The sequence below is a fragment of the Microcoleus sp. C2D2 genome, from assembly GCF_036702495.1.
GTDB lineage: Bacteria > Cyanobacteriota > Cyanobacteriia > Cyanobacteriales > Microcoleaceae > Microcoleus.
The window spans coordinates 1-48,835 of sequence record NZ_JAUBTO010000052.1 but is presented as its reverse complement, the minus strand read 5'-3'; the positions used below and the strand labels follow the sequence as shown (position 1 = coordinate 48,835).

At 46.6% G+C, this 48,835-nt stretch carries 41 protein-coding genes and 3 pseudogenes; 28 read left to right on the top strand and 16 right to left on the bottom strand.

Features of this window, described 5'->3' with window-relative positions; genetic code table 11:
* Positions 1–299: 299 nt before the first annotated feature.
* The 3 genes from cbiE (at position 300) to QUB61_RS17950 (ending at position 2,417) form a co-directional block, all read left to right on the top strand.
* A complete protein-coding gene (cbiE, locus tag QUB61_RS17960; RefSeq protein ID WP_333130730.1) occupies positions 300–1,508 on the top strand; it encodes a precorrin-6y C5,15-methyltransferase (decarboxylating) subunit CbiE in 1,209 nt (402 codons plus the stop codon).
* A 170-nt stretch (positions 1,509–1,678) separates the two neighbouring features.
* A complete protein-coding gene (locus tag QUB61_RS17955; RefSeq protein WP_333130728.1) occupies positions 1,679–1,825 on the top strand; it encodes a hypothetical protein in 147 nt (48 codons plus the stop codon).
* A gap of 178 nt (positions 1,826–2,003) precedes the next feature.
* Positions 2,004–2,417: a hypothetical protein gene (locus tag QUB61_RS17950; RefSeq protein WP_333130726.1), complete on the top strand. Its 414-nt coding sequence runs from the start codon at positions 2,004–2,006 to the stop codon at positions 2,415–2,417.
* A gap of 28 nt (positions 2,418–2,445) precedes the next feature.
* Here the strand turns inward: QUB61_RS17950 and QUB61_RS17945 are convergent, their stop codons facing one another.
* From QUB61_RS17945 to QUB61_RS17925, 5 genes are all read right to left on the bottom strand, one after another.
* A complete protein-coding gene (locus QUB61_RS17945; RefSeq protein ID WP_333130724.1) occupies positions 2,446–5,061 on the bottom strand; it encodes a DNA methyltransferase in 2,616 nt (871 codons plus the stop codon).
* 155 nt (positions 5,062–5,216) lie between these two features.
* Positions 5,217–5,978, bottom strand: coding sequence for a type IIL restriction-modification enzyme MmeI (locus QUB61_RS17940; protein WP_333130721.1), 762 nt, complete (start codon positions 5,976–5,978; stop codon positions 5,217–5,219).
* Between the two features lie 394 nt (positions 5,979–6,372).
* On the bottom strand, positions 6,373–9,093 hold the full coding sequence (gene cphA, locus QUB61_RS17935) for a cyanophycin synthetase (RefSeq protein ID WP_333130719.1): 2,721 nt from the start codon (positions 9,091–9,093) through the stop codon (positions 6,373–6,375).
* Between the two features lie 338 nt (positions 9,094–9,431).
* Entirely contained in the window at positions 9,432–10,325 is an 894-nt protein-coding gene (locus QUB61_RS17930) for a cyanophycinase (RefSeq protein ID WP_333130716.1), read from the bottom strand.
* Complete coding sequence (locus QUB61_RS17925; RefSeq protein WP_333130714.1) at positions 10,297–10,485, bottom strand: hypothetical protein; 189 nt, start codon at positions 10,483–10,485, stop codon at positions 10,297–10,299. The genes QUB61_RS17930 and QUB61_RS17925 overlap by 29 nt, the downstream gene beginning before the upstream one ends.
* A gap of 171 nt (positions 10,486–10,656) precedes the next feature.
* Here QUB61_RS17925 and trmD point away from each other — a divergent pair, with 171 nt between their 5' ends.
* Positions 10,657–11,352 carry a tRNA (guanosine(37)-N1)-methyltransferase TrmD gene (trmD, locus tag QUB61_RS17920; RefSeq protein ID WP_333130712.1) on the top strand — a complete coding sequence of 232 codons (696 nt, stop codon included), beginning with the start codon at positions 10,657–10,659 and terminating at the stop codon, positions 11,350–11,352.
* A 313-nt stretch (positions 11,353–11,665) separates the two neighbouring features.
* Here the strand turns inward: trmD and QUB61_RS17915 are convergent, their stop codons facing one another.
* Both QUB61_RS17915 and QUB61_RS17910 read right to left on the bottom strand, forming a co-directional pair.
* The gene (locus tag QUB61_RS17915) at positions 11,666–12,040 is read right to left on the bottom strand and encodes a hypothetical protein (RefSeq protein WP_333130710.1); all 375 of its coding nucleotides are present in this window, start codon (positions 12,038–12,040) and stop codon (positions 11,666–11,668) included.
* Positions 12,037–13,266 carry an AAA family ATPase gene (locus QUB61_RS17910; protein ID WP_333130708.1) on the bottom strand — a complete coding sequence of 410 codons (1,230 nt, stop codon included), beginning with the start codon at positions 13,264–13,266 and terminating at the stop codon, positions 12,037–12,039. The genes QUB61_RS17915 and QUB61_RS17910 overlap by 4 nt, the downstream gene beginning before the upstream one ends.
* Positions 13,267–13,634: 368 nt before the next feature.
* Between QUB61_RS17910 and ispF the strand changes: the two genes are divergently transcribed.
* The 9 genes and pseudogenes from ispF to QUB61_RS17860 all read left to right on the top strand — a co-directional run bounded on the left by ispF (position 13,635) and on the right by QUB61_RS17860 (position 21,037).
* On the top strand, positions 13,635–14,114 hold the full coding sequence (gene ispF, locus QUB61_RS17905; RefSeq protein ID WP_333130706.1) for a 2-C-methyl-D-erythritol 2,4-cyclodiphosphate synthase: 480 nt from the start codon (positions 13,635–13,637) through the stop codon (positions 14,112–14,114).
* Between the two features lie 62 nt (positions 14,115–14,176).
* A complete protein-coding gene (locus tag QUB61_RS17900; RefSeq protein WP_333130704.1) occupies positions 14,177–14,725 on the top strand; it encodes a hypothetical protein in 549 nt (182 codons plus the stop codon).
* Positions 14,703–15,278 (top strand): PIN domain-containing protein, encoded by a 576-nt coding sequence (locus QUB61_RS17895; protein WP_333130701.1) that lies wholly within the window; start codon positions 14,703–14,705, stop codon positions 15,276–15,278. The genes QUB61_RS17900 and QUB61_RS17895 overlap by 23 nt, the downstream gene beginning before the upstream one ends.
* Before the next feature lie 40 nt (positions 15,279–15,318).
* Positions 15,319–17,079 (top strand): ABC transporter substrate-binding protein, encoded by a 1,761-nt coding sequence (locus QUB61_RS17890; protein ID WP_333130699.1) that lies wholly within the window; start codon positions 15,319–15,321, stop codon positions 17,077–17,079.
* A 142-nt stretch (positions 17,080–17,221) separates the two neighbouring features.
* Positions 17,222–18,049 (top strand): nickel pincer cofactor biosynthesis protein LarB, encoded by an 828-nt coding sequence (gene larB / locus QUB61_RS17885; protein WP_333130697.1) that lies wholly within the window; start codon positions 17,222–17,224, stop codon positions 18,047–18,049.
* Between the two features lie 717 nt (positions 18,050–18,766).
* Positions 18,767–20,037, top strand: a pseudogene (locus tag QUB61_RS17875) (RNA-guided endonuclease InsQ/TnpB family protein).
* The gene (locus QUB61_RS17870; protein WP_333130692.1) at positions 20,024–20,455 is read left to right on the top strand and encodes a transposase; all 432 of its coding nucleotides are present in this window, start codon (positions 20,024–20,026) and stop codon (positions 20,453–20,455) included. Before QUB61_RS17875 ends, QUB61_RS17870 begins: the two are co-directional and overlap by 14 nt.
* Entirely contained in the window at positions 20,406–20,630 is a 225-nt protein-coding gene (locus QUB61_RS17865) for a transposase (protein WP_333130690.1), read from the top strand. Before QUB61_RS17870 ends, QUB61_RS17865 begins: the two co-directional genes overlap by 50 nt.
* A gap of 98 nt (positions 20,631–20,728) precedes the next feature.
* Entirely contained in the window at positions 20,729–21,037 is a 309-nt protein-coding gene (locus tag QUB61_RS17860; RefSeq protein ID WP_333130732.1) for an RNA-guided endonuclease TnpB family protein, read from the top strand.
* Positions 21,038–21,265: 228 nt separating this feature from the next.
* Here the strand turns inward: QUB61_RS17860 and QUB61_RS17855 are convergent, their stop codons facing one another.
* Positions 21,266–21,955 (bottom strand): hypothetical protein, encoded by a 690-nt coding sequence (locus QUB61_RS17855; RefSeq protein WP_333130688.1) that lies wholly within the window; start codon positions 21,953–21,955, stop codon positions 21,266–21,268.
* A 250-nt stretch (positions 21,956–22,205) separates the two neighbouring features.
* Here QUB61_RS17855 and QUB61_RS17850 point away from each other — a divergent pair, with 250 nt between their 5' ends.
* From QUB61_RS17850 to QUB61_RS17840, 3 genes are all read left to right on the top strand, one after another.
* Complete coding sequence (locus tag QUB61_RS17850; RefSeq protein WP_333130686.1) at positions 22,206–22,418, top strand: chlorophyll a/b-binding protein; 213 nt, start codon at positions 22,206–22,208, stop codon at positions 22,416–22,418.
* Positions 22,419–22,561: 143 nt separating this feature from the next.
* The gene (gene psbP / locus QUB61_RS17845) at positions 22,562–23,101 is read left to right on the top strand and encodes a photosystem II reaction center PsbP (protein WP_333130684.1); all 540 of its coding nucleotides are present in this window, start codon (positions 22,562–22,564) and stop codon (positions 23,099–23,101) included.
* A 491-nt stretch (positions 23,102–23,592) separates the two neighbouring features.
* Positions 23,593–24,243 carry a nucleoside triphosphate pyrophosphatase gene (locus QUB61_RS17840; protein ID WP_333130682.1) on the top strand — a complete coding sequence of 217 codons (651 nt, stop codon included), beginning with the start codon at positions 23,593–23,595 and terminating at the stop codon, positions 24,241–24,243.
* Between the two features lie 141 nt (positions 24,244–24,384).
* Here QUB61_RS17840 and QUB61_RS17835 read toward each other — a convergent pair whose 3' ends face one another.
* Positions 24,385–25,299 (bottom strand): calcium-binding protein, encoded by a 915-nt coding sequence (locus QUB61_RS17835; protein ID WP_333130680.1) that lies wholly within the window; start codon positions 25,297–25,299, stop codon positions 24,385–24,387.
* Positions 25,300–25,596: 297 nt separating this feature from the next.
* Here QUB61_RS17835 and eno point away from each other — a divergent pair, with 297 nt between their 5' ends.
* A complete protein-coding gene (gene eno, locus QUB61_RS17830) occupies positions 25,597–26,877 on the top strand; it encodes a phosphopyruvate hydratase (protein ID WP_333130678.1) in 1,281 nt (426 codons plus the stop codon).
* Between the two features lie 161 nt (positions 26,878–27,038).
* Here eno and argC read toward each other — a convergent pair whose 3' ends face one another.
* Complete coding sequence (argC, locus tag QUB61_RS17825) at positions 27,039–28,097, bottom strand: N-acetyl-gamma-glutamyl-phosphate reductase (protein WP_333130676.1); 1,059 nt, start codon at positions 28,095–28,097, stop codon at positions 27,039–27,041.
* A gap of 568 nt (positions 28,098–28,665) precedes the next feature.
* Between argC and QUB61_RS17820 the strand changes: the two genes are divergently transcribed.
* Entirely contained in the window at positions 28,666–29,682 is a 1,017-nt protein-coding gene (locus QUB61_RS17820; RefSeq protein WP_333130672.1) for a sulfate/molybdate ABC transporter ATP-binding protein, read from the top strand.
* A gap of 120 nt (positions 29,683–29,802) precedes the next feature.
* On the opposite strand, the gene QUB61_RS17815 is transcribed toward QUB61_RS17820, so the two are convergent.
* Entirely contained in the window at positions 29,803–30,144 is a 342-nt protein-coding gene (locus QUB61_RS17815; protein ID WP_333130670.1) for a low temperature-induced protein, read from the bottom strand.
* 466 nt (positions 30,145–30,610) lie between these two features.
* Positions 30,611–31,381 carry an imidazole glycerol phosphate synthase subunit HisF gene (gene hisF, locus QUB61_RS17810; RefSeq protein ID WP_333130668.1) on the bottom strand — a complete coding sequence of 257 codons (771 nt, stop codon included), beginning with the start codon at positions 31,379–31,381 and terminating at the stop codon, positions 30,611–30,613.
* Between the two features lie 511 nt (positions 31,382–31,892).
* Between hisF and QUB61_RS17805 the strand changes: the two genes are divergently transcribed.
* The 5 genes from QUB61_RS17805 to QUB61_RS17785 all read left to right on the top strand — a co-directional run bounded on the left by QUB61_RS17805 (position 31,893) and on the right by QUB61_RS17785 (position 38,118).
* The gene (locus QUB61_RS17805) at positions 31,893–32,882 is read left to right on the top strand and encodes an adenylate/guanylate cyclase domain-containing protein (RefSeq protein ID WP_333130666.1); all 990 of its coding nucleotides are present in this window, start codon (positions 31,893–31,895) and stop codon (positions 32,880–32,882) included.
* Between the two features lie 548 nt (positions 32,883–33,430).
* A complete protein-coding gene (psbU, locus tag QUB61_RS17800) occupies positions 33,431–33,865 on the top strand; it encodes a photosystem II complex extrinsic protein PsbU (RefSeq protein ID WP_333130664.1) in 435 nt (144 codons plus the stop codon).
* A 327-nt stretch (positions 33,866–34,192) separates the two neighbouring features.
* Positions 34,193–35,842, top strand: coding sequence for an L-aspartate oxidase (nadB, locus tag QUB61_RS17795; protein WP_333130662.1), 1,650 nt, complete (start codon positions 34,193–34,195; stop codon positions 35,840–35,842).
* A gap of 245 nt (positions 35,843–36,087) precedes the next feature.
* On the top strand, positions 36,088–37,470 hold the full coding sequence (locus QUB61_RS17790; RefSeq protein WP_333130660.1) for a transposase: 1,383 nt from the start codon (positions 36,088–36,090) through the stop codon (positions 37,468–37,470).
* A gap of 315 nt (positions 37,471–37,785) precedes the next feature.
* The gene (locus QUB61_RS17785) at positions 37,786–38,118 is read left to right on the top strand and encodes a hypothetical protein (RefSeq protein ID WP_333130658.1); all 333 of its coding nucleotides are present in this window, start codon (positions 37,786–37,788) and stop codon (positions 38,116–38,118) included.
* A 151-nt stretch (positions 38,119–38,269) separates the two neighbouring features.
* Here the strand turns inward: QUB61_RS17785 and QUB61_RS17780 are convergent, their stop codons facing one another.
* From QUB61_RS17780 to QUB61_RS17770, 3 genes are all read right to left on the bottom strand, one after another.
* Entirely contained in the window at positions 38,270–38,509 is a 240-nt protein-coding gene (locus QUB61_RS17780; protein ID WP_333130656.1) for a hypothetical protein, read from the bottom strand.
* Between the two features lie 708 nt (positions 38,510–39,217).
* Positions 39,218–41,353 carry a CHASE2 domain-containing protein gene (locus tag QUB61_RS17775; protein ID WP_333130654.1) on the bottom strand — a complete coding sequence of 712 codons (2,136 nt, stop codon included), beginning with the start codon at positions 41,351–41,353 and terminating at the stop codon, positions 39,218–39,220.
* Between the two features lie 778 nt (positions 41,354–42,131).
* Positions 42,132–43,055: a vitamin K epoxide reductase family protein gene (locus QUB61_RS17770; RefSeq protein ID WP_333130652.1), complete on the bottom strand. Its 924-nt coding sequence runs from the start codon at positions 43,053–43,055 to the stop codon at positions 42,132–42,134.
* Between QUB61_RS17770 and QUB61_RS17765 the strand changes: the two genes are divergently transcribed.
* Entirely contained in the window at positions 43,037–43,207 is a 171-nt protein-coding gene (locus QUB61_RS17765) for a hypothetical protein (protein ID WP_333130650.1), read from the top strand. The two genes, QUB61_RS17770 and QUB61_RS17765, sit on opposite strands and share 19 nt — an antisense overlap.
* 378 nt (positions 43,208–43,585) lie before the next feature.
* Here QUB61_RS17765 and btpA read toward each other — a convergent pair whose 3' ends face one another.
* On the bottom strand, positions 43,586–44,473 hold the full coding sequence (gene btpA, locus QUB61_RS17760) for a photosystem I biogenesis protein BtpA (protein WP_333130648.1): 888 nt from the start codon (positions 44,471–44,473) through the stop codon (positions 43,586–43,588).
* A gap of 387 nt (positions 44,474–44,860) precedes the next feature.
* Between btpA and QUB61_RS17755 the strand changes: the two genes are divergently transcribed.
* From QUB61_RS17755 to QUB61_RS17740, 4 genes and pseudogenes are all read left to right on the top strand, one after another.
* Positions 44,861–46,051, top strand: coding sequence for a transposase (locus QUB61_RS17755; protein ID WP_333130646.1), 1,191 nt, complete (start codon positions 44,861–44,863; stop codon positions 46,049–46,051).
* Positions 46,052–46,112: 61 nt separating this feature from the next.
* Positions 46,113–46,907 (top strand): annotated as a pseudogene (locus QUB61_RS17750) (RNA-guided endonuclease InsQ/TnpB family protein); the annotation flags it as partial.
* A 116-nt stretch (positions 46,908–47,023) separates the two neighbouring features.
* Positions 47,024–48,213, top strand: a pseudogene (locus QUB61_RS17745) (RNA-guided endonuclease InsQ/TnpB family protein).
* A gap of 60 nt (positions 48,214–48,273) precedes the next feature.
* A complete protein-coding gene (locus tag QUB61_RS17740) occupies positions 48,274–48,570 on the top strand; it encodes a transposase (RefSeq protein WP_333130644.1) in 297 nt (98 codons plus the stop codon).
* Positions 48,571–48,835 lie beyond the last annotated feature (265 nt).

The following is a 48,835-nucleotide window of genomic DNA, read 5'->3' as shown; positions in this document are numbered from 1 at the left end:
CCCTCTCGACTTGGCTGCTGGCGAAACAACTCCCGTAGCTTTGGTTGCTCCTTCTATCAACGGCTAAGTTTTAGTCTTTGATTAACAAAAAGCGCTCCTAGTAATAGGGGCGCTTTTTGTTTGGGGAAAATATTTTTCAGACAGTCATGGACGCATGGACTTGCCGGCGAAGACACCGCAACTACAAAAATAAACAGTTCGCGATCGCACTCCTATCAAAGAAACCGGCTTTTTTACCGAATCTACGGTCCGATATTATTTTTTAGAATCGATAAGTAGTAATTAGCAGTAAGGGCGCAATGCACAAATGGCTTTCGGTGGTGGGGATTGGCGAAGATGGACTTTCGGGGCTCGGCCCGATCGCCTTTACCCTCCTCTCTCGATCTCAAGTCGTTGTTGGTGGCGCCCGTCACCTAGCAATGCTACCAACCGACGACACCCGCGAAAAATTGGTTTGGGCATCGCCTTTGCAGACAACAGTTGACGAGATCCTCCGCCGCCGGGGACAGTCTGTGTGCGTGCTCGCAAGCGGCGATCCCATGTGTCACGGCATCGGCGTTACCCTGTCGCGCCAGATTCCCATGGAGGAAATGACTGTGATTCCGGCGGTATCGGCTTTTAGTCTTGCTTGCGCCCGTTTGGGTTGGCCGCTGGCCCAAGTTGAGACTTTCAGTTTGACAAATCGCCCGATCGCATCGATCGCCCTTGCTTTGTCGCCGGGCGCGCGCTTGCTGGTGTTGAGCGCTGACAGACACACGCCGGGAAAGGTGGCACAATTGTTGACGCAGCGGGGGTTTGGCAGCAGTTTGATGACCGTGTTCGAGCGGATGGGATCGGCATCGGAACGGCGGATCGAGGGGGTAGCAGCAGCCTGGAATGCAGCGGATTTGGTGGATTTGAACGCGATCGCGATCGCAGTTGCCGCCGATCGCGAAGCTGTGATTTTCCCTCGTACCTCGGGTTTGCCGGATGCTGCTTATCGCCACGACGGACAACTTACGAAGCGGGAGGTTCGAGCCGTTACTCTGTCAACGTTAGCGCCGATTCCCGGAGAGTTGCTTTGGGATGTGGGGGCGGGCTGCGGCTCGATCGCGATCGAATGGATGCGGAGTCATCCTCGGTGCAGGGCGATCGCGATCGAACGCCATCCGAGTCGATTGGAATACATCGCTGAAAATGCCTCGACTTTCGGCGTTCCCGAACTCAAAATCGTGGCGGGAGAAGCGCCGGAAGCCCTGACAAATTTGCCTCAACCGAATGCTATTTTCATCGGCGGCGGTGTCACCGCAGAAGCTGTGCTGGAAACTTGCTGGAATGCTTTAGGTGAAGGCGGCCGATTAGTTGTTAATGCGGTGACAGTTGAGAGCGAACTCAAAGTGTTGCAGTGGCACGATATTTACGGCGGCGAACTAATTAGAATTGGGATTCAGCGAGTCGGGGCGATCGGTTCTTTTCAGGGTTGGAAACCGCTGGCACCGGTGACTCAGTGGGCGGTAGTTAAGGGGTAATACCAATTCTGATTGGATCGGAATGATTTAACCACAGAGTACGCAGAGAACACAGAGGAAGAGATGAGAGAGATGAATCATTCCAATGAAGAGTGGATTTGATATAAAAGGCGATCGGTCTTTTTCCTGGAAAGCTATGATAAATAATATCCTCTGGAATTAGAGTGAAAATGCCAGACGAATCATCCCTCGATCCTTATTTAGAGCGACTGTTTGAAGACTATTCCAATACTGAAGTTATCGAACTACAGCAATATTTGTCTGAATGGGATAGAGGAACTTATCGAACTGTAGCCCAAAGTGTGTTAGACCATTGACAAAGAAAAGGATTTGATCCACTCAAATATCTGCGTAAAGCACACAACTTCAACACCAGAGGTGCTGTAAGAGTTCCTCGCACGGGATATCGGCAGGATGGAGCCGCTGTTTACCGAAAGGGCAAGGAGTTTTTAATCGTGCGACCTGACCAGTATGGTGTTGAGAAAATCGTGACTTATGGCATTAATGAGGAATAGCGACATGGCACAAGTTCAGAACAAATTAGCGCTTGGGCAGGATATTATTGTGCAACTTTTGGCACAGTTGACAGTTGACTATCAAAACACTAAATCAGAGCGCAAAGAGATATCTCAGAGGTATCTTGGTTCTGAGGAAGATTTTTCGTTTCTGGAGGAGCTTGAGTTAGTAACAGTAAGTATTCGCGGTTATGCTAGTCAGATTGAGGAGCGCGCAGAGGTTGAGAATCGCGAGCAAGCGATCGCAGAGTTACATCAGCTCAGGGTGTTCGATCGTTCTGCGATCGCTCAGTTTTATAATGAGACGCGATCGGGCTATCTTCAAATGCGAGCCTATATCCGAATGCTGGACTATTTGCGGTTGCTGGTGTTGGAGTATTTGCAGATGGCCTAGAGAAGGTAACAGAAACTTACCAATCGCTCTAAAGTTCTGCCAGATGCCAGAAAGTCATCCCATCTTCATTATGACTGAGCAAAATCCCCAAATCTTCGAGACTTTCTAGACAGTCGAGAATGACTTTTTGTTTGCGATTTGCCCCTTTGAAATGGGCGGTGACTTGGGCGGCTGTCCATTCGCCGCTTTGGGTGCGGAATAAGTCGCGGATGGCCCAAAGTTGCTCTTTGAGGGTTTTGGGGAAAGGTTGTTGTTCCGTGGGGGCGATGGGGGTTTCGGTTTCCGTGGTGATGCCTGCAAGGGATGGTTGCACGTAGGTTTCGCCTGGGGCTTGGTAGTCGGGACGCAGCCAGCGAATCAGTCCGTTGCGTTCTTCTTCGGCGCGTTGGGCATTGAGGGTGACGAGGTTTTCCAGGATTTGGTCGTCGGTGAGGGTGGGTTCCCAACCATAGGCGGCAAATACGGCGGCATCGAGTTCGTCGTGGATTTGTTTGAGGGTGGAGACTAAGGCTTTTTGGTTGAAGGCTTTGTCTTTGTCGTCGAGGGGTTCGCCTTGGCGGAGTTTTTCGAGGAGGTTGTACATCCCGGTGATGGTGACTTCGGGGTGAGTGGCTTGGACTCGTTTGCGGTGGCTGTCGAGGCGTTCTCCGAGTTCGCGGATGGTTTGTTTTTGGGTGTCGGTTGGAGTCGGGAAGGGGAAGCGATCGAAGCAAGTAGTTTTGGAATAAATTGGGCGATCCTCCAAAGTTCCACCCGCTGCCAGCGCCCAAGTTACATGAATTCGGCTAGAAAGAACACCTAGAAAATAAGCATCATCAAGAGCGATCGCAATCAGCCTCTTATCAGGTAAAACTTGTGAATCTAGGAAAGCAAATACTCGATGTTTACTCGTCTCAACCGTAGCAATATAACGTTTCAATCCTTTAATAGCTTCTCGCAGATCAGGTCGCGGTCTTTCAAAAAGCCACCAATTGTCACGTAGTTTCTTATCTCGGCTTGTTTCTCTCTGAGGTTTGACCCTCTCTAGCACCCACTGATAGGCTTTAGGATACATTTGCTGGACTTCTTCAATTTTCAAGTTGAAAAGATCGATGACTTTCACCTTACGAGAAGTTTGCATAAAATCTTTGCCATGTAGGTATGCGAAAGTTACTGCTTTTTCAACTCGATCAAAATTCTCTGATTTCAGAATGAATCCCGATCCACATAACTGGACTCCAGGGCAAGATAACTTTTCATTACTCTTCAAAGCAACAGTGCTGCCAACATCCGATCCTGATTGAAGATTGCTAAATATATTTCCAACACTCTTCCAAGAAATTGTTAGAGATTCTGCGGAGTCTTCTGGTGTCTCTCCAAGCCCAGTTGAAGTTACAGTTCCCATCCTAATATTTTGGGCTAGATTTTCTGCTTTCCTGAGTTTTCCAGCAGTCATGGCAATTCGGACTGATGCACCTTCATCAACCCAAGGATGATCGGGAACAGTAAAAAATAACTGAATTGGATTATTTTGGGATTGATGATATTCTACGACTTTTCTTTGTCGAACTTGACTAAGTGTATTTGTCGTAATCAGCCCAAATTTATAAACCTTCCCTATTCTGACTAATTCGGCTGCCTTGTGCCACCAGTACATCACAAAATCAACAGTATCCGGTACATCTTTATAAACTTTCCTCAATGCTTCTACATACCCATCCCCCAAAATTTCGCGCATTTTAAAGTTCCCAATAAACGGCGGATTCGACACAATATAATCCGCCTCCTGCCACTCGGCTGCCCTCGGATTTAAATAGCGATAAATTGTTATTTGGTCAGTCGGATCGGGAATATCCTCGCCCGTCACCGGACTCTTCATCATCCGTCCGCCCCAGCGAGTCCTCACCTTCCCCGTCGCATCCACATCCGGTTCCCTCCCGTCATCGGCTAACACTGCATCCCCCTGTTTAATATTGTTGTACTCCCGCAACACCGGTTCGATCGGCGGAATATCGCCAAACCGCCGAAAATGCCACTGCAAATACCCAATCCAAATCACCAAATCCGCGATCTCCGCTGCCCGTGGATTAATCTCAATCCCCAAAAACTGACTGGGATTCACTTGAGCAAAATCTAACCGCAACTGCGGCACCCCTGTGACATCCTCCAAGCGCCGCAACACCTCCGATTCCAACCCCTTCAACAAATCCAACGTCACATAAAGGAAATTACCCGATCCGCACGCCGGATCGAGAATCTTCACCTGTTGTAACTCCGTTAGAAATGCTTCTAAAACTGAGATCGCCTTTTTCCTTTGATTTGCAGTCGGTTCCGCTTCCCCCGCGTTGAGCAACTGTTTAACCTCCGCTTGTACCGCAATCCAGCGATCGCCCAAAGGCTCCATCACCACAGGCTTTACCAACCGTTCCACATACGATCGCGGCGTATAATGCGCCCCCAACTTACTCCGTTCCCTCGAATCCAGCGCCCTTTCCAACAACGTCCCAAAAATCGCCGGTTCCACATTGCACCAATCCCGCTTCGCCGCCTGCAACAACACTTCCAACTGCGCCTTTGTCAAAGCAAACGCCTGCGACTCGGCAAACAATCCCCCATTAAACCGCAACAGTTTGCCATGAAAGCCAAAACTCGTCCCCTCATTCATCGCCTCCCACAGCGCCTCTACTTCCGGCTTAAACGTCTTCGGATTGATAAGCTGTTGTGCATTTAAATTGTATATTTCGAGTCCCGATCAAAAATCGTCAAATCCTCTCCCCCTCTCCCCTTCACCCCCTCTCCCTCTCTAATACCATAGGCAATCTAGATGCAACACAGCTTAATCCATCGCGTTTCCAGCGCCTGCGCAAACAAATGTTCCTTCAGCAACCCCACATCCTCGGCAAACATGGTGAAAATACAGCGCATCAAAAACTGGGCGACTTGCTGCGGATCGACATTCGCCTCCATCCGCTTTGCCAACTCTGCCAAATCCGCCGCCACTTCCCGCGTCACCCGCGCCGCAATTTTCTCTGGATTGCGCTGCTGCGGATTGCTAAAAATATCGACAAACAAATCGAAAACATCGGCTTTCCGCAACTCGGCCAGCCCAATTTCTTGCCGCGCCCCATAGCCGCCATAATCGCCGCTAAAACCCATCCACAATTCAAAATGATCGCCAATATCGCAAGTTAACAAAAAGGGCGGTTTGCTGCTGAGACTGCGGGTATAGGCGATCGCCTGCACAAACGCTTTTTCCATCTCTCGCAAATAGGTATTTGTCCCCCGCTTTGCCGTTCCCTTTTTGCTCGTTGTTCCGCCCTGTTTTGCCTCTATCAAAAAATGCTCGGCTTTGTAAAAGTCAATAAACCCCGGAGTCACCTTGCCGCTGGGGTGAAAAATTTTTACATCTTTATCAAAGCAGTAGGGATCGTTGGGAATTCTGCCTTTATCAAAAGGGCGATCGACTCCCAGCGCATCGCACATTTCCGCAAAAAACAACTGGTAGTTTGCCCGTTCGTTACCGCTAGAACCGGCCCAGCGCGTGATGAATGTTTCGACTCGCGTGCGATCGGCCTCATTCATGCTGCAATCCTGCTGCTTGCTTTTTCCTGATTCTATACTTCTCTGTTAGCATGGGAATTATTCATGTATTTATGCTATTCATCTGCGTGAATCTGCGTCAATCCTTTGTCATCTGCGGTGAAGAAATTCTCTTTTTTTTACCGCTGATGAGGGCAGATAGACACAGATTAACGCAGATGAATTATATCGAATCCGGTTGCACCGTCTGTGGTTGACTGTTGACTGGATTTTACGCCCGACGATGCTACCGGATTTAATATAAGTCGATCGCTTTCTCTACCCTTTGTTCAATGCAATACACAAAAAAATCTTCAAAAATAGTATTAATTTTAAAACAAATAGGTTGGGTTTAACACAAGTAACCCAACCTATTAATTAAATGAGACTTAAGAGTTTAGCCTTGATTCACCACAGTCGGTTTTAAACTTTCCTGTGACTTCGATCGATCTAAACCATTTTGAACTTCCACAGATTCCTTAATCGGTTTCCGGGCTTCAATTAAACTCAAAGCTTTGTTGACACCTTCAGGTAAAATCACTACCAAACTGCCGGCCGGCGCCTCATCTAAAGCCTTGTTAACGGCCGTTGTTTCGTCGAGAATCAACTCGTATTCAACTTGAGATTTGTTGGCGGTTCCTGCAGAAATCGCCTCTGCAATTCCCTGGCAAATTAACTTTGCCACAACACCGGGTTCTCGCCCGCGCGTGTCACTATCTTCTTTGACAATAATGCGATCGAACATCTCGGCCGAAAGTTTGCCCAGCGTGACAAAATCTTCATCTCGCCGGTCTCCAGGGGCGCCGACTACCCCGATCCGCTGTCCCTGCCAATTCAGCACGAAACTGCCCAAAGCTTTGTAGCTGTGGGGGTTGTGGGCGTAGTCCACCAAAGCGTGATAGTTGCCCAATTTAAACAAATTCATCCGTCCGGGAGTTTGACCCACCGATGCTTGGAAGCTTGACAAAGCCGATCGAATATCTTCTATTTTGAATCCTTGGGCAAAAGCCGCCAAACAAGCTGCTAAAGCATTAGCAATCATAAACGGCGCGCGCCCGCCCATCGTCAGCGGCACGTTCACAGCCTGCTCAATTCTCAGGGTCCAATCGCCTTTCAAAATCGACAAATACCCATTTTCGTAAATCGCTGCCAGCCCGCCCGCAGCGGTATGTTTGGCAACCAGTTCGTTGTCCGGGTTCATCGAAAAGTATGCAATTTGAGCCTTGACACGCTGCGCCATTTGTGATACAAGCGGGTCGTCTGCATTTAAAACTGCATAGCCTTTGGGCATTACCGACTCGACGAGGACGCTCTTGAGTTTGGCGAGCTGTTCCACGGTGTCGATGTCGCCAATTCCCAAGTGATCGGCCGCGACGTTCAAGACGACGCCGACATCGCACTGATCGAAGCCGAGGCCCGATCGCAAAATTCCGCCTCTAGCCGTTTCCAGCACCGCTACTTCCACCGTTGGGTCAGACAAAATCAATTGAGCGCTCTGCGGCCCGGTATTGTCTCCGGTTTCTACCAAATAATCGCCGATGTAAGTGCCGTCGGTAGTCGTGTAGCCAGTAATCTGACCTGTCTGCTTGACAATGTGGGCAAGCAGGCGAGTGGTTGTAGTTTTGCCGTTGGTTCCCGTTACCGCTAAAATCGGCACCCGGCTGGGTTGAGGCGAGGGGAAAAGCATATCGAAGACCGCGCCGGCGACGTTGCGGGGTAAACCTTCACTCGGGGCGACGTGCATTCTGAAACCTGGTGCTGCGTTGACTTCGACGATGACGCCGTTGACATCGCGCAGGGGTTGGGAGATGTCGGGAGTTACTACGTCAATGCCGGCGATGTCCAAACCGATAATTTTGGCGACTCTGGAAAACAGCCAGACGTTTTCCGGGTGGATTTCGTCGGTGCGATCGACTGCAATTCCACCGGTACTCAAGTTTGCTGTCGCGCGCAAAAATACTCTTTCCCCGGCCGGCACTACGGAGTCCATCGCGTATCCTTGTTTTTGCAGCAAATCCAGGCACAATTTGTCGATCGTGATCCGGGTGAGCACGTTGTCGTGTCCGTCTCCTCGCTGCGGGTCGCGGTTTACTTCTTCAATAAGCTGTTCTACTGTAGACTTGCCGTTGCCCACGACGTTAGCCGGGACTCGTTCTGCGACTGCTATGACTTGCCCGTTGACTACCAATACTCTGTGGTCGCGGCCGACGTAATAGCGCTCGACAATGACGCTTTTTGTTTTTGATGCCGCGCTGGCTAAGTCGTAGGCTTCCTCTGCTGTTTCCCAGGAATTGATGTCGATCGTAATGCCGCGGCCGTGGTTTCCGTCTAGGGGTTTGAGGACGATCGGATAACCGCCGACATCTTCTATCGCCCCGCGCAATTCGTCCAAATAATTAATCACCGTTCCTCTGGGAACCGGCACGCCGGCGCTGCCGAGGATATTTTTGGTCCCTTCCTTATCGCAGGCTAGTTCTACCCCCAAAACTCCCGTGCGGTTGCTCAGAGTTGCCTGAATCCGCTTTTGGTGAACCCCGTAGCCGAGTTGAATCATAAACCTGGCGCTCAACGGTATCCAAGGAATGCCGCGAGCTTCTGCTTCTTTGATCAGTGTTTCCGTACTCGGCCCGAGTGCCGCCGACGCCGCAAACTCTCTAAGGTCTCTCAAATCTTGGACTAATTCTGCTTCTGGATAAGTGCCCGTCTCGGCAATCCTCTGGCACATCCGCACGCCCGCCCGGGCGGCATAGCGACCTGCTTGTTCGTTTTGATACTCAATTACTACTTGGTAAATGCCTGGGGTCGCAGTCTCGCGGGTGCGACCGAACCCGACCGGCATTCCTGCCATTTGCTGAAGTTCTAGGGCTACGTGTTCGATGACGTGTCCCATCATCGTGCCTGCTTTGACACGTTGCAGGAAGCCTCCCTTATGGCCTGGAGAACAGTGATGCTCGTACAAACTCGGCAGCGCGGCGGTCAATCCTTCGTAGAAGCCAGGAATTTCAGATGTGGTTTTATCTGCCAACTCTTCTAAATCCAGACGCATCAGGACGAGTTTGTGGCGTCGGATGCTCCAGTAGTTGGGGCCGCGTAAGGTCTGGATTTTAAGTATTTTCATGACAGTTAGAGGGGTATGGGTCGGGAAATCTTATAGATAATTGGAGCATTTATTCAATTTCGATCTAGATTGCTCGATCGACTGTTCGCTACGAACAGTTTGCGAGTGAATTTCCAGTTATGGGCGACCCAATTGAAAATTCATGCCCCAGCGATCGGCTAAAAACAAGTAGAGGTTAATCGCGAGCAAAAACTCAAAGCCCGAAGGTAGAATTTTCTGTGATTCTGCCTTCTGGCGTGAGCCTGTGGCTAATTGGGAATCTATTCTATTGTGGTATCCATGATTCGACCCCAATGCCACTTAATTTCTGCAGAATCAATGACAAGAGATGTTCTACGTTAGTTGGCTGTGCGGCATTCGGGGGGCCAGCCAGACTCGGAACAGGCTGCCGATGGCATTGGTTTGCCTAGGGGCATATTGTAGCAATCTCCGTGACAAAGAACGTGCAAGCGCATATTGAACAGACTTAAGGGTTCTGTCGCTCCTACCAGAGACTCATTGGTATAAAAATTTTCCCTAGAATCAACAATAGTCACAGTGCCTTTACCGAGAATTTTCATAGTATCGTCTCCCTCAAACAACGCGCAGGTGTCTTCGTCAATACCAATAGCGAGGCGATCGGGATGACTTGCCACAGCCGACAGCAAGCGAGCCATGCGGTTGCGGTTGTGAAAATGCTGGTCTACGATGATCTCAGGAATAATGTTAAGTCCGTTTGCCATGTCTACTAAAGAGCGGTTCGGTGACGCGCCACTCCCGCCGCCTGCAATCATGTGATATCCCATCACCGCAGCACCCGCGCTGGTACCGGCGAGGGTAATCTTGCCTTCGATAGTTTCTTTGCGAATTTTCTCCATCAGCGGGGTGTCCGCCAGCAGCCCGCAGAGCCTCAGTTGGTCGCCGCCTGTGATGAATACGCCCGTACAATCTTCTAAGTAATCTTTCCAGACGGGGTTTTCGGCTTGTTCGCGTTCGCGGATATCCACTACTTTGACGGCGCTAACGCCCATTTCTTCAAATATGGTGCGGTAGCGGTTGCTAATTCCTTCGGGATCTCGCGAAGCGCAGGGAACGATCGCCAGCCGAGCATTTGCACCCCCAGCACGGCAAAAAAAGGTATTCAGAATCTCTCGCCCGTGAACTTTGTCTTCGGCTCCCCCGATCACCATAATCGAGGTTTTTGTGCGCTGGGGAATATTGTGTTCAAGGGCTTGAGATGTCAATTGCTGCATGGTGTGTCTTCCTCTGTTGGATGTGAAATTCAATTTTGCCGTGGCTGTGGGTAGAATGGGGCTTTTTAAGAATAAATATTTTTGGTGCCAGCGAGGTGCGATCGCCGATCGCGCGATCCCGCAGTTGTTTGGGGGCGAGTTTACTTGCAGTCGCTGTCATGAAAAACAGATTATTTTTTTACAAAACCTGCCTGCAGACAAAGGAAGAGAATTTTAATTGCAAAAATTTTCAGAAATTATAAGAAATTATAAAGAATAAAGCAATTACTGAAAACTGAACTCCCCCTAAGGGTCAAACTAGAGGTGATGTATCAATGAAATTCCAATAATTGTGCGATTTGACGTTGTTACCCTATTTCCAGAATTTTTCCGGGCTCCCCTGGAGTCGGGACTGATGGGCAAAGCCTTAGCTAAAAAGATTGCTGAGGTGAATTTTGTCAATCCCCGCGATTTTACCACAGACAAGCACCAGCGAGTCGATGATGAGCCTTACGGGGGCGGAGTGGGGATGCTGATGAAGCCGGAACCGATTTTTGCTGCGGTGGAGTCGCTGCCGGTTTTGCCTTCTCGGGAGGTGATTTTGCTGACTCCTCAGGGGGAACCGATGCAGCAGGCGATGTTTCGGGAGTTGGCGGCCGATCGCGATCAGTTGGTGTTGATTTGCGGTCATTATGAAGGTGTGGACGATCGAGTGCTGCATTTGGTCACTCGCGAGGTGTCTTTAGGGGATTTTGTGCTCACGGGGGGCGAAATTCCGGCTTTAGCTTTGATAAATGGAGTTTTGCGATTGCTGCGGGGAACTGTGGCGAAGGAAGATTCGCTGAAGTTTGAGAGTTTTGAGGACGGACTTTTGGATTATCCGCAGTACACTCGACCCGCGGATTTTCGGGGATTGAAGGTGCCCGATGTGTTGCTGTCGGGTAATCACGCGGAAATTGCTCGCTGGCGCAGGGAACAGCAAATTGAAAAAACTCGATCGCGCCGAGCGGATTTGTACGATCGGTGGTTGCAGGAGAGGGAAGAATAGGAGAAAGGGCGATCGCACGAGTGGTCAGAAACCGGGTTTTTTGCGGTAATACTTCGTTGCAGTCCACAGATTCGGTAAAAAACCCGGTTATAAAGGTCTTGATGCGTCCCAAACCGTATATTTAACAGCCTAATAAATTTTGGATTCGCGTTTGTAAGTCTTTGAGTTCAGGAGAGCGATCGAGAAGTCCCCGATAATTTTCTAGCGTTTCCAGCATTAACCCTTCTCTCCCCCCTCCTGCAGCTTTAGGATTGCCATAACTACTGAGGAAATCAGCAAAAAAATTTTCTTTAACACTCGGATCGGCCCGAATTTATGACCAAGGTTTGTCTAGCTTATTCAAGTGACCCGCTAACAGCCACGCTTCCACTTCTTGGCAAGCAGCACAGCACAATAGCTTGGCACCTTTCTCTATTGCTTCCTTTTCTAAAATAGCAAATTCTCTGCTCCCATCTTTCCCGTCTGCATCGGGTAGAAACAGCAGTAAATCTTTGTGAACATAGCTTTCAAAAATGATTTCACTCATCAATGCTTTAGCGTTATTATACCCTTGGACTCTGGGATTACTCAGCACATCAACCTGTGCGTTTGGCTTGCCACATTCCTTCATCATCCTTTTAATTAAAGGTTTGAGGATGTAGCCGTTATTAGTGGGATCTTCAGGGATGATTAGCACTTTAAAGCTCATAGAACTCCCTCAAACCAACCTTCGGCAAAAAGTTCGCTAATCGGCTGCTTTTGAATCAACTTTAATAAATCAGGAATTTCGCTGAGAGGGATAATATTAGTTGCTCCTGTGCTTTCATCCCGCTTACAAACAAAAGTAGTGGCATAATCTTCAGGATTCAGCCATTCTAAAATTAAAGGTGAGTGAGTAGTTGCCATCACTTGAACATTGCCAGATTTTGACATCGCTTTCATTAACTCAACTAGAAGTCTTAAGCGGGTGGGATGAAGGCCATTTTCTATTTCTTCAAGCGTAAGAATTTCCGGTAAATCTGGCTGAAAGAAAGCAGCGGTAATCGCGGCAAATCTGAGCGTTCCATCGGATAAAATGGGAGCAGGATAGTAAATTTTACCCTCTTTGAGTGCAAACAAAGATTCTCCTAATACACCGGACAAAATGCTAACATCATCGAGTTCTGCGGGGGTTAATTCTTTGAGCCAGGATACAAAAGCAGATTTTTCGGTAACATCAGTAATAATTGTTTTAACTAAAGCTGCGAAATTTTCACCTCGTTCTCCCATGCGTTGCGCTGTATGCGCTTGAGAATAACCGCGCAAAATGGCAGGAGATGGGTCAAGGTGTTGCGTGTTACTGAGGGTAAGCATACACAGTGCTATCATCTCGATATGATCGTTTGAACAAGTTTCGTTGCGCAATAATTGATGGAGGACTGAACGAGATTTTTCAAATTTTATATGAGGCGGTTTCCCTCGTTTTCCCTTAAAATAGCGAACTTCTATAAAAGGACTATTGGGATGATTGGAAATGGGTTCAGAATCAAAAATTGGTGAACCATTCACTTGTAATTTTTCACTGCGGACGCATCCTCTTTCTGCTGAAATACTGATAGAGTATTGTATTTCCTCTCCGGGCTCGTTGCGTAATTTAATTGTAACTAAAAACTGGATAGTTTGTTCTTCTGAAGTAGAGTGTCCCCGTGGTGTGAAGGCCGCTTTACTACTACCACCGCGAATCGAATCCCAGACTTCACTGGTAGCATTTTTCGGCTTACCGTTAAAGATTTCATCAATAGTAAATCCGTAGGCAATTCCTTGCAAGACTCGCAAAGCATCGAAAAAGTTAGATTTACCGCTGGCGTTAGTGCCGATAAATAAGTTAAGGTTGCTTAGATTTAAAGTTATTTTTTCTAAGCTTTTGAATCCTTCAATGGTGAGGGATTGAATCATAGGGTTTCATGCTGGTATTTGTGGGAATAAGTGTTTTTTTTGATTTTTTAGAGGGTTCGATAATCTCTAAAATTATACAGTGAAAAAAGCTACACCGACAGAATGAGAGCGATATCTGAAAGAGGAAGCCATCCAAAAATTAGAAATTGAAAAGCAACAGAAAGAACGGTTAGCTGCCAAGTTAAGAGAGTTGGGTATTAACCATTATAAAATTTTATTGCTTGGATATTATATCATGAACCTGTAGGTTTAGGTTGTCACAGTCCTTTCCCACAAATTCCGTAAATCAAGACCATACTTTTTCAGCTATTACCTCGCAAATATGAAATAATTGTTTTTTGGTATACTTTCCCAAACCTTAAATTTACATGAACATCCGCATCGGCAACGGCTACGACATTCACTGCTTAGTTCCCGAACGCCCCCTCATCCTTGGCGGCGTGAACATTCCCCACGAATTAGGCTTATTAGGGCACAGCGACGCAGACGTACTCACCCACGCTATCATGGACGCTATGCTCGGAGCTCTCAGCTTAGGAGATATCGGGCTGTATTTCCCGCCAACTGACCCGAAATGGAAAGGTGCTGATAGTCTCGTATTGCTGGCACAAGTCAATCAGTTAATATTAGATAAAGGCTGGGAAATCGGCAATATTGATTCGGTGGTGGTGGCGGAACGTCCAAAGCTGAAACCGCATATTGAGCAAATGCGCGATCGGCTTTCTACTGTCCTACAATTAAAACCTGACCAAATTGGCATCAAAGCTACTACAAACGAAAAGTTAGGACCCGTGGGGAGAGAAGAAGGAATTGCAGCCTATGCTGTAGTTTTAGTCTCCAAAAAATAAAAAAGTGGTTTGATAGTAGAAGTTGAATTTACTTAAACTTATACGCTAGGAAGGCTGAAACCATGCAAACTGAAACCTTGGAAGTAGAATTACCCATAGATGCGGATATTATCGCGTTGGATAAGGACGATCGCATAGTCGCGCTAATCGAGATCAAAATTATTCAAGCTCAAGAAACAGCAGCAAAGCAGAGGATTGCTGATTACATGATATCTTGGATGAAAGCTGCGTTAGCAAAGATGTCCGAACAACGCACAGTCATTCCCTATGCTATGTTTGTGGACACCGAACAAATTCTGATTTTCAAATGGGACGGCGTGAATTTATCTGAACCTGTTTGCTCTCTAAACACTGGTGAAATACTTCGTTATTATCAGCCTGAATTTGGAAAAAAATGGATATTTGAAGATACAATAGAAACGCTGGTAGAATCGTGGCTGCATGACTTAGCCTATCACTGGAAATCAGAAATTCCCCCAGCGTCTGAACAGATAGCAGCAATCGGTTTGCTGCCGCTGCTAGCAGGTGGAACAACAAAATCCGGAGTGAAATTAGGTGGCAATTTTATATATCGAGACCAACTTTTTGATGAGTATTGCTACAGGGCGTGAGGTTGAAGCAATTATGTTGCTGCGGGATTTATCGTCATCAGTTCAGTTGGTCATACCCAGCATTTGTTATATGGAGTCTCTGTCGGCTTTAGAGGACGAGTTGAAGCGACAAAACTATTTTAAGGAACAGCTAAGCCGTCAAATTAGTGAAACAAAGCGAGATGTGACATCTGAACAGGTCGCATCTCTATCTTTTCACCTAGAAGAGTCATTAATTTACTATCGCAATCGAATAGGTGAAATTAAATTTCGCTTGCGTGAAGCAATTTATATGCTGTCGCAAAAGGCAGAAATGATTGTATTAAATACAGAGATTATCGAAGCAAGCTTAAACACAACTATCATCGGAAAAGACCCAACAGACAATTTGATTTTACACTGTATCTTGAGTCATGCCCGCTTGCGCCCCACAGAAATCAAAGTATTTCTAAGTGGCAACGTCAAAGAATTTCGCAAACTACCAGAAGTTCAAGAGGCTTTGCTAGAAGCCGGGATAACCAAGTATTTTTCGCGCACTGAAGACTTTCTCGGTTGGTTACAATCTCAGTCATAGTTGCCCGCAGGTGGTAAACTAAAAAATTATGAAAATTTCTATGATGCTACATTCAAGACTGCGCTGGCTGGCGATTTTACTGGCGGCAATTGCCACTATAACTCTGTCTGCGTGCACTCCAGCCCGATCGAACTTAGTAAACAGGCTCATCGTTCCCACCCCCAGCGGCCCGGGTACCTTTAACTACCCGCTAAATCAATCTGCATACAGCGTTTTTGGCTATATGTACGAGGGATTGATTAACGAAAACGGCTTGACATCGAAGCTAGAACCCGGTTTAGCCGAGTCCTGGGATGTTTCTAAAGATGGCAAAAAGATTGTCTTCACCCTGCGAGAGGGATTGAAATGGTCGGACGGCGAACCGATGACTACTGATGACATTATCTTCAGCTATGAAAAGATTTATTTCAATGACAAAATTCCTAGCGGTTTGAAAGATAATCTGAGGGTTGGCAGCAGTCGCCAATTCCCAAAAGTTAAAAAAATTGACAGCCGCCGCGTTGAATTTTCCGTGGCAGAACCCTTTGCTCCTTTTATTAGATATGCTGGGGGAATCCCAATTTTACCAGCTCATATTTTACAGGAAGCTGTCGAAAATACAGATGCAGACGGCAAGCCTAAATTCCTGAGCACTTGGGCCACGGATACTGACCCTAAAAAAATTGTCGGCAACGGTCAATACCGAATGCTGAGTTATACTCCTAATCAGCGCGTGGTTTTGGAACGAAATCCGTATTTTTGGCGAAAAGATGCAGAGGGAAATGTTCAGCCTTACATCCAGCAAATTGTTTGGCAAATAATCGAAAATACTGACAATCAACTGCTGAATTTTCGCTCGGGCGATTTGGATACTCTGAACGTGGAGCCGGAAGTGTTTCCGCTGCTGAAACGGGAGGAAAAACGCGGCAAATATACGGTCTTCAACGGCGGCCCGGATACTGGCAGCGTCTTTATGTGTTTCAATTTGAATAAGGGGCGCAATGCTCAAAATCAGCCGTTTGTAGACCCAATTAAATCTCGGTGGTTCGCGACTAAGGAATTTCGGCAGGCGATCGCCTACGGCATCAACCGATCCGCCATGACTAACAATATATATCGCGGACTTGGCGCACCGCTGCATTCCCCAATTCCCGCCCAAAGTCCGTTCTACCTGTCCCCAGAACAAGGATTGAAAACTTACAGTTACGATCGGCAAAAAGCGAAAGAGTTACTGTTAAGTGCTGGTTTTAAGTATAATAGTAACGGCGAATTGTTGGATGCTGAAGGCAACAAAGTGCGATTTACTTTGTTGATGGCTGCTGGTAAAAAAGTGCGGGAACAAATGGCAACGCAAATTAAGCAAGATTTGGGCAAACTAGGGATGCAAATTGATACGCAGTTCCTGAGTTTTAACACTTATGTGGAAAAGCTGCGCCTGACGCGGAATTGGGATACTTACTTGGGCGGTTTTACAGGAGGTACTGAACCCCACAGCGGCTACAATATTTGGTCTGTCAATGGGACTTTACACAGTTTCAACCAGGGCCCGCAAGCCGGAGAACCGCCGATTAAGGGTTGGGAAGTGTACGACTGGGAGCGGAAAATCGATGACCTTTACGTCAAAGCTTCCCAGGAGCTTGATGAGGCCAAGCGCAAGGAAATTTATGGGGAGACGCAGCGGATTATAGCAGAACAAGTGCCGTTTATCTATATGGTGAATCCGCTGACTTTTGAGGCGGTGCGCGATCGCGTTTCGGGAATTCGCTACAGTGCCCTCGGCGGTGCTTTCTGGAATTTGTACGAGCTGAAAATAACAGAATAGTTATTAGTCAGAAAGCAAGCACTCAGCAGTTATTAGTCTGTAGGGGCGGGTTTTACGAGGGTATGTGCGATCGAGCGGATAAATAAACCCGCCCGAAGCAATCTCTAGCAGTCAGCAGTCAAATTCATCAGTCATTAATATAATGGAACCTGAAATTTTACAGAAGTTACTCGAATCTGTGGCGGCCGGCGATGTCAGTCCGAGCTCCGCTTTAGACAAATTAAAGTATTTTGACTTTGAACAAGTGGGGGATTTTGCAAAAATTGACCACCACCGCACTTTAAGAACCGGTTTTCCTGAAGTAATCTGGGGCCCAGGGAAAACCCCAGACCAAATTGTGGAGATTATCGAGGCGATGCGCGGGCGAAATCCTGCAGTCATGGCGACGCGAATTGAACCGGAAGTTTTCGAGCAATTGCAGCAAAAAATACCCGATTTGTGCTACTACCAAAAGGCTCGAATTTGTGCAATTTCTGCTAATTCCCCAAGTCCGCAGCATCCGGGTACTGTGACTATCATCAGTGCGGGAACGGCGGATTTACCTGTAGCGGAAGAGGCAGCAGTTACTGCGGAACTTTGCGGTTTTCAGGTGCGACGTTTGTGGGATGTCGGAGTTGCCGGCATTCACCGCTTGCTGAGCAACCGGCACGTAATTGCTGATGCTGATGTGTTGATTGCGGTGGCGGGTATGGAAGGTGCTTTGGCGAGTGTGGTTGCGGGTTTGGCAGATTGTCCGGTGATTGCTGTGCCCACGAGTGTGGGTTACGGCGCGAGTTTTGGCGGGATTGCTCCTCTGTTGACCATGCTCAATTCTTGTGCGGCTGGTGTGGGTGTGGTGAATATTGATAACGGGTTTGGTGCGGCAATTTTAGCTTGTCAAATTCTGAGAACTGCAGGCAGAGTGGGGAGAATGAAAGAGGGGGAGAATCTGAGAAAGGGGGTAGATACTGTGAGAGAAAAATTTCCCTAAAATTTCCTAAATCTACTCATAGAGTACCCTAGAATCGCTGTATGAGTAAGTTAATCATTCTGAGGCCCGAACCCAAAGGAAAGTTAATTCCACAGCGCACCGCCCATGGTTACAGGCGCTACAATAGGGCTCAACTGTTAAAGCTACAACCCGATGCAGTAGAAGCCACAATAACAAACAAATAGTTACGGAACTCAAAGAAATCGCTCCAAAACTTTAATTAGTTATGTACGCCATCAAACTCAAATTAAAACTTAACAACAAAGAAGGTAGCTTGATGGCGCAACATTCTGGTTACCGGAGGTTTTGCTACAATTACGCATAGGCTCTCTATCAGGGAGTTATATCAATTCCGGTGTAACCGGAATTGATATAAGAGCGTCTAAAAATGCTCACAAACACTATCATCAGAAATTTGGGCGGAGCGTAGCGGAGGGTTGAAACCCCGTCCTTCTAGGACCGCTTTACAAAGATTTTACATTGAGTCAAGCATCGATATCACAATCGAAGTGTTAGACTGTGAGCATCACGCTCAAAGCCTTCAGCTATCGATTCTACCCAACTCCGAAGAGAGTTTGTTGCGACGGACAATGGGTTGCGCTCGTTTAGTATTGTAAAACTTCATTGAGTTTATAAGCAATTATAAACAATAATGGTATTATATTGTTGTGATTGTTGAACAAGGAATACGCACAGCCTAAAAAACGGAAGTCTCAAATGCAACTAACAGAGAGGCACATCATTAAATCGACGGAACACCGTTTCGCCCAAATAGACGAACTAGCCTTTAAATCTAAGAACCTCTACAATGCCGCTAATTACGTCATTCGTCAGAGCTTTCTTTATGGATGGGGCTATGTCAATTACAACGAAATGAACCGTTTGATGAAGTCTCACGAAGCATACAAGGCTTTACCTGCCAAAGTTAGTCAGCAAATATTGATGGTGCTAGACAAGAATTGTCCATCCTTTTTTGAGGCGGTTAAGGCTTACAAAACTGATCCCTCTAAATTTACTGGTCGCCCCAAACTGCCGAAATACAAAGATAAGACCAAAGGGCGAAACCTCCTTGTCTACACGATTCAAGCAATTAGTAGCAAACAGTTAAAGAAAGGAATCATTAAACTTTCGGGTACTGAATTTTCGCTCAAAACTAAAGTCAATACCGAGCAGATTTGCTTTCGTTAGAGTGGTTCCGAAATGTGATGCCTATGTAGTCGAGGTAATTTATGATAAACCAGAGTCCACCTTTCGCAACACTAACTTTGTAGCTAGTATTGATTTAGGACTAGATAATTTAGTGGCGTTAACTTCAAATCAACCGGGATTTATCCCTTTGTTGATTAACTGGCGACCATTGAAATCGATTAACCAGTTCTACAACAAGCGCTCTTCAAGATTGCAATCCCAGTTAACAGGGAACCGCAAAACATCACCCCGGATGAGCGCGCTTAACTCGCTGGATCAATCAGAAAGTTGATAATTATTTACATCATGCTAGCCGTCTAATTATTAACCTTTTGCTAACCAAGCAGATTGGGACGCTAGTAATTGGCAAGAACGCGCAGTGGAAAACTGAAATTTATCTCGGGAAGCAAACCAACCAAAACTTTGTGAGTATTCCTCACTCTCGATTGATTGAGATGTTGGAATACAAAGCTCGGCTGTTAGGAATCGATGTAATTATACAGGAAGAATCTTACACATCTCGCGCAAATTTTTTGGATTTAGATTCAATCCCTGTCTACGGGAAAACAGAAAAAGATCCTGTGTTTACTGGTAAGCGGATTAAAAGAGGTTTGTACAAAACATCGGTTGGTCAGTTAATTAATTCCGATGTGAACGCCGCGTACAACATCCTCAGAAAAGCAATCCCAAATGCGTTCAGCAATGGGATAGAGAGCTGCGTAGTTGGGCCAATGCGGGTTAATCCGCTTAAAACAAAAGTGAAGGGGGAGGGACTTGACGCCTCCCATGTCTATAAATGACTATACTTTTGCCAGCTATGCTGAAACCTCTTCAATGCTAACCGAAGGTCAGAAAACAGAAGAGTTAGATTTTCTGTCAGAAGTTAGCTGCGTACCGTTACAGCAATGCTTGCGACATTTACAAACGGCTTACACCAATTTTTTTGATGGGCGGGCGAAATATCCCAACTTCAAGAAAAAACGCAATGGTGGTAGCGCAGAGTTTACCAAATCTGCTTTCAAGTTTAAGGATGGACAAGTTTACTTAGCAAAGTGTGCCGACCCGTTGCCAATTCGTTGGAGACGGATGCTACCTGTCGGTTGCCGACCATCAACCATTACGGTGAAGCTTTCACCATCTGGTAGGTGGTCAGTTTCCCTGTTGGTGAATGTTGAAATTGAAGCATTACCGAGCGTCAGGGAGTCAAGTTGGTATTGACTTGGGCATTACAAGTTTACTCGCTCTTAGCACTGGTGAAAAGATTGCCAATCCCAAAGGATTCAAGGCAAAATATCGCAAACTTAGAAGAGCGCAGAAAGCTTTAAGCCGGAAACAGAAAGGGTCAAACAACCGTCACAAAGCACGACTCTTCGTAGCGAAAGTACATCAATAAGTTGCTGATGCAAGAAAAGATAACCTTCACAAGTTAACAACGCGGTTGGTGCGCGAAAACTTGCGCCATCGCCGCCCTTAAATTTGGCTGTGAAGAACATGATTAAAAATCCCAAACTTGCCCTTGCCATAAGTGATGCAAGTTGGGGCGAATTGGTCAGGCAACTTGAATACAAGTGTAAGTGGTACGGTCGTACTTTAATTAAGATTGACCGATGGTTTCCGAGTTCAAAACGGTGTGGCAATTGCGGACACATCGTTGACAAGATGCCGTTGAATATCCGGGAATGGGATTGTCCTAATTGCGGGACGCACCATGACCGAGACATCAACGCGGCAAAGAATATTTTGGCGGCTCTTCTTGCCGTGGAGCGTCTGTGGAGCGACCGTAAGACCCGAACAGAGTAAATCTGTTAAGGCAGGTGCGAAACCCCGTAAGGGACAGAAGCAGAAACCTAAATCGTGAGGTTTGGGAATCCTCGCCGTTCTACGGCGGGGTGGATGTCAAAGAACGGAATAGTTAGAAGCGCCCTCGTCGATCGGACTCGGCGATTGAAACCTATCTTACACTTGCCTCTGGTTCCAGCAGAGGGGCACTAAAGAATACAGGCGGTATTATTAATGCCGGACTTGATATTACTTGGTGGTCAGCCAAATCGGATAAGCAGAAGAGTCCGCAGCATTCAATTTTTGCGCCTGATAGCTCTTGCTAGTCCAAGTAGCCACTGTTTGCAGGCTTTCTGTCAAAGAACTTTCGCTGCCAAACGCTTCAAATCCCAAAGTCCACCAAGCGCTGCCGTTAATGTTCAACTGAGTCAGTTCCACGGTGCAACCCTGGGGAATTGGGGCTTCCACAGGCACAGACATCAGGGAACCAGGGGCCGAAACTTGGTAAAGACGCTGCGCTCGCTTTTTCTTGACTCCCACCCACTTTCCTGTCGCCACAATATCCGCCGGTACCGGCGCCATCGTGTCGGCACATACCCACTTCAGCCACTTCTCGGCTTTGCCTTCCCAGCGGTTGCCGAACTGCATCGCCCCCAACTCTGCCTGCCGCCACTTTACCTCCAATGTTTTCCCGCGCAGCTTCACTCCCAAGTAGTCGCAGCCTGGTACTAGCAAATATATGTCTTCCCGCTCGTCGGGAGGCGAAAGATACCCACCGAGACTGTCGCTTCCAAACCATTGAGCGATCGATTTTGGCAGCGCACCGCTATAAAACCACCGCATTTCCAGACTGGCCCGCATAAATTTTTCCTCCGTTCCACAATTTTCGTCAAACCCAGACTGGATTTGCCACACACCATCGACTTTTGCGCCTCTCAACTCTATCCTCCCCCCTCCGGGGCCCAGAGTCTACTGTCCACAGTCATACCCTTTTAAATTTTAGATTTTAGATTAAAGAATCGGGCAGGACTGATTCTATAAGGGTTTAGAGCTTGCCTACAGTGGCATTTTTTTGAGAAACTGGTGTCAGATCGAGGTCTTTCAAAAAAATTTCTCACAATCCTTTACATATCTTCATCAGTCTGTTACATTTATTTACAGTAGACCAAAAGCAATTTAAGAAAAAAACATGACTAACAGAGGCTTAATGCTGGACGACCAAGGCAAAATGAACAATTTTGCGATCGAGCCGACAGTATACATCGATGACGAACCCCGCACCGGCTTCACCCCTTACGCAGAACGCTTAAACGGCCGCCTTGCCATGATTGGTTTTGTTTCTCTCTTGGCTTTAGAAGTTTTGAGCAAGCACGGACTGATTAGCTGGCTGACTCACCTGTAATTATTTTGTTAAAAATTAAACTATATGGCTATGGCTCGCGGGTGCTACAAAAACGGCGATCCATAGCTTAACTATTTTTAGGCTCAAGGTTTGGTGAGACAATTAAAATTAAATATTTTACTGTTACCCTACCCGTAAAAAGAATGTTCAAACGAATTGCGGCAATACTTCTGGTAGTTCTGAGCCTGACCTTGACCAGTTGTGTATCTAAAGTTACCGGACTCAAAAGCTACGTTGATACTGGGGACGGCTATCAATTTCTCTATCCTAACGGTTGGCTGCCGATCGCGGTTTCTAACGGGCCAGATGTGGTGTTCCGCGATTTGATTCAGCAAACCGAGAACGTCAGCGTGGTAATCAGTCCAGTCGCTAAGGACAAAACTCTGGCGGATTTGGGAACGCCAACGGATGTGGGATACAAGCTCAGCAAAAGTGCGATCGCCCCGAGTGATTCCGGCCGCGAAGCTGAATTAGTCAATGCTGAAGCTCGCGAATCGCGATCGAAAAGCTATTACATTTTAGAATACGCCGTTAAGTTGCCAAACCAAGAACGGCACAACTTAGCGAGTGTAGCCGTCAGCCGCGGCAAACTTTTTACGCTTAACGTTTCCACTACCGAAGAACGCTGGCCCAAGGTAAAAGAAGCTTTTGAGAAAGTTGTTAAATCTTTCTCTGTTTATTAAGCTTAAAAGTGACAGATGGAGCGATCGGCTATAGCCTTTCGAGCGTAACATGTTCCGACGTGCATAGGGCATAGGCCTCCGTGGGCATAGGCCTCCGCGGGCATACCTCACCACGCGATCGAACCGCTATAGTGCCGTGCGAACTAATAATTGGCAATTGGTAATTGGGAAGAGTTAAAATTATAGGACAGAGGCAGAAACCAGGTTTTTCGACGAAAATCAGTAGTGGATGGCGAGGGTTTGCGGTTGAAAAACCCGGTTTCTTTATTCCCTGTGCGTCAATGCTGAATTATTAGTAGCCAATTGCTAATTATTAAAAAAACGCACACTCAACGCTAATATCATGCCCGGTGGAATCCTTCGTGTATGGAGGGGCTGGTTGATAAATATCCGGGTGGTGAAATAAAAAATACTGGTGAACCCGCCCCTAGCAGATATCAAATTATACAATAACTTTTCACCCTGACCCGATCTCAAAACTTACCATTAGTATGAAGATTCCAACTTTTGTGTTAGCTTCAGCTTCTCCGGCGCGCCGCAGCCTGCTAAAAAGTGCGGGCATTCAAGCTGTGATTTGCCCCAGCGAATTTGATGAAGGGCAAGTACAAATGAGGGATGCCACTAAATTAGTGCAGGTTTTAGCAGAGGGAAAAGCTGAGGCTGTAGCTAAGTTTTTGCTGGCTAATTCTCACCCGCAAATCCCCAATCCCAAATCGTGTTTGGTGTTGGGATGCGATTCTATTTTGGTCATAGATGGTGCAATTCACGGCAAACCGAAGGATGCGGAAGAAGCAATCTCGCGCTGGCAGAATATGCGCGGTAAAGTTGGCGAACTCTATACGGGTCATGCTTTAATGGATACTAGATTCGATGACTTTGAGGAGACAATGGAGCGAGCGCTCATTCGCTGTCAAGTTACAAAAGTTCATTTTGCGAAAGTTACCTCGCGCCAAATTGCGGCCTACGTCGCTACCGGAGAACCCCTCGCCTGTGCAGGCTGTTTTGCACTCGAAAGTAAAGGCGGCTTTTTTGTGGAAAAAATCGAAGGATGTCACACGAATGTGATCGGTTTGAGCTTGCCTCTGCTGCGACAAATGCTCGGCAAAATGGGATATGATGTGGCGGATTTTTGGCAATCTTAAAAATTGTAGGCTGCGCAATGCGCACCAGTTGAGTCTGTAGGGTACGCAAGGCGCACCGGTTGAGTTTGTAGGGTGCGCCGAAGAGCACCGGTTGAGTTTGTAGGGTGCGCCGAGGCGTACCTTACGCATTAAAGTTGGTAATTATCCTAGAGCGATCGCCCCTTCCGATAAAGATATAAACTGAAGTTGATCCGGCGAAACATCCTTCACCAAACCCAGAATATTTCCGGTACTAGCTTCTCGAATCACCGTCGCCTTAGTATTCAGAAATCTAAAATCAGCCGTTCGAGGCTGTCCCGGAGGAAAAGGGCCGCTGCTATCGTAATCTCTGGCATCACCAATTGTCAAAAACCTTTCGCTCAAAACAATATCATTTCGCGTCAATCCAGACGCCAATCCAATTACATCACCTTCAGCCGGATTGTAATCGAGAATAAAATCTGCCGGCACTGGCTCGTCATTAAAATTGTTGGGTGGAGGCGGCTGTGTCGAACCAATTTCCCCCGAAGTTGCTCCCACTTCTCTGCGGAGGACAAACAAGTCTGCACCTTCACTTCCCCAAAGTCTATCAATTCCAGCATCACCGATTAGAGTATCGTTTCCACTCTCTCCTACTAAAGCATCATTTCCTTTACCGCCGCGAATAAAGTCATTGTCCGTGCCTCCGTAAGCGTAGTCATCGCCTCGATCCCCGCTGAGAATGTCGCTGCCGCATTCTCCGTAAAGTATGTCAAAATCTTCACCGCCGCGAATAGTATCGCTGTCGCAACCTCCGATTAAAGTATCTCTGCCGCTGTTACCGTTCATCAGTTCTGCAGCACCGGAACCTCTGACGAAATCGTTGCCGGCTAAGGCCCGCAAACCTCCGGGAGTATTGCGCAGAATTCCATTTGCTAATTGAACTGCGTCGTCATTGGGAGTAAGATCAAAAAAGTTGGGGTCGCTGCCTGGGTTTGGCAATGGCCCTGTGACTAATTTGATGTTTGGGGGATCGGCAATAATTGGGGCTGAATTTTCAGCTAATGCTCTAATTTTTCCTAAAGTTGTTTCTGACATCCTAGTTTCTCCTTTTTTGATTGACTTTGTTGACATTCTGATTTTAACAAAGGTTCCAATTAGAAACTCTGGGTGAATCTGCGGTAAAAAAAATTAAATTACTGTCAAAATTGCCGCTGGTTATTATGCAACAAGCGTAGCTTGTTGACAGCAAACCGCCCAAATCCGCAAATATTTTGAACTGTGTACCAATAATTCTGGGGATCGCGTACTCTATTACCCGTCAGCAGTCAGCGTGGGAAAACCAACAGACTGCTAATTGTCATCAAACCTTGAGTTAAGTCAGGAACCGTTAATATGCTAGACACTGCGATCGAATTTATTAAAGCCAGAGAAATCCTCGACTCCCGCGGCCGCCCCACCATTGAAGCTGAAGTTTACCTAGCTAACGGTGTTGTCGGGCTCGCACAAGTGCCCAGCGGCGCGTCTACAGGCTCTTTTGAAGCCCACGAACTCCGCGACGGCGACAACAAACGTTACGGCGGCAAAGGAGTCCTGAAAGCGGTCGCTAACGTTGAACACAAAATTGCCCCCGCTTTGGCCAATCTGGATGCGATCGACCAAGGACTGGTAGACAAAACCATGATTGACTTGGACGGTTCCCCAAACAAATCCCACCTCGGCGCCAATGCCATTTTGGGAGTCTCCTTAGCCACAGCAAAGGCGGCCGCCGAGACTTTAGGACTCCCCCTTTACCGCTACTTGGGCGGGCCCTTAGCTAACGTTTTGCCCGTGCCTTTGATGAACGTGATCAACGGGGGTTCTCACGCTAACAATAATGTGGACATTCAAGAATTTATGATTGTCCCTGTGGGTGCGCCATCTTTTAAAGAAGCTTTACGCTGGGGTGCAGAGGTTTTTGAATCGCTGAGTAAAGTCTTAAAAGCTGAGGGTTTGCTGACTGGTGTGGGTGATGAAGGCGGTTTTGCGCCTAATCTTAAATCCAATCAAGCAGCTTTGGATTTGTTGATTGCAGCTATTGAAAAAGCTGGCTACAAACCAGGTGAACAAGTTGCTTTGGCTTTGGATGTTGCTGCTAGCGAATTTTACAAAGATGGGCAGTACACTTACGACGGTGTGGCTCATTCGCCTGCAGAATTAATCGATTATTTGGATGGTTTGGCCGGACAATATCCGATTGTTTCCATTGAAGATGGTTTGCATGAAGACGATTGGGACAGTTGGGTAGCGCTGACACAGAAAATGGGCAGCAAAGTTCAATTGGTGGGTGACGATTTGTTTGTTACTAATCGCACGCGGTTGCAAAAAGGGATTGATTTGAAAGCTAGCAATTCGATTTTGATTAAGCTGAATCAAATTGGTTCTTTGACGGAGACTTTGGATACGATCGACCTGGGTAAACGGAACAGTTATCGATCGGTCATCAGCCACCGTTCCGGTGAAACTGAAGATACGACAATTGCTGATTTAGCAGTAGCGACTCGCGCCGGTCAAATCAAGACTGGTTCTTTGTGTCGCAGCGAACGGGTGGCTAAATACAACCGTTTGTTACGGATTGAGGATCAATTGGGCAATCGGGCAATTTATGCAGGCTCGATCGGTTACGGGCCCAAGTAAGACTTGGTAATCGAAAATCCTCGTTCCCGGGCTCTGCCTGGGGACGCAGATTCGGAGGCTGTGCCTCCAATTTTCCTCGGGTCTTCGAGGCACAGCCTCTGGATATCGGTTCCCAGGCAGAGCCCGGGAACCAGTTAAATCTGGATATTACCGATCCTCAATTAAGGATAGAAAGCTAATTGTGGCAAACCCAAAGTTTCTTCCCAACCCATCATCAAGTTCATGCACTGGATGCCTTGACCGGCTTGTCCCTTAATTAAATTGTCGATCGCCGACAGCACAATCACCCTGTCAGTACGGGGATCGACTTCCACACCGATAAAACAAAGATTCGTGCCGCAAGCCCATTTTGTTTGCGGATAAACCCCAGCCGGTAACACTTTTACCCAAGGACAATTGCGGTAAAAAGCGGTGAAAATCGTAATTAAATCTTCCCGCACCAAACCCGGATCGCGCAAAGTTGCGTAAACAGTCGCCAGAATTCCCCGCACCATGGGAATTAGGTGGGGAGTAAACTGAACTTTAACATCGTGTCCGGCTAAATCGCTGCAAATTTGCTCGATTTCTGGCGTGTGGCGGTGGCGGCCAACGCCGTAAGCGCCCAGAGAACCTTCTGCTTCAGCCAACAAGAGATTAACTTCGGCTTTGCGGCCCCCTCCAGAAGTACCGGATTTGGCGTCGATAATTGCTGTTTTTGGCACGATGAGACCTTGCTTGAGCAAAGGTGCCAGCGCTAATAAACTAGCAGTGACGTAGCAGCCGGCACAGCCTACTAACTTAGCGTCTTTAATTCGATCGCGATACAATTCTGGCAAACCGTAAACAGCCGTTGCAGCCAATTCCGAGTCGGATCGTTCGCCGCCGTACCAAGCTTTGTAAGTTTCCAGATTTTCAAATCTGTAGTCAGCCGACAAGTCCAAGACTTTGCAGCCTTTTTCTATCAGCGTCGGTGCCATTTTGCAAGCTAAACCGTTCGGCAGCGACAGAAACACAACTTCACATTTTGCCGCTATTGTGTCTAGGTCGATCGCCTCGACTGTCAAATCAATGCAGTTAGTCAGATGCGGATAAAGGCTGGAAAAAGGTTTTCCCGCACTGCTATCCCCGCCCAAATAGACTACTTCAGCCGCTGGGTGATCTGCCAGCAGTCGCACAAGTTGCACGCCGCCGTACCCTGAAGCGCCAATAATTCCTACAGGCACACGTCCAACATCTCCCATTTTCCTTTATCCCCTCAGCCGTTGAAGTCAAAAACGCTTGAACTTTTGCTGCATTGTAGTACCAAACGCCAACTTTGGTAGCAAAGAATTGTGTTGTTTTGTATTGGAGGTGCATTTTTGTTAATTTTCCGGTGTTTGACACCGCCCAAAAACCGATACAAAGCCCCGACTCCTTTCCTGGAGAGCCCAAAATTTTAGACCAAAGTTCCATCTTCCAGATTCAAAGCTGCAAGTATAGCAGAAGTCCGATGTCCGTCGGAAGAAGGAAGAAGGAAGAAGCAGTAATAGCAATGGTTTCAGCGATTAAGAATGTCCTAGCCGTCTTGGCGGTTGCTATAAATCTAAAATCTAAAATCTAAAATCTAAAATCTAAAATCTAAAATCGGCTGACCGATCGCCAAAACCCTAAAATTAACAAAGGGATCTGCGATCGTGCTATAAAAAACTTACTTTAAGCCATCCTCAAAACGGAGATTAACATTTTTCCCTGGAAGCTCGAACCTGGAAGCTCAACATCCATCCGTTAAATCAGTTAAATCTTGTACGCGGCTTCGTTGCCGAACGAACTATGGCCATAGTGGTAGAAAACGTATCAAAACAGTTTGGCAGTTTCCAAGCACTCGATCGAGTCAGCTTAAAAATTGAATCCGGTTCCCTAGTTGCATTGCTGGGCCCGTCTGGTTCCGGCAAGTCTACGCTGCTGCGGCTGATTGCCGGTTTAGAAATGCCCGACTCCGGCAAAATCTGGCTGACAGGCGAAGATGCCACCAATACTAGCGTCCAAGACCGCAATATTGGATTTGTGTTTCAGCACTACGCGCTATTCAAGCACATGACAGTGCGAAAAAACATCGCTTTCGGCATGGAAATTCAGAAATTACCGCCGGCGAAAGTCAAATCGCGGGTAGAAGAATTGTTGAATTTAGTGCAATTGGGAGGATTGGGCAATCGATACCCGTCCCAACTTTCAGGAGGCCAGCGGCAGCGGGTGGCCCTCGCCAGAGCCCTGGCTGTGGAACCGAAAGTGTTACTGCTAGACGAACCTTTTGGAGCCCTTGATGCCAAAGTTCGCAAAGATTTGCGTGTTTGGTTGCGGCGACTTCATGACGAAGTTCACGTTACCACAGTCTTTGTGACGCACGACCAAGAAGAAGCGATGGAAGTTGCCGATCGAATTACAGTAATGAATAAAGGTAAAATCGAACAAGTAGGCACACCCGCAGAAATTTACGACAATCCAGCAAGTGCTTTCGTAATGAGTTTTATCGGTCCAGTCAATGTATTGCCCAGCAGTTCGAGGATGTTTCAAGCCAACGGCTTTGAATCAGCCCACCCGGAGATTTTCTTGCGCCCTCACGACGTACTAATTGAAACTACAGAAAATAGTGCCACAGTGCCTGCAAGAATCAGTCGCTTGATTCATTTGGGATGGGAAATTCAGGTAGAATTAACCTTAGATGACGGTCAAGTAGTAAACGCTAATTTGACGAGAGAAAGATTTGATACCTTGCACTTGCAGCCCCAGCAAAGAGTGTTCGTAAAGCCGAAAGATGCCAAGTCGTTTCCACTTTTTTATTCAATCTGATACCAATTCTGAAAACTACAGCTAAATTTAGATTGAATACGAAATTTAAAGGGACACGGCGCCGTGCCGTGTCCCTAACCTTTTATACTGACAACTGTCCCCTGACTACTGCGCGCTGAGTTAGTTTTTGATGTCGCTGACAGCTTTTTTGACTAGTTGCTCAAAGGATGTAGTGCTTGTGTTGGAAGGATTTTTCATTTTGTCAATGTCAGCGGCTCCCTGAACTTCGTTGGGTCCTTCGCTCGCTTTTTTTTGAGTTTCTTCCAAGGACATCGGTTTTTCCAGGGTAACTTTTTGAGATTCTGCTTCAATACCCAAAAGTTGGTCTTCGCCTTTGGTGGGGCTGCTGGTAATGGCAAAAGCCGGGAAAGCATTAGACACAAACATCAAGGCACAAAAACAAACAGCTATTAAAGTGCGAACTAAACGCTTGGCAGGGAAGTTAAAGCTGATAAAAGACATACACAATTTCTCCGTTTTTACAAGTTTTAATGACTGAAATTGTTGACAAGTTGAGATGTAATCAAGTCCAGCACAGTCTTTAGCTCAAGTCTGATAAAAGCAACTGATAATATTATTAGAAGTTGAACTCTTGAAAATTGAGCTAATATATTTTTAGCTGAAAAAGCTGGGCTTTGAAATCATTCTCAGGGAAGATTTTTATTTATGTCTTCCGCTAGTAGAATATTATTACGTCTTCCGCTAGTTGAAATTTAGACTTATTGCATAAATCTTCGATCGATCGGGAAACTGCAGATGCAACGCAGAGGCTTTTCAAGATAGGAGTGCGAATGCATACAATTCAAGTTAGCGAGAAATTATGCGTCCAAGACCGATCTGGAAAAAATGGTTTGACGCGCTAATTATAGCGTAAGGTGCGCGCGGCGCACCCTACAGATAGAAATTATGCGTCCAGGACTAAACTGAATTACTGCTGTCGCACGGGAACTTGACATTTTGCTAGATAAGTTTTAATTTCTCCTACACTGAGTTGACCGTAATGCAGCAGGGAAGCCAGCAGTGCAGCTTCTGCTTTGCCCTCAGTCACGGCTTGGTAGATGTGGTGACAGTTGCCGGCGCCGCCGGAAGCAATGACGGGAATTTCGACAATTTCGGCGATGCTTCGGGTTAATTCCAAATCGTAACCGGCTTGAGTGCCGTCCGAGTCCATGCTTGTCACCAGAATTTCGCCGGCGCCGCGCTGTTCGGCTTCCTTGGCCCAGGCGATGGCATCTTTGCCAGTATTTTCTCGCCCTCCGCGCACGTACAGGTCCCAACCAGGATTATCCGCATCTTGCCGTTTGCGGGCGTCGATCGCCACTACAATGCACTGATTACCAAATCGATCGCTCGCTTTGTCAATTAAACTCGGATCGCGGACTGCCGCCGAATTAATACTCACCTTATCAGCGCCTGCCCTCAATAAACTTTTAATCGTGTCTAAGGATTGGATACCGCCGCCCACCGTCAAAGGGATAAATACTCGATCGGCCGTTCGGTACACCACATCAATAATAATGTCCCGGTCTTCGTGAGTCGCGGTAATGTCCAGAAACACCAACTCATCGGCGCCCGCATCGTTGTAAACCTGAGCCATTTCTACCGGATCGCCAGCATCTTGAAGGTTGACAAAATTGACACCTTTGACCACGCGACCGGCTTTCACATCCAGACAAGGCAAAATTCTTTTCGACAACATAAAATTCTCGTGTTTCTAATTTATTGACCGCCGCAGCCAGTCCAAGGCTTTGTTGATATCTTCACAAACATGAAGTAAAGCCACAAATCTTAAAGATACCTTGTGTTTAACAATTCTCGGTCTGAGCCGGAGAGCCATTTTCGAGTTTTTTGGGGCCGCCTCAGCATAAATAAAAGTTGGCTCGCAGTGGAAGCCGTGAGATTACGTAGAATATAAGTAGATAGTTATATTTTTGGCAAGAAGCAGCAAATTTGACTCCCCAGATACATCTTTGGGGTGAAAAATATCACGCTTTCGCTTATGATCTAACAATAACCACCTTCGCTGGCGATAGAATTGTGGTTGGGCAATCCTGTATCGAGCCGGTGCATCGATCGACTAAACAATTTTAGATTTGAGAACGGCCGATTTGAGGTTTTTTAGCAGCAATCTCAGTTATAAGTGGCGCGGTAAAGTTAAAATTTAAAGTTTAAAACCTCAAACCGGTTGACTTGATGTAGTTTCTAGGGCTGTGGTGACTTTGCAAGCCAATCCACATTTGGTACTTCGTACAGAAAAAAGCGGCAATCGCTACTTGTCGCTCTCCGGCAGCAATTGCTGGACAGTAGGGCGGAGCGATGACAATAATTTTGTACTGAGTGATCGCTGGATTTCCCGTAATCACGCGATGTTACAGCAAATGGAGACAGGAGAGTTCTACTTGATCGACTTGGGCAGCCGCAACGGTTCCTTTGTCAACGGGCGGCGCGTCAGTATTCCTGTCACGCTCAGAAATGGCGATCGGATTATTTTCGGTCAAACCGAGTTGGACTTCTACAACCCAACCGCCGGCCACCGACACAATCCAATAAACGATACAGACTCTGAAGATTTTACGGCGACTTTGACGGTGCGCAGCCTGATTACCGTCATGGTAATGGACATCCGAGACTATACAATTTTGACTAGGCAACTAGACGAAACCATACTCTCAGAAGTCATCGGTAATTGGTTCCGCAAAGCAGGACAGATCATTCGCGAACACGGCAGTTGGGTGGACAAATACATCGGGGATGCCATCATGGCCGTCTGGTTCCACAAAACCAGCGGTGTCAGCAGCGAGGAAATGATGCGGATTTGCCAAGCTTTGAGCGAACTGCACAAGGCAACAGACGAACTCAGCAGCCGTTACCCCCTGCCTTTTCCTTTGCGAGTCGGCGCCGGCATCAATACCGGTTATGCAATGGTGGGAAATTCTGGCAGCAGCGACCGATCGGACTATACCGCCTTGGGTGATACTGTAAACGCAGCATTTCGCCTGGAATCTTGCACCAAGCAACTCGGCAAGGATATCGCTGTGGGAAAAACCACCTACGAATACCTCACCAAATTGGGTGCCCAGGGCGCTTTCGAGCAGCACACCGTTACTTTGAAGGGTTACGACCATCCCAGCGTCGCTTACGGCGGTACTTATGCTGACTTGAACGCTTTTCTCAAAAGGAAAGGAAAGAGTTCTCGATAGCTAGAAAATTGGGCGCGGGGCAAAAATTAACCCTTAAAATGGCAGTCCCAGTTTTTAATTAGCAGGGCCTTTGATAAACTTGCCTGCGATGCCTCAATTTCGAGAGTTATCATATCAATTCCGACCTCCGGGCCGGAATGATATCAAATCCGCGCCCAGAAAGTCGGGCGTAAAGTCGAATCAAGCTTGCCAACAAATAATTCGCGCAATTTTCATTTTTTTGACCCCTCCTTCTACAGTCAACACTCAACAGTCAACAGTCATTAGTCATTAGTCATCAGTCATTAGTCAACAGTCAACAGTCAACAGTCAACAAGCATTCCGGTGCAACCGGAAGCGGTACAGTCATCAGTCAACAGTCATCAGTCAACAGTCAACAAGCATTCCGGTGCAACCGGAAGCGGTATCATATATCGTCCGTGGTGTCAATAGCTAAATGTAAATTTTCTAACAGCCCTCTACCTGTTGCGGATTTATCTGAAAAACTGCATAAGCAAAATGGTAGTCTCTACATAAATGCTGTGTATGAAATTGGGAGACAAAACTTCATGAAACGATTGGGTCGTCTATTGGCAGTATTGGGCTTAGTGCTGGGCTGCTTTGCATGGGCTGGAGACCAAAGCGCGATCGCGGCGACCTTGAGCCGTATCGTCTTGCCATCATCCTCGCTCCTGGCTGTTGAAGCTCCGGTTAGAACCAATCGCGCCGATGAGAAGCTTGCCACAGAATACGGCAAAAAACTTGATTTGAACAACAGCGCCGTCCGGGACTTTCGGGAATTTCGAGGGTTGTATCCCACTTTAGCTCGAGTAATTATTAAGAATGCTCCTTACGAAAAAGTTGAGGACGTACTCAACATTTCAGACTTGACGGAAGCTCAGAAAAAAGTGCTGCAAGCTAACCTGGACAAATTCACTGTAACTGATCCTGAATCAGTCTTTCTTGAAGGAGACACCAGGTTGAATAATGGTCTCTACGACTAGGTAGCAGCCGGCCTCATTTGAAGGCAGAAGTCATTGGGCAGAAGGCAAACGGCCGAAAGAAAAGATTTTTTTTCTCTTAGGCTGATGACTTCTGCCTTTAATTTATCAAGACTTACTTTCAACCACCATTCGGCAAAAGCCGGCAAAAATTCCCTAGATAGATTGAAATAAGCGGGTTCCCCAGATTCCTCTGCAGACTCAATTCTTTAATCTAAAATCTAAAATATAAGCTCGATCGACTGACATTAATTCAACTCCCCAGATTCATCTGTGGAGTCAATTCTAAAATGTAAAATCAAAAATCAAAAATCGACTGGCGGCAGACTTATGACTGACAAATTTGACGTATTGGTAATAGGTGCTGGCGCGGCGGGTTTGTACACAGCACTTTGCCTGCCAGAGCATTTGCACGTGGGCTTGATCAATAAAAATACCCTGCCTGTTTCTGCTAGTGATTGGGCTCAAGGAGGGATTGCTGCGGCGATCGCCCCTGAAGATTCCGCAGCGCTGCACGTTCAGGATACACTGGCTGCAGGAGCCGGTCTTTGCGATTTAGAGGCGGTGAAATTTTTAGTCGAGGAAGCTGGTGCTTGCATTGACTCCCTCGTGAAAATGGGCGTTGCATTCGATCGCACCGGCCCAGATTTAGCCCTCACCCTAGAAGCCGCCCACTCCCGCCGCCGAGTTCTCCACGCCGCCGACACTACGGGCAAAGCCGTTATCAGTACGCTGACAGCAAAAGTATTGAGCCGCAAAAACATTCAACTCGTATCCCCTGCCTTTGCTTTGAGTCTGTGGCTAGACGACGAAACCGGGCGCTGTCAGGGGATTAGCTCGATTTGCGGCTCACAAGTCAAGTGGCTGCAGGCCCAAGCCGTGGTGCTGGCGACAGGCGGTGGGGGACAGGTTTTTGCTCAAACGACCAATCCGTCGGTAAGTACCGGGGACGGGGTAGCAATTGCTTGGCGCGCCGGGGCGCTGCTGCGAGATTTAGAATTTGTGCAGTTTCACCCGACGGCACTCAGCAAAGTGGGCGCGCCTCGGTTTCTCATTAGCGAAGCGGTGCGGGGAGAAGGAGCTCATTTGGTTGACAGTAAGGGATATCGCTTTGCTTTTGACTCTCACCCCAGCGGGGAACTCGCCCCTCGGGATGTTGTCAGCCGCGCAATTTTCCGCCACTTGCAGAAGACGGGGGAACCTCATGTTTGGCTGGATTTGCGCCCGATTGCGGTCGATCGACTGCGCTACAGGTTTCCGAATATTATTCAAGTGTGCGCTGACTGGGGAATTGATATTTTTTCCGAACCGGTGCCCGTGACGCCCGCGGCCCATTACTGGATGGGAGGGATTGTGGCTGACAAGTTCAACCAAACATCCATTCCGGGTTTGTACGCGGTGGGAGAAACTGCGAGCACGGGGGTACACGGGGCTAATCGGTTGGCGAGCAATTCGCTGCTGGAATGTCTGGTTTTTGGGGCGCAGATGGGACTTTTGCAGCTAGAAGGTGGAAAGCCCAAAACACTCACAGATGAGTTAGATGCCGGGGAAATCTTGGAAAAATCGATTTGTCTTCATGACATTGAGGCGATCGAAAAGTTGCGGGTAGAATTGCCGAATTTGGTGTGGCAGAGTGCGGGAATTTGCAGGGGCCAGCGGGATTTGGAAAGTGCGATCGTCCAAGTTGAGATTTGGCGGCAAGAATTTGCCTCTTTGCCTTTGAGTCAAACTTTGCTGAAGTTGCGGCCTGGAAAAATCCTTGATTTCTCACTTGCGGATGAGGAAACCAGCCGGCTATTGCGAAATTGGGGAGAAGTTGGCAATTTATTAGATATCGGCTATTTAATTCTCAAAAGTGCGGCTTTCCGGACTGAAAGTCGAGGCGGACATTACCGACTTGACTATCCCCTCACCGATCCGGGTTGGTGCAGTCACACTTTAATCCAGAACACCAATTGGTACAAAGAAAGCGTTAGCTAGTCAGACGGGAATCCCCACACTATATCGCTTCGATTAGTGTGGGACCAGAGGCGCGTGAATCGAGGATTCCACATTTTCATGTCCTCGCCAGCATAGCGGGCGAGCAATGAAGGTGTGGATGACGAGATGAACAAATCTTTATTTGCCAACATCGTTACTTGACATAATTATTAAATTACTGCTTGACACAATATAGTTTTTTCTGGTATTTTTATTCTCAGCAAATGCGTAAAGGTCGTAGCGCAATGAAAGTAACATATCAGTATCAGTTCTATCCCAACACCATTCAAAAGTTAAGCCTAAATCATTGGTTGAGAATTTGTCGCTATTGGTACAACAGGCAGCTAGGCGATCGATTTGATTGGTGGGAGAGTAACCGGACTGCTATAAATGCTTGCCCATTAGTTGCTAGCATCTCTACGCCTCGTGAAAAGCCTAACTACTATTCCCAAAAACAACAATTACCAGTCATCAAAAAAGACCTAGTAAAAGTCTTCCACAGTGGCGAGCTATTGGACTTCAAGCAGGTAGATTCAACTATTCTGCAAGATGTTTCTAAGCGAGTAGATAAAGCCTTTGAGCGGTTTATCGTAGGGGACAGTAAAGGCGGGCGATCGGGTAAGCCCCGATTCAAGACTGAAGCGGATTACCGGACGATGACTTTTTCTACGGCTAATAACGACTGGATTAAGCTGGTTCGCAAGAATTGGTTTTATATCCGATTGCCGAAGTTGGGTGTCATAAAAGTTCGGATGCACCGCAGGGTCCCCGATGGATTCACTATTAAGCAAATTAGTGTAACTAGAAAGGCTGACGGTTGGTTCATCCAGATAATGCTTGAAGACGCTTCAGTACCCCAGTTTATTCCTGATAAAGTTACCCCAAACTGGGATAACTCAATTGGGTTGGATGCGGTGCTACATGAAGATGTCTATTTAGCAACATCGTCAGGGGAAAAGCTACCTTCGTTGAAACCGCTTCGCAAAAACCAAGCTAAGTTAGACCAGATATCAAGGAAGCGGAACAAACGGAAGCGCGGTTCTAAAGCCCGACGGAAGTTAGCCAAAAAAGAAGCGAGACAGCACCAAAAAATAGCGCGTTGTCGCCAAGATTTCCACTACAAAACAGCTCACAGACTTGTCAGGTATGGAGCTAAATTCTTTTTTCATGAGGACTTAAACTTAAAAGGCTTAACGAAACGGAATAAAGTTAAGCAAGATAATGAGGGTACTTACCTTCCAAACGGTCAATCAGCTAAATCAGGACTAAATAAGTCTTGGCTGGATGCTGCGTTCGGTCAGTTTTTTAAGACGCTGGAATACATAGCCGAAAAAGCTGGATCAGTCGTCGTTCCGCAAAAACCTGCTTATACTTCAATGGTTCTGTGCTATCGGAATGAAATTGTTTTCACCGATTGCGGTATGCGAAGCTATTGGGATGAGCAACATTCTTTAATGGTCGATCGCGATGTTAACGCCGCGATTAATTTAAAGAGACTTGGGTTGGGCATTTTCCCAAGGAGAAAACGCCGTAGCGGGAATCTTTCTATAGTAGGAACTATAGATGATAGTACCGCGAAGGAAATTTTGCACACCCTTCATCGGGCTGCAAAGATGCCCACGTCATAGCTGTACTCAGCTTGACGTGGGAGTATGTCACTGATTAAACTATGGCGGTAGTAACGCATCGATTCATCTGAAAATTGGGTAGAAACCCGGTGCTTGTAGGACAGCTTTATATTGTGCTAGACTCGGATGAGTATTTAGATAGATGCAATGCAGACAAGATCTGTAAAAAGTAAGCTCCAAGTCGCTGTAGAGTTGCGGAACGAAATTGACCGCACTTTGCTGTAATTAGAAACGGCTTGCCATCAGATATATTCCGTTGCAAAACGTGAGAAGTGCTGGAATACAACCCAGCTTCACCACAAGGTTTATAAGCCAGTGCGCGAAGCTACGGGGTTGAAGGCAAACCATGTCTGTCAAGCAATTGGTCCTGTAATTGGTAATGCCGCATCTGTTAAGCAAGTCCACAAATTTAGACCGACATCTATTAATTTGGATGTTAGGACTTGTCAATATATTGAGGATTTGCCAACAGTTGGCATTACTTTGATGTGTGGTCGAGTTAAGTCCAAATTGAGTATTGGCAATTATCAATTGGCTTTGCTTAAAGGGCAAGCTCCAACGGCTGCTACTCTCAATAAAACTAAACCGGGTGACTACTACATCAATGTTTGTGTTAAAAGCCCACCAACCCAACTGGTCAAAGACTAAAAGTAGTTAGGGTTGATTTGCGTAGAAGAGATATTGCTACCACTTCTACTGGTAAGTCGTGGAGTGGCAAGCATATCCAATCCATTCGTGACCGATATAGCTTCGTCAGAGCTAATGTTCAATCCAAACGTACTCGGTCTAGTCATTGGGTTCAGCGCGTTCCCGTACCGTCACTTTTGGGATTCCCGTTCGGGTCTGGTTCGTATTGTTTGGGGTAATTTGGAAACCTAGAGGTTTGTGCAAGTGTCCAAACCGTGGAGGTCGATCTATCTTTTGTTAAGTTCGTGGTTGAGTTGCTGGCAAGTTGAGTCGCATTTGCGGTGCCAACTGTATTCAGTTGCAGGCAGACCGCCAGAGTTGCCGTTGTTGTGAGCTGAATCAAAGTACGCATAGTATTCACATCCTTATTCAAATCACTGACCTAGATGCACGTTTGTAGCACCTATTATATCTATCAATTTGCGTATTTCCACTGGTATCTTTACATTTTCTTTAATTAACTTTCGTAAGTTTACGTCAACTATTTTAATTAAAGGCTTTTTGGCGATTTTAATTTGGTTTCCCGTGTCAAGTTGGGATTTTTGTAATATTCTGTAACATTTAGCAATACTTCGGACAGTTTTTGATTGCCCACCGTAAAATAACGGTTTCAGGGCGATTGGACAATCAAGCTGCTAACCGAAAATCAAGGGTTTCAGACTACGACATAAAAATAGTCCGGACTATTGATTTAGATGAGACGGCAATTTCCTCTCATAAGTTTTATATTTTTGTAAGTCTATCTAATGACAGATGACTGATTATACCATATAGAAATGTTACAGTCTAATACTTCCGACCTTTTTTTGAACGGTTTCAAAAAGCTTACAGGGCTTACGGTTTCAAAATCGAGGTATGTTTTCTTTCGTTAGCTGCACGTGGGGCGCCTGCCAATAATATCGCCCCCACGGCCTTCTTAGGGTTTGAGGTCTAAAACTTGCTCAAATTTTGTCCGAAGTTTTGACCTTTTAAATTAAACAATTGAATAGTTGGGAATGACTTATGAAGCTCGTGGTTGGGATTTGACCTACAGTTTGTTTATTTTTTTAACTGGTATTAATTAATAAAAGTGATATTGATTTTTCCCGCGTTCCTTAGCACGATACATCGCAGCATCGGCCTTCTTGACTAAAATCTCTGGAGCTTGAGCGTCAATGGGATATAAACTAATGCCAATACTTGTAGTTACAGAAACTGTACGTTCTTCTAAAATAAAAGGCTGGAGGATAGCGTCGCAAATTTTTTCAGCTACTTTCGCAGCTTCCTCGGGACCTGGAATTGCGGGCAAAATGACTGTGAACTCGTCGCCACCCAACCGCGAGATTGTATCGCTGCCGCGCAAACATTTTTTGAGCCGCCTGGCAACTGTTTTTAAGAGCAAATCGCCCACATTGTGTCCGAGAGTGTCGTTGATTAACTTAAATCCATCTAAATCTAAAAACAGTAAAGCTACCAATTCCTGATTCCTGGAGGCTTTTTCTAGAGACTGATGCAAACATTCGTAAAACCTTTTGCGGTTGGGCAAACCGGTGAGAGCATCGTGATCGGCTTGGTGGCTGAGTTCAGCATTTTTTTGTTCTAGGGCTTTTGCCCGGAGTTGGCGCTCAGTAATATCTCTGATTGCTCCGACTAAAAATAGGTTGCCTGCAGCATCTTTATGCAGGGATCTTTTAGTCGCAATCAGATGCGTAATTCCGTGAGCGTCGGTAAAATATTCTTCATTTTCTCGCGGCTGGTGAGTTTGCAAGACTAATTCGTCATGCTGCCAAAATATATCGGCTTCGCCTTGGGAAAATAAATCGTAATCTGTGTGGCCGATCAAATTTTCTAAAGGATAGCCGATAAACCGACAATATGCCTGATTCAAAACAACCCAGCGGTGATTTCGATCTTTGACAAAAATCGGGTCGGGAATTGTATCGATTAGTGATTGTAAAAATTCTTTAGACCGTTTTAATTCTTCTTGTAAATGAGCCAGATAACCCACAACTGCGCAGCCAGAACCTAAAAGACTGAGGATTGCAGGAATTAACGGCAGCCACCAACCGGCTAAAAAAGCTAAGTATAAACTGCCACTGAGACCGAGACAGATACTTGACAAACAGCAAGCCGATCGACCCAGCGATCGGAAATTCCAACTTACACTTGCTCCCGCCCAAGACCAGAGTAAAATCCACAGCAACTCCGCAGCCTCTGGCCAGACATTGATACCCCCGCGCCCATCGAGGGCAGCACTTAAAATTTGGCTCAACAAATGAGCCTGAAGCTCGACTCCCGGTATTTGCTGGGGAGGAGCAAACCAACCCGAGCTGTAAGAATTTTGGTAAAAGTCTTTGAGGCTGGGGGCATTTGAGCCGATCAAGACAGCGCGCGACCGCACAAAATCAGCGGGTACTTTGCCAGAAAGCACGTCGCTCATCGATGCAGTGCGGAAACTGCCTCGCGGGCCGCGCAGGTTGGTCAAAATTTGATAGCCGCGGCTGTCGGCTCGAACGTAAGCACCGTCATGCGGTTGAAAAGGCCGAAAAACCCCCTTGCCTAACTGCAAGTATTTAGGATTGGCTTTTGCTGATTGAGGGGAAATTCCTTCGCTTGCGAGGTAACGCAAAGCCAGTTTCAGCGCGAAACTTTTATGAGTTTTGCCGTCTCCTGGCCAAGCGTAGAGCAAAGTTCGGCGCACTTTTGAGTCAGCATCGATGACAACGTTGTTGAAACCGATTCGATCGAGCTTGTCAAGTACCGGAGGCGGCCGAACTCCGAACCTGGTTTCGTCTGGCATCAACTCAATGCCGATTAAGTTGGGAATAGTTTTAAACGTTTTGAGCAATTCGGCGTTACCCGGTTGAGTTGGCAAATCTCGGTAAACGTCGAGGCCGATCGCCCGCGGCTTGCCAGCGTGCAATTTTTGCAGCAATTGGGCCAATACAGCATCCGAAATTGGGTAGCCGTATTTTTGCAAGTCAGCTTCATTAATTTCTACAATGACGATGCGCGAGTCAATTGGTTCGGCCGGCCGCCAGCGCACAAACTGGTCGAAAGCAGCCCATTCCCACACCTGAAAACATCCGAACCAGCGCATTATAATGACCGTACCGGCAACTGCACTCGCAGTAATCAATACTCGGCGTTCTCGATCCAGCCATTTTTTGATAGTTTCTAGCATATTTTTGAGATTTTTGCCCCGCCCTTTAAGCATCTAAGCTACTACTACATATAGCTTTTACATCTCCGGGGCGATCGGCTCAGTCGATTTTAGATTTTAGATTTTAGATTTTAGATTTTCCAATTTTTTGATTTTTCGGTGCGGGCGAGTCGATCGATTTTAGATTTTAGATTTTAGATTTTAGATTTTCCAATTTTTTGATTTTTTGATTTTTCGGTGCGGGCGAGTCGATTTTTTATTTTTTATTTTTTGATTTTTCGGTGCGATCGGGCGGCAACAGCAGAAACCGGGTTTCTCAACCAAAATATATCATTTCAACAATGAGTCTGGAAGCAGAAATCCGGTTTCTTGAGTTTTTGTGTATAGCAGATGTTGAAGGAAGAAGGAAGAAGGAAGGCCCAAGTTGCTATTGACCGCAATGGTTTCAGCAATTAAGAACCTTCTCAAAGTCGGGCGCGGTTGCTATAGAGGTTGTTGGGTAGATGAGGTACACAATCAAACTTAAAAACTTGCGCCACAATGGTTTCTGCGTATTAGATTTTTGTCTTCGTCGCTATCTATAGCGGTTCTCAAAAAAATGAGGTATGCCCGTGGGCCCGTGGGCCCGTGGGCCCGTGGGCCCGTCAGCCGGATAGTACCTCATATGAGAGCTCGAAAGGCTATACCTAGTTTTTACTAAGTGTTTATTGATTATAGATGCTAGATTTTAGATTAATTTCGCAGCCAGAGACAACTATCAACTAAGTTAAAAATCAGGATGTTTCCTGGCAATAAACCTAAAATCTGCTATCTATAATCTCAAACTTTTCTATCAGTTTTGAAAGTTTCGAGGGCCGGTGTAACCCGATAAGTCCGCGAGTTTCTCCAAAGATTGCGTCCCGGAATAAAACTGACCTTTAATCTCCCAAGTCGGGAAACCTTTAATATTCGCACCAGCAGCTTGGCAAATTTCAGCGCGGGAATTTTGCCCCCTAGGATCGCATTCAACGTAATCGATCAGGGCAGCAGCTTCTTTGCCGAACAGCATTTTTTGGTCGTGGCAGTGGGGACACCAGTAAGCGCCGTACTCTTTAGCGCCGATTTCTCGGAGGTGGCGGACCAAAGCAAGTTGTGCTGGGCCGGAGGTTGTAGTGACGGCAGGGGCTAGAATTCCGGGGGTAGAGACAGAAGCAGCAGGTGAGCGGACGCTGTTATAAAGTCCCAAGGCGCCGATCGAACTCACCATTGCCACCAAAATGCCTGTAAACAGCAACTGTCCGATATCTTCCCACTCGCGCCCGACTAGCACCAGCACAAACAGCGACAGTGAAAATACGGCGGAACTGATGCAATAAATGCACAGTTCCTTAATTTCAAAAGCCATCAAATACATCAAATAGCTGCTGAAAATTACCATCGCAGCGGTGATGATAAATAGCGCTTGCCAAGTTTTGTTTTCTAGTTGAGAGTGCAGTCCTTTATTGGTGTTGGGACTGACGGCTTTGGGAGCCAATGCCAGGATTGCTATGCTCAGGTAAGCCAGACAGCCTAACAAACTTAAAGGCACTGTGCCAAAGACTGTAGCGTAGGGACTGTTGAGAACTTTGTCGCAGCCGCTGGTGGGACAAATGACCGAGCCTGTCGTGAATTTAGCGATCGTGAGATAGGCCGTTTCTACGACGCCGAGGGCTGCGATCGCTCCCATCACAGTTCTAGACCAGCGATGAATCCAAGGGGTTGAACGTCGGCGAATCATTTTTTGATTTGGTAATTGGTAATTGGGACGTTGAAAGAAGAAGGCAGAAAGGCAACGAGCAATCTACGGGATTTAACGGATTTAACGGATGGATGTTGAGGGAAGAAGTCAAAAGTCAGAAGTCCGAAGTCAGAGCAAAAAAACAGCTATAACCTTTCGAGCTCTCATATGAGGTACTCATGGGCATAGGCCTCCGTGGCCTCCGTGGCCTCCGTGGGCATAGGGCATACCTCACTTTTTTGAGAACCGCTATATCCGTGTATCCGTGACTTCCGGACCGTGAATCAAGGGAATTGGGAATTGGGAATTGATAATTGGGAATTGATAATTGGGAATTGATAATTGGGAATTGATAATTGGGAATTGATAATTGGGAATTGGTGATTGATAGTTGGTGATTGGTGATTAGGAATTTGTGCTTTTTTTCACTGTTAGCTCTTCGTTTTAAGCTATTACCGATTACCCGTTACCGATTACCCATTACCGATTACCCATTACCGATTACTCATTACCCATTACCCCTTCCCATTTTACGTTTTACTTGTGACTTTGCCCGGTTCCGGTGTTGGCCCTCTTGAGCCATTAGCGTCTCTGTTTTCCTGTTCGCGCTCTTTCTGTGACAAGCTGCGGCGGGCGGCTTCTACAAACTGACTGACGCGGATCGGATCTATCGGCTGCTCGATACGGCCGTTTCGCTTCAGGGAACTCGATACAATTACGCCGTCAGCGGCCTGCATGAGGGTGGAAATGTTTTCCCACGAGGCGCCGCTACCGATGAAAACTGGAATTCCTGCCGCTGCTGCACTCGCGAGTTCTAAGTCTTCGAGATTGGGAGGGCTGCCAGTTGTCCAACCCGAGAGGATCACGGCGTCAGCTAAAGCGCGCCCGATCGTCTCAGAGACGGCTGTGGTCAAGTTGGGGCTGCCTAAGGGTCGCCCGTGCTTGACTAACACGTCTGCTAATATTTTGACATCGCTGCCCAATTCCCGGCGGTAGCGCAGTAGCTGGTGAGCTTGGCCTTCAATTAAGCCTTGGTCTGTAGCCATGATGCCGTTGAGGACGTTGACGCGGATGAATTGAGCACCCGTACAGGAGGCGATGGCGATCGCGCTGTGGGCGTCGTTTCGCAGCACGTTAATGCCGATCGGCAGCGTCACGAGATTAGTTAGCCTCTCGACTACCAGAGTCATGGCACTTACCACGGCCGGATCTACGCTGTCTTTGGCAAAAGGAGCGTCGAAAAAGTTCTCGACTATGATACCGTTTGCGCCACCAGAAGCCAGCGCTGTAGCCTCTTGCTCGGCTCTTCCGATAATAGCTTTGAGGTTTCCGCCCCAGCGGGGAGAAGTTGGCAAAGGCTGTAAATGTACGACACCGATTATGGGATTCGGCGTTTTGAATATTTGTTTTAAGTCCACGGATTTTCCTGAAACCACCAAGTTCACTGACTGCTGACGGCGGATGAGTCACGGTATATTCTAGAATTCTATAGCAAATATGCTGAGAACCCCGTGTCTTTAGACCGCGGATGAAAGCTAGAGGCAGGCTTTAGCCTGCAATTTACCTTCCATTGCTTTGCTTGTGGTTAACTCTACAAAATGCTACTCTATTTTGTAGAGCCAGGGAAAACGAGCAATGTTAAACCTTAGTTACCGGAAATTTGGGTAACAGCCCCGTCCTTATAGGACGGCTTTAATTCTTTAAGTCTGTCTGAAAATTTTTTGCTTTTAGTCTCCGAGTGTAAAGATTCTTTGAGTAATTTATTTTATAGCCATAGCTATCTATAAAAATGATATGATACTTCCATGATTGTACTAGAGCTCAAGTTAAAAGGTAAACCACAGCAATACCGGGTCATAGACGAAATGATCCGGACAGCTCAATTTGTCAGAAACAAAGCTCTCAGATACTGGATCGACAATCAAGGAGCTAAGCTGTCTGACCTCTACAAACAATGTGCCCTCATGGCAAAAGAGTTTGAATGGGCGGGCAAACTTAACTCGATGGCGCGTCAAGCGATGGCCCAACGCGCCATTTTTGCTATCCAACGTTTTTTTTCTAATTGCTTTCGCCAAGAAGCCAGGGAAGAAGGGATATCCACAATTCAAAAAGCACACTCGCTCCTCCCCGAGTACAAGACTTCAGGCTGGAAGCTTTCTAGCGACAAAAGATGTCTAACATTCACGGACGGTTTTGCTGCTGGAACTTTTAGGTTGGTCGGTAGTAGAGATTTGCACTTCTATGCACCTGATGAAATCAAACGAGTTAGAGCAATTCGTCGTGCTGACGGCTACTACGCTCAGTTTTGCATTAATGTGGAACGGGTAGAGGAATCTATTCCCACTGGTATTGGTGTTGGAATAGATGTAGGATTGAATCATTTTTACACTAATAGTAGCGGTGAGACGGTTCCCAACCCTCGCTATCTTCGCAAAAATGAAAAAGCTTTGAAGCGATTGCAGAGACGAGTTTCTCGGAAAAATAAAGGTTCTAGCAATCGTAAAAAAGCTCTTAACAAGTTAAGCAGAAAACACTTGAAAGTCAGTAGGCAGCGCAAAGACTTCGCCATTAAGACGACGCCCGGCGTGGTAAAATCTAGCGATTTTGTAGCCTACGAAGATCTCGAAGTGAGGAACATGGTAAAGAACCATAAGCTTGCCAAGTCAATTAGTGATGCAGCTTGGGGTCAGTTTTCTCAATGGCTACAATACTTTGGAAAAGTGTACGGAAAAACAGTAATTGCTGTTGCCCCTCAATACACTTCCCAAGATTGTTCGGATTGTGGTAATACTGTCAAAAAATCGCTGTCAGTCCGAACTCATATTTGCGGTTGCGGTGCGGTATTAGACCGCGATAATAACGCCGCTCGCAACATTCTGGCGAAAGGCTTGAGGCAAGCAGGAATCACTTTAAATTCAAATACGGTGGGGCACACCGAAATTAACGCTTGGGGACAGAACGACCTCTACTCGTTGGTGGTGACAAAACAGAGATAAGTTCGACTGATTGAACCAAGAATCCCCACGCCTTTAGGCTGGGGAGTGTCAAGAGTACAAATTGAAGCTAACCGCAGAGCAAGCTCAAGAAATTGAGCGGGTTCTAACGGTTTGTCGCAAGGTTTGGAACTACGCTTTGCGGGAACGCAAGGACTGGATCAACTCTCGTAAATGTGCGGTCAATGCTTGCTCGATTTCTAAGGAATACATCATTCCGCTTGATGCAGCTTACCCAAATTATTTCCAGCAAAGCAAATCATTGACAGAAGCAAAAGAGCAAATCCCAGAACTAAAAACTGTGAACGCTCAAGTACTCCAACAAATCTTAAGACGACTGGAGACAGCTTTTGTGGATATGCAACGCAAAGGAATGGGTTTCCCAAGGTTTAAAAACCAGTATCGGATGAGGTCGTTTGTATTCCCGCAAATGCTTAAAAATTGCATCCAAGGGAATTCAATTAAGCTTCCCCAACTGGGTCAAGTGGAGCTCATTAAGTCTAGGGAGATACCAGACGGGTTTGTAATTAAGCAAGCTCGGATAGTTCGCAAGGCTTCAGGGTATTTTGTCGTGATGTCACTGAGGTGTGATGTTAACGTGCCCGACCCTGTAGCATCGGGAAATCCAATAGGGATCGATCTTGGTTTGGATCAATTCTTGGCAACATCTGATGGTGAATTAGTTAAACGTCCCAAGTTTTTGAAGACCAAACATCGCAAGCTGAAATTGCTGCAACGTCGGTTAAAGAACAAGAAAAAAGGGTCTAACAACCGCCACAAGCTAAACAGAAAGATAGCTAGACATCATCAGCATATTGCCGACACCCGCAAAGATTGGCATTTTAAGCAAGCTAATCATCAAAAAAAGGGGTCTGAAACCCCGTCCTTTTAGGACGGCTTTACATGAATCTTTGTTAAGGTAGACCATTTCACACAAGACGTGCTAGTATGTGAAATAGCGTACTTAAGGTCAGCATGACACTAAAAGCCTTCAGCTATAGATTCTACCCAACGCCGGAACAAGAAAGTTTGTTGCGACGTACTTTGGGTTGTGCTCGTCTGGTCTATAACCGTGCTTTAGCAGTAAGAACTGAAGCTTGGTACAAAGAACAGAAACGGGTAGGGTATGCTGAGACTTCTTCAATGTTAACCGAAGGTCAGAAAACCGAAGAACTAGATTTTCTCAACAAAGTTAGCTGTGTGCCATTGCAACAATGCTTGAGACATTTACAAACAGCTTATACCAATTTTTTTGATGGGCGGGCAAAATATCCTAACTTCAAAAAGAAACGAAATGGTGGTAGTGCAGAATTTACTCTCGTCAGCATTCAAGTTCAAAGATGGACAAGTCTACCTAGCAAAAAGCACACAAGCGTTACCGATTCGCTGGAGCCGGACACTACCTGATGGTGCAACACCATCAACCTTAAGCGTAAAGCTTGCACCATCAGGTAGGTGGTCAGTTTCTCTGCTGGTAGATGTTGAAATTGAAGCATTGCCCAAAACAGATAATCAAGTCGGTATCGACCTGGGAGTTACAAGCTTGCTCACTCTAAGCACGGGCGAAAAAATTGCCAATCCCAAAGGATTCAAGGCAAAGTATCGCAAGCTTAGAAAAGCGCAAAAATCTTTAAGTCGCAAGCAAAAAGGGTCAAACAACCGTCACAAAGTACGGCTTAAAGTAGCGAAAGTGCATCAAAAAATCACTGATGCAAGGAAAGATAATCTTCACAAGTTAACAACGCGGTTGGTGCGTGAAAACTTGCGCCATCACCGTAGAAGACTTAGCTGTGAAGAACATGATTAAAAATCCCCAACTTGCCCTTGCCATAAGTGACGCAAGTTGGGGCGAATTAGTCAGACAACTTGACTACAAGTGCGATTGGTACGGTCGTACTTTAATTAAGATTGACCGATGGTTTCCGAGTTCAAAACGGTGTGGCAATTGCGGACACATCGTTGACAAGATGCCGTTGAATATCCGGGAATGGGATTGTCCTAATTGCGGGATGCACCATGACCGAGATATCAACGCAGCAAAAAATATTTTGGCGGCAGGGCTTGCCGTATCAGTCTGTGGAGCAACCGTAAGACCTGAACAGAGTAAATCTGTTAAGGCTGGTGCGAAATCCCCTAGGGGACAGAAGCAGAAACCTAAGTCGTGAGTCTTAGGAATCCCCGTGCGTTTACGCCGGGGTGGATGTCAAATTTGTGACCGGGCCCGAATGGTATTCGTCGAAGATATCGATTTCAGGGTTTGGGCTAAAGGGATGTTTTGCAAGCATACGCTAGATGCTGGGTTTGCCCAATTCGTGTCAATACTGCAATGGGTTTGCTGGAAACGAGGCGTATATTTTGGCAAGGTGAATAAAGATTACACCTCGCAGGTATGCCCTCAATGCGATACGCACACAGGTAAAAAGGAGCTTAAAGAAAGACTCTACCAATGCCCTGAGTGTGGTTACACGACGCATAGAGACGTAGCAGCAGCTCAAGTTATCCGCTTTTCAAGGATTGTCTGAGGAGGGACGCTTCTTGGACATTAAAGAAAATGCTTGTGGAGACGGTCTGACGGGGACTGGCAACGGTCTAGTTAAGAGTCGCGGAAGCAAGAAGAAGAAAGCTTGAGGGTGTGGCCCCGGCCCACCCTCAAGCAGCCTTTAAGCCCACATTCCGCAGATGTGATTATCTTACTGGTATTTTTCAAAAATCAAAGCCATAAAGCTTTTTTTAGTCTAACTATTTTAACTTTAATTTCTATTTTTTATGAAAATTAGTAGACAATAT

Coding starts and splice junctions, on each gene's coding strand:
- psbP (WP_333130684.1), top strand. CDS start 22,562: ATGTTCAAACGAATTGCGGCAATACTTCTGGTAGTTCTGAGCCTGACC.
- QUB61_RS17950 (WP_333130726.1), top strand. CDS start 2,004: ATGGCATTAATGAGGAATAGCGACATGGCACAAGTTCAGAACAAATTA.
- QUB61_RS17870 (WP_333130692.1), top strand. CDS start 20,024: ATGTCTATAAATGACTATACTTTTGCCAGCTATGCTGAAACCTCTTCA.
- ispF (WP_333130706.1), top strand. CDS start 13,635: ATGAACATCCGCATCGGCAACGGCTACGACATTCACTGCTTAGTTCCC.
- QUB61_RS17740 (WP_333130644.1), top strand. CDS start 48,274: ATGGTATTCGTCGAAGATATCGATTTCAGGGTTTGGGCTAAAGGGATG.
- QUB61_RS17915 (WP_333130710.1), bottom strand. CDS start 12,040: ATGAGCTTTAAAGTGCTAATCATCCCTGAAGATCCCACTAATAACGGC.
- QUB61_RS17820 (WP_333130672.1), top strand. CDS start 28,666: ATGGCCATAGTGGTAGAAAACGTATCAAAACAGTTTGGCAGTTTCCAA.
- nadB (WP_333130662.1), top strand. CDS start 34,193: ATGACTGACAAATTTGACGTATTGGTAATAGGTGCTGGCGCGGCGGGT.
- QUB61_RS17780 (WP_333130656.1), bottom strand. CDS start 38,509: ATGCGTACTTTGATTCAGCTCACAACAACGGCAACTCTGGCGGTCTGC.
- psbU (WP_333130664.1), top strand. CDS start 33,431: ATGAAACGATTGGGTCGTCTATTGGCAGTATTGGGCTTAGTGCTGGGC.
- QUB61_RS17775 (WP_333130654.1), bottom strand. CDS start 41,353: ATGCTTAAAGGGCGGGGCAAAAATCTCAAAAATATGCTAGAAACTATC.
- QUB61_RS17895 (WP_333130701.1), top strand. CDS start 14,703: ATGAGTATTGCTACAGGGCGTGAGGTTGAAGCAATTATGTTGCTGCGG.
- cphA (WP_333130719.1), bottom strand. CDS start 9,093: ATGAAAATACTTAAAATCCAGACCTTACGCGGCCCCAACTACTGGAGC.
- argC (WP_333130676.1), bottom strand. CDS start 28,097: ATGGGAGATGTTGGACGTGTGCCTGTAGGAATTATTGGCGCTTCAGGG.
- QUB61_RS17835 (WP_333130680.1), bottom strand. CDS start 25,299: ATGTCAGAAACAACTTTAGGAAAAATTAGAGCATTAGCTGAAAATTCA.
- larB (WP_333130697.1), top strand. CDS start 17,222: ATGGAACCTGAAATTTTACAGAAGTTACTCGAATCTGTGGCGGCCGGC.
- QUB61_RS17955 (WP_333130728.1), top strand. CDS start 1,679: ATGCCAGACGAATCATCCCTCGATCCTTATTTAGAGCGACTGTTTGAA.
- QUB61_RS17945 (WP_333130724.1), bottom strand. CDS start 5,061: ATGAATGAGGGGACGAGTTTTGGCTTTCATGGCAAACTGTTGCGGTTT.
- QUB61_RS17900 (WP_333130704.1), top strand. CDS start 14,177: ATGCAAACTGAAACCTTGGAAGTAGAATTACCCATAGATGCGGATATT.
- QUB61_RS17770 (WP_333130652.1), bottom strand. CDS start 43,055: ATGATTCGCCGACGTTCAACCCCTTGGATTCATCGCTGGTCTAGAACT.
- QUB61_RS17815 (WP_333130670.1), bottom strand. CDS start 30,144: ATGTCTTTTATCAGCTTTAACTTCCCTGCCAAGCGTTTAGTTCGCACT.
- QUB61_RS17930 (WP_333130716.1), bottom strand. CDS start 10,325: ATGCAGCAATTGACATCTCAAGCCCTTGAACACAATATTCCCCAGCGC.
- QUB61_RS17755 (WP_333130646.1), top strand. CDS start 44,861: ATGATTGTACTAGAGCTCAAGTTAAAAGGTAAACCACAGCAATACCGG.
- QUB61_RS17940 (WP_333130721.1), bottom strand. CDS start 5,978: ATGAATGAGGCCGATCGCACGCGAGTCGAAACATTCATCACGCGCTGG.
- QUB61_RS17910 (WP_333130708.1), bottom strand. CDS start 13,266: ATGATTCAATCCCTCACCATTGAAGGATTCAAAAGCTTAGAAAAAATA.
- QUB61_RS17865 (WP_333130690.1), top strand. CDS start 20,406: ATGTTGAAATTGAAGCATTACCGAGCGTCAGGGAGTCAAGTTGGTATT.
- QUB61_RS17890 (WP_333130699.1), top strand. CDS start 15,319: ATGATGCTACATTCAAGACTGCGCTGGCTGGCGATTTTACTGGCGGCA.
- QUB61_RS17925 (WP_333130714.1), bottom strand. CDS start 10,485: ATGACAGCGACTGCAAGTAAACTCGCCCCCAAACAACTGCGGGATCGC.
- QUB61_RS17850 (WP_333130686.1), top strand. CDS start 22,206: ATGACTAACAGAGGCTTAATGCTGGACGACCAAGGCAAAATGAACAAT.
- hisF (WP_333130668.1), bottom strand. CDS start 31,381: ATGTTGTCGAAAAGAATTTTGCCTTGTCTGGATGTGAAAGCCGGTCGC.
- QUB61_RS17790 (WP_333130660.1), top strand. CDS start 36,088: ATGAAAGTAACATATCAGTATCAGTTCTATCCCAACACCATTCAAAAG.
- QUB61_RS17840 (WP_333130682.1), top strand. CDS start 23,593: ATGAAGATTCCAACTTTTGTGTTAGCTTCAGCTTCTCCGGCGCGCCGC.
- eno (WP_333130678.1), top strand. CDS start 25,597: ATGCTAGACACTGCGATCGAATTTATTAAAGCCAGAGAAATCCTCGAC.
- cbiE (WP_333130730.1), top strand. CDS start 300: ATGCACAAATGGCTTTCGGTGGTGGGGATTGGCGAAGATGGACTTTCG.
- QUB61_RS17860 (WP_333130732.1), top strand. CDS start 20,729: ATGATTAAAAATCCCAAACTTGCCCTTGCCATAAGTGATGCAAGTTGG.